This window comes from Pinirhizobacter sp. (assembly GCF_036499745.1).
GTDB lineage: Bacteria > Pseudomonadota > Gammaproteobacteria > Xanthomonadales > Rhodanobacteraceae > Pinirhizobacter.
In genome coordinates this window covers 169596-224650 of the sequence record NZ_DASYDG010000030.1, presented here as the reverse complement: position 1 = coordinate 224650, position 55055 = coordinate 169596, and the positions used below count along the sequence as shown (strand labels likewise).

60 protein-coding genes and 1 tRNA gene (2 of these 61 cut by a window edge) are annotated in these 55055 nt (G+C 64.4%); 29 read left to right on the top strand and 32 right to left on the bottom strand.

Features of this window, described 5'->3' with window-relative positions; genetic code table 11:
- The 3 genes from VGM61_RS11345 to VGM61_RS11335 form a co-directional block, all read left to right on the top strand.
- A protein-coding gene (locus VGM61_RS11345) for a S9 family peptidase (protein ID WP_331522923.1) crosses the window boundary here: on the top strand, nt 1-280 show its end. Its footprint begins 1781 nt before the window's first position; the window shows 280 of its 2061 coding nt (coding positions 1782-2061); its start codon lies beyond the left edge, outside the window; its stop codon occupies nt 278-280.
- Nucleotides 281-353: 73 nt separating this feature from the next.
- On the top strand, nt 354-1787 hold the full coding sequence (locus VGM61_RS11340) for a putative bifunctional diguanylate cyclase/phosphodiesterase (protein ID WP_331522922.1): 1434 nt from the start codon (nt 354-356) through the stop codon (nt 1785-1787).
- Complete coding sequence (locus VGM61_RS11335) at nt 1774-4800, top strand: diguanylate cyclase (RefSeq protein ID WP_331522921.1); 3027 nt, start codon at nt 1774-1776, stop codon at nt 4798-4800. Before VGM61_RS11340 ends, VGM61_RS11335 begins: the two co-directional genes overlap by 14 nt.
- On the opposite strand, the gene VGM61_RS11330 is transcribed toward VGM61_RS11335, so the two are convergent.
- Nucleotides 4797-5279: a YajQ family cyclic di-GMP-binding protein gene (locus VGM61_RS11330; RefSeq protein WP_250623555.1), complete on the bottom strand. Its 483-nt coding sequence runs from the start codon at nt 5277-5279 to the stop codon at nt 4797-4799. The two genes, VGM61_RS11335 and VGM61_RS11330, sit on opposite strands and share 4 nt — an antisense overlap.
- Nucleotides 5280-5347: 68 nt before the next feature.
- On the opposite strand from VGM61_RS11330, the gene VGM61_RS11325 reads away from it, so the two are divergent.
- The gene (locus VGM61_RS11325; RefSeq protein ID WP_331522920.1) at nt 5348-6532 is read left to right on the top strand and encodes an NAD(P)/FAD-dependent oxidoreductase; all 1185 of its coding nucleotides are present in this window, start codon (nt 5348-5350) and stop codon (nt 6530-6532) included.
- Between the two features lie 71 nt (nt 6533-6603).
- A complete protein-coding gene (locus tag VGM61_RS11320) occupies nt 6604-6891 on the top strand; it encodes a hypothetical protein (protein ID WP_331522919.1) in 288 nt (95 codons plus the stop codon).
- 7 nt (nt 6892-6898) lie between these two features.
- Here the strand turns inward: VGM61_RS11320 and VGM61_RS11315 are convergent, their stop codons facing one another.
- Nucleotides 6899-7135, bottom strand: a complete 237-nt coding sequence (locus tag VGM61_RS11315) for a hypothetical protein (protein ID WP_331522918.1) — start codon at nt 7133-7135, stop codon at nt 6899-6901.
- 266 nt (nt 7136-7401) lie between these two features.
- Nucleotides 7402-8076: a dTMP kinase gene (tmk, locus tag VGM61_RS11310; protein ID WP_331522917.1), complete on the bottom strand. Its 675-nt coding sequence runs from the start codon at nt 8074-8076 to the stop codon at nt 7402-7404.
- Nucleotides 8077-8190: 114 nt separating this feature from the next.
- Here tmk and VGM61_RS11305 point away from each other — a divergent pair, with 114 nt between their 5' ends.
- Nucleotides 8191-8985: an SDR family oxidoreductase gene (locus VGM61_RS11305; protein ID WP_331522916.1), complete on the top strand. Its 795-nt coding sequence runs from the start codon at nt 8191-8193 to the stop codon at nt 8983-8985.
- Nucleotides 8986-9047: 62 nt separating this feature from the next.
- Here VGM61_RS11305 and VGM61_RS11300 read toward each other — a convergent pair whose 3' ends face one another.
- The 4 genes from VGM61_RS11300 to VGM61_RS11285 all read right to left on the bottom strand — a co-directional run bounded on the left by VGM61_RS11300 (nt 9048) and on the right by VGM61_RS11285 (nt 11702).
- Entirely contained in the window at nt 9048-9965 is a 918-nt protein-coding gene (locus VGM61_RS11300; protein WP_331522915.1) for a hypothetical protein, read from the bottom strand.
- Between the two features lie 65 nt (nt 9966-10030).
- Nucleotides 10031-10273, bottom strand: a complete 243-nt coding sequence (locus tag VGM61_RS11295) for a hypothetical protein (RefSeq protein WP_331522914.1) — start codon at nt 10271-10273, stop codon at nt 10031-10033.
- Nucleotides 10274-10472: 199 nt separating this feature from the next.
- Nucleotides 10473-10643 carry a hypothetical protein gene (locus VGM61_RS11290; RefSeq protein ID WP_331522913.1) on the bottom strand — a complete coding sequence of 57 codons (171 nt, stop codon included), beginning with the start codon at nt 10641-10643 and terminating at the stop codon, nt 10473-10475.
- 96 nt (nt 10644-10739) lie between these two features.
- The gene (locus VGM61_RS11285; RefSeq protein WP_331522911.1) at nt 10740-11702 is read right to left on the bottom strand and encodes a hypothetical protein; all 963 of its coding nucleotides are present in this window, start codon (nt 11700-11702) and stop codon (nt 10740-10742) included.
- Nucleotides 11703-11838: 136 nt separating this feature from the next.
- Between VGM61_RS11285 and VGM61_RS11280 the strand changes: the two genes are divergently transcribed.
- Nucleotides 11839-12099: a helix-turn-helix transcriptional regulator gene (locus VGM61_RS11280; RefSeq protein ID WP_331522910.1), complete on the top strand. Its 261-nt coding sequence runs from the start codon at nt 11839-11841 to the stop codon at nt 12097-12099.
- 256 nt (nt 12100-12355) lie between these two features.
- Entirely contained in the window at nt 12356-12577 is a 222-nt protein-coding gene (locus VGM61_RS11275) for a hypothetical protein (protein ID WP_331522909.1), read from the top strand.
- Between the two features lie 62 nt (nt 12578-12639).
- Here the strand turns inward: VGM61_RS11275 and VGM61_RS11270 are convergent.
- Nucleotides 12640-12726: transfer RNA gene (locus VGM61_RS11270), tRNA-Leu, on the bottom strand.
- A 166-nt stretch (nt 12727-12892) separates the two neighbouring features.
- Here VGM61_RS11270 and VGM61_RS11265 point away from each other — a divergent pair.
- Nucleotides 12893-13381 (top strand): hypothetical protein, encoded by a 489-nt coding sequence (locus VGM61_RS11265; RefSeq protein ID WP_331522908.1) that lies wholly within the window; start codon nt 12893-12895, stop codon nt 13379-13381.
- A 27-nt stretch (nt 13382-13408) separates the two neighbouring features.
- On the opposite strand, the gene VGM61_RS11260 is transcribed toward VGM61_RS11265, so the two are convergent.
- The 19 genes from VGM61_RS11260 to VGM61_RS11170 form a co-directional block, all read right to left on the bottom strand.
- Nucleotides 13409-13987, bottom strand: a complete 579-nt coding sequence (locus VGM61_RS11260; protein WP_331522907.1) for a cysteine dioxygenase family protein — start codon at nt 13985-13987, stop codon at nt 13409-13411.
- A gap of 53 nt (nt 13988-14040) precedes the next feature.
- Nucleotides 14041-15138: a homoserine O-acetyltransferase MetX gene (gene metX / locus VGM61_RS11255; protein ID WP_331522906.1), complete on the bottom strand. Its 1098-nt coding sequence runs from the start codon at nt 15136-15138 to the stop codon at nt 14041-14043.
- Complete coding sequence (locus VGM61_RS11250) at nt 15138-16172, bottom strand: c-type cytochrome biogenesis protein CcmI/CycH (RefSeq protein WP_331522905.1); 1035 nt, start codon at nt 16170-16172, stop codon at nt 15138-15140. The genes metX and VGM61_RS11250 overlap by 1 nt, the downstream gene beginning before the upstream one ends.
- Nucleotides 16169-16621: a cytochrome c-type biogenesis protein gene (locus tag VGM61_RS11245; RefSeq protein WP_331522904.1), complete on the bottom strand. Its 453-nt coding sequence runs from the start codon at nt 16619-16621 to the stop codon at nt 16169-16171. Before VGM61_RS11245 ends, VGM61_RS11250 begins: the two co-directional genes overlap by 4 nt.
- Nucleotides 16618-17160 (bottom strand): DsbE family thiol:disulfide interchange protein, encoded by a 543-nt coding sequence (locus VGM61_RS11240; protein ID WP_331522903.1) that lies wholly within the window; start codon nt 17158-17160, stop codon nt 16618-16620. The genes VGM61_RS11245 and VGM61_RS11240 overlap by 4 nt, the downstream gene beginning before the upstream one ends.
- Nucleotides 17157-19121, bottom strand: coding sequence for a heme lyase CcmF/NrfE family subunit (locus VGM61_RS11235; protein WP_331522902.1), 1965 nt, complete (start codon nt 19119-19121; stop codon nt 17157-17159). Before VGM61_RS11235 ends, VGM61_RS11240 begins: the two co-directional genes overlap by 4 nt.
- Entirely contained in the window at nt 19118-19588 is a 471-nt protein-coding gene (ccmE, locus tag VGM61_RS11230) for a cytochrome c maturation protein CcmE (RefSeq protein ID WP_331522901.1), read from the bottom strand. Before ccmE ends, VGM61_RS11235 begins: the two co-directional genes overlap by 4 nt.
- On the bottom strand, nt 19585-19764 hold the full coding sequence (gene ccmD, locus VGM61_RS11225; RefSeq protein WP_331522900.1) for a heme exporter protein CcmD: 180 nt from the start codon (nt 19762-19764) through the stop codon (nt 19585-19587). Before ccmD ends, ccmE begins: the two co-directional genes overlap by 4 nt.
- On the bottom strand, nt 19761-20516 hold the full coding sequence (locus tag VGM61_RS11220; RefSeq protein ID WP_331522899.1) for a heme ABC transporter permease: 756 nt from the start codon (nt 20514-20516) through the stop codon (nt 19761-19763). Before VGM61_RS11220 ends, ccmD begins: the two co-directional genes overlap by 4 nt.
- A gap of 38 nt (nt 20517-20554) precedes the next feature.
- Complete coding sequence (gene ccmB / locus VGM61_RS11215) at nt 20555-21238, bottom strand: heme exporter protein CcmB (protein WP_331522898.1); 684 nt, start codon at nt 21236-21238, stop codon at nt 20555-20557.
- Nucleotides 21235-21861, bottom strand: a complete 627-nt coding sequence (gene ccmA / locus VGM61_RS11210; protein ID WP_331522897.1) for a cytochrome c biogenesis heme-transporting ATPase CcmA — start codon at nt 21859-21861, stop codon at nt 21235-21237. The genes ccmB and ccmA overlap by 4 nt, the downstream gene beginning before the upstream one ends.
- A 59-nt stretch (nt 21862-21920) precedes the next feature.
- The gene (locus VGM61_RS11205; RefSeq protein ID WP_331522896.1) at nt 21921-22331 is read right to left on the bottom strand and encodes a DUF3293 domain-containing protein; all 411 of its coding nucleotides are present in this window, start codon (nt 22329-22331) and stop codon (nt 21921-21923) included.
- Nucleotides 22318-23700: an NAD(P)/FAD-dependent oxidoreductase gene (locus VGM61_RS11200; protein ID WP_331522895.1), complete on the bottom strand. Its 1383-nt coding sequence runs from the start codon at nt 23698-23700 to the stop codon at nt 22318-22320. The genes VGM61_RS11205 and VGM61_RS11200 overlap by 14 nt, the downstream gene beginning before the upstream one ends.
- A 120-nt stretch (nt 23701-23820) precedes the next feature.
- Entirely contained in the window at nt 23821-24330 is a 510-nt protein-coding gene (gene phaR / locus VGM61_RS11195) for a polyhydroxyalkanoate synthesis repressor PhaR (RefSeq protein ID WP_331522894.1), read from the bottom strand.
- Between the two features lie 83 nt (nt 24331-24413).
- Nucleotides 24414-25967 (bottom strand): DHA2 family efflux MFS transporter permease subunit, encoded by a 1554-nt coding sequence (locus VGM61_RS11190; RefSeq protein WP_331522892.1) that lies wholly within the window; start codon nt 25965-25967, stop codon nt 24414-24416.
- 2 nt (nt 25968-25969) lie between these two features.
- The gene (locus VGM61_RS11185; RefSeq protein WP_331522891.1) at nt 25970-27184 is read right to left on the bottom strand and encodes an efflux RND transporter periplasmic adaptor subunit; all 1215 of its coding nucleotides are present in this window, start codon (nt 27182-27184) and stop codon (nt 25970-25972) included.
- Entirely contained in the window at nt 27181-28653 is a 1473-nt protein-coding gene (locus VGM61_RS11180; protein WP_331522890.1) for an efflux transporter outer membrane subunit, read from the bottom strand. Before VGM61_RS11180 ends, VGM61_RS11185 begins: the two co-directional genes overlap by 4 nt.
- Nucleotides 28650-29174 (bottom strand): MarR family winged helix-turn-helix transcriptional regulator, encoded by a 525-nt coding sequence (locus VGM61_RS11175; RefSeq protein ID WP_331522889.1) that lies wholly within the window; start codon nt 29172-29174, stop codon nt 28650-28652. Before VGM61_RS11175 ends, VGM61_RS11180 begins: the two co-directional genes overlap by 4 nt.
- Before the next feature lie 120 nt (nt 29175-29294).
- Nucleotides 29295-30077, bottom strand: a complete 783-nt coding sequence (locus VGM61_RS11170; RefSeq protein ID WP_331522888.1) for a TatD family hydrolase — start codon at nt 30075-30077, stop codon at nt 29295-29297.
- A 125-nt stretch (nt 30078-30202) separates the two neighbouring features.
- On the opposite strand from VGM61_RS11170, the gene VGM61_RS11165 reads away from it, so the two are divergent.
- Nucleotides 30203-30772 carry a glycine zipper 2TM domain-containing protein gene (locus VGM61_RS11165; RefSeq protein WP_331522887.1) on the top strand — a complete coding sequence of 190 codons (570 nt, stop codon included), beginning with the start codon at nt 30203-30205 and terminating at the stop codon, nt 30770-30772.
- A 46-nt stretch (nt 30773-30818) separates the two neighbouring features.
- Nucleotides 30819-31286, top strand: a complete 468-nt coding sequence (locus VGM61_RS11160) for a glycine zipper 2TM domain-containing protein (RefSeq protein ID WP_331522886.1) — start codon at nt 30819-30821, stop codon at nt 31284-31286.
- A 79-nt stretch (nt 31287-31365) separates the two neighbouring features.
- Here VGM61_RS11160 and VGM61_RS11155 read toward each other — a convergent pair whose 3' ends face one another.
- On the bottom strand, nt 31366-31797 hold the full coding sequence (locus VGM61_RS11155; RefSeq protein ID WP_331522885.1) for a cell wall hydrolase: 432 nt from the start codon (nt 31795-31797) through the stop codon (nt 31366-31368).
- Between the two features lie 475 nt (nt 31798-32272).
- Nucleotides 32273-33100, bottom strand: a complete 828-nt coding sequence (locus tag VGM61_RS11150) for a folate-binding protein (RefSeq protein ID WP_331522884.1) — start codon at nt 33098-33100, stop codon at nt 32273-32275.
- A 93-nt stretch (nt 33101-33193) separates the two neighbouring features.
- Between VGM61_RS11150 and VGM61_RS11145 the strand changes: the two genes are divergently transcribed.
- From VGM61_RS11145 to VGM61_RS11070, 16 genes are all read left to right on the top strand, one after another.
- A complete protein-coding gene (locus VGM61_RS11145; RefSeq protein WP_331522883.1) occupies nt 33194-33361 on the top strand; it encodes a DUF1674 domain-containing protein in 168 nt (55 codons plus the stop codon).
- A gap of 93 nt (nt 33362-33454) precedes the next feature.
- Nucleotides 33455-33847 carry a succinate dehydrogenase, cytochrome b556 subunit gene (sdhC, locus tag VGM61_RS11140; RefSeq protein ID WP_331522882.1) on the top strand — a complete coding sequence of 131 codons (393 nt, stop codon included), beginning with the start codon at nt 33455-33457 and terminating at the stop codon, nt 33845-33847.
- Entirely contained in the window at nt 33844-34230 is a 387-nt protein-coding gene (sdhD, locus tag VGM61_RS11135; RefSeq protein ID WP_331522881.1) for a succinate dehydrogenase, hydrophobic membrane anchor protein, read from the top strand. Before sdhC ends, sdhD begins: the two co-directional genes overlap by 4 nt.
- A gap of 3 nt (nt 34231-34233) precedes the next feature.
- Complete coding sequence (sdhA, locus tag VGM61_RS11130) at nt 34234-36021, top strand: succinate dehydrogenase flavoprotein subunit (protein WP_331522880.1); 1788 nt, start codon at nt 34234-34236, stop codon at nt 36019-36021.
- 25 nt (nt 36022-36046) lie between these two features.
- Complete coding sequence (locus VGM61_RS11125; RefSeq protein ID WP_331522879.1) at nt 36047-36832, top strand: succinate dehydrogenase iron-sulfur subunit; 786 nt, start codon at nt 36047-36049, stop codon at nt 36830-36832.
- Nucleotides 36833-36849: 17 nt separating this feature from the next.
- Nucleotides 36850-37098: a succinate dehydrogenase assembly factor 2 gene (locus tag VGM61_RS11120; RefSeq protein ID WP_331522878.1), complete on the top strand. Its 249-nt coding sequence runs from the start codon at nt 36850-36852 to the stop codon at nt 37096-37098.
- A complete protein-coding gene (locus VGM61_RS11115; protein ID WP_331522877.1) occupies nt 37070-37477 on the top strand; it encodes a protein YgfX in 408 nt (135 codons plus the stop codon). The genes VGM61_RS11120 and VGM61_RS11115 overlap by 29 nt, the downstream gene beginning before the upstream one ends.
- A 98-nt stretch (nt 37478-37575) precedes the next feature.
- Nucleotides 37576-38820 carry a lipoprotein-releasing ABC transporter permease subunit gene (locus VGM61_RS11110; RefSeq protein WP_331522876.1) on the top strand — a complete coding sequence of 415 codons (1245 nt, stop codon included), beginning with the start codon at nt 37576-37578 and terminating at the stop codon, nt 38818-38820.
- A complete protein-coding gene (lolD, locus tag VGM61_RS11105) occupies nt 38813-39517 on the top strand; it encodes a lipoprotein-releasing ABC transporter ATP-binding protein LolD (protein WP_331522875.1) in 705 nt (234 codons plus the stop codon). The genes VGM61_RS11110 and lolD overlap by 8 nt, the downstream gene beginning before the upstream one ends.
- Before the next feature lie 64 nt (nt 39518-39581).
- The gene (locus VGM61_RS11100; protein WP_331522874.1) at nt 39582-41915 is read left to right on the top strand and encodes a DNA internalization-related competence protein ComEC/Rec2; all 2334 of its coding nucleotides are present in this window, start codon (nt 39582-39584) and stop codon (nt 41913-41915) included.
- Nucleotides 41916-42120: 205 nt separating this feature from the next.
- Nucleotides 42121-45489 carry a GH92 family glycosyl hydrolase gene (locus VGM61_RS11095; RefSeq protein WP_331522873.1) on the top strand — a complete coding sequence of 1123 codons (3369 nt, stop codon included), beginning with the start codon at nt 42121-42123 and terminating at the stop codon, nt 45487-45489.
- A gap of 121 nt (nt 45490-45610) precedes the next feature.
- Nucleotides 45611-46225: a MotA/TolQ/ExbB proton channel family protein gene (locus VGM61_RS11090; RefSeq protein WP_331522872.1), complete on the top strand. Its 615-nt coding sequence runs from the start codon at nt 45611-45613 to the stop codon at nt 46223-46225.
- Between the two features lie 4 nt (nt 46226-46229).
- Entirely contained in the window at nt 46230-46661 is a 432-nt protein-coding gene (locus VGM61_RS11085; RefSeq protein ID WP_331522871.1) for a biopolymer transporter ExbD, read from the top strand.
- The gene (gene msbA / locus VGM61_RS11080) at nt 46658-48451 is read left to right on the top strand and encodes a lipid A export permease/ATP-binding protein MsbA (RefSeq protein WP_331522870.1); all 1794 of its coding nucleotides are present in this window, start codon (nt 46658-46660) and stop codon (nt 48449-48451) included. The genes VGM61_RS11085 and msbA overlap by 4 nt, the downstream gene beginning before the upstream one ends.
- A gap of 4 nt (nt 48452-48455) precedes the next feature.
- A complete protein-coding gene (gene lpxK / locus VGM61_RS11075; protein ID WP_331522869.1) occupies nt 48456-49430 on the top strand; it encodes a tetraacyldisaccharide 4'-kinase in 975 nt (324 codons plus the stop codon).
- A 100-nt stretch (nt 49431-49530) separates the two neighbouring features.
- Nucleotides 49531-50064, top strand: a complete 534-nt coding sequence (locus VGM61_RS11070) for a hypothetical protein (RefSeq protein ID WP_331522868.1) — start codon at nt 49531-49533, stop codon at nt 50062-50064.
- Between the two features lie 55 nt (nt 50065-50119).
- Here VGM61_RS11070 and VGM61_RS11065 read toward each other — a convergent pair whose 3' ends face one another.
- The 3 genes from VGM61_RS11065 to VGM61_RS11055 all read right to left on the bottom strand — a co-directional run bounded on the left by VGM61_RS11065 (nt 50120) and on the right by VGM61_RS11055 (nt 53472).
- On the bottom strand, nt 50120-50569 hold the full coding sequence (locus VGM61_RS11065; protein ID WP_331522867.1) for a glycine zipper 2TM domain-containing protein: 450 nt from the start codon (nt 50567-50569) through the stop codon (nt 50120-50122).
- 162 nt (nt 50570-50731) lie between these two features.
- Nucleotides 50732-51934 (bottom strand): cation:proton antiporter, encoded by a 1203-nt coding sequence (locus VGM61_RS11060; protein WP_331522866.1) that lies wholly within the window; start codon nt 51932-51934, stop codon nt 50732-50734.
- Nucleotides 51935-52008: 74 nt separating this feature from the next.
- On the bottom strand, nt 52009-53472 hold the full coding sequence (locus VGM61_RS11055) for an MFS transporter (protein ID WP_331522865.1): 1464 nt from the start codon (nt 53470-53472) through the stop codon (nt 52009-52011).
- Between the two features lie 141 nt (nt 53473-53613).
- Here VGM61_RS11055 and rnk point away from each other — a divergent pair, with 141 nt between their 5' ends.
- Both rnk and ligA read left to right on the top strand, forming a co-directional pair.
- Nucleotides 53614-54015, top strand: a complete 402-nt coding sequence (gene rnk, locus VGM61_RS11050; protein ID WP_331522864.1) for a nucleoside diphosphate kinase regulator — start codon at nt 53614-53616, stop codon at nt 54013-54015.
- A 32-nt stretch (nt 54016-54047) separates the two neighbouring features.
- Nucleotides 54048-55055 carry the 5' portion of an NAD-dependent DNA ligase LigA gene (gene ligA / locus VGM61_RS11045; protein WP_331522863.1) on the top strand. 1395 nt of this gene lie beyond the right edge of the window, so only the first 1008 of its 2403 coding nucleotides appear in the window; it begins with the start codon at nt 54048-54050; the stop codon falls past the right edge of the window.

The window sequence follows — 55055 nt, the reverse complement described above, 5'->3', positions numbered from 1 at the left end:
CTTTGGCGCGTCCGTCTATGACGACCCGGCCGTCTACGCCAAGAGTTCGGCCATCAACTACATCAAGCAGGCCAAAACCCCGACCCTGGTGGTCGTGGGCGACCGGGATGCCGAGTGCCCGGCGCCGCAGTCGTTCGAATTCTGGCATGCCCTGCGCGCCCAGGGCGTACCCACGCGCTTAGTGGTGTATGCGGGCGAGGGCCACGCATTCAGGGATGAAAAACACCGCCGCGACGTGCTGCAGCGGGCCCTGGACTGGTTCACCCAGTACCTCAAGTGAGGGTACTCCGGGCGACCTCGGCGCCGGATGGACGATGATAAGCGTCGGCACGTTTCGTGCTTATGCAGGCCCCATGCAATCGTTTCCTTCCATGGCGGCAAGCCACGTGGTGGTCAGCATGGCGCTGGCTGCCGTGTGTTCGGCCGCCCTGGTACTGGCGCTGGTGGCCTGGCGACGGGCCCATCGCAAGCGCGGAGGGCGGGGTCTGGCCTTTCATGCGTGGCATGATCCACTCACGGGTCTGCCCAACCGCGCCTACGTGATGCATGAATTGAACGGCCTGTTCGCGCCGGGCGAGCGTCCCTCGCTGGCGGTGCTGTTCATCGACCTTGACGGTTTCAAGGCCATCAATGACATCCATGGTCACCAGGGCGGCGATATGTTCCTGCGCGCCGTGGGCCGTTCGCTGCGCCAGAGCGTGCGCGAGCGCGACATCGTGGCACGCTTCGGCGGCGACGAATTCGTCGTGGTGCTCAGGCGTTACAGCGGCGAGGAGAACCTTTCCCGGATCTGCCGCAAGGTGCTCGACCTGGTCTCCCGGCCGATCCAGGTGGGCGGCGAGTTGCTGGCCGTGTCGCCGAGCATCGGCGTGGCCGTGGCGCCGCGCGATGGCCATGACGCTGAGACTCTGCTGCGCAACGCCGATGCCGCGATGTATTCGGTGAAGGAAACCGGCAAGGCCGACTTCCGCTTCTACGTCGAGGGCATGCACGAGCAGGCCCGCGAACGCATGGCGCTGGCCCTGGACCTTCGCCAGGCGCTGCAACAGGACGACATCGACGTGGCCTACCAGCCCAAGCGCTGCCTGCGTTCAGGCCAGGTGCGCGGGCTTGAGGCGTTGGCACGCTGGAATCATGCGTCGCGCGGCGACGTGCCGCCGACAGTGTTCGTGCCGGTGGCCGAACGCTCAGGCCTGATCCACGCCCTGGGCGAAACGGTACTGCGGCGCGTGCTCGCCCAACTTACTGCCTGGGACGCTGAAGGCGTGCCGGTGGCATACGTGGCGATCAACCTGTCACTGCACGAACTCACCCGGCCCTCGTTCGCCGAATCACTTTCGGCAATCGTTGCCCGGAGCGCGGTGGATCCATCACGCATCCGCTTCGAGCTCACTGAATCGAGCCAGATGCGACAGCCGGAGGAAACCGTGCGGCAGATGCACGCCCTTCGCGAGCAGGGCTTTGAGCTGTTGATCGACGACTTTGGCGCAGGCTTCTGGAACCTTGGTCATTTGCGCGAGTTGCCGGTGGGAACGATCAAGATCGACCAGTCGTTCGTGCGCGGTGGCTTGCATAACGACGCGGACCGGCAAATCACCGAGGCCATCGTGCGCCTTGCCCGCAGGCTGCGGTTGGAAACCGTGGCTGAGGGCGTGGAAACGGCCGACCAGGCCAATTGGCTGCGCGAGCTCGGATGCGATGTCGGCCAGGGCTTTTACTTCGCCCATCCGATGCCGCCAGCGGCCGTGGGCGGATACCTGGAGCGCCTGGCCTGTGGGCTGGCGTGAGCGGTTTCGCCAGGTCACCATGCTGGCCCTCGGCCTGCTGGCCCTGCCGTGCCTGGCCACACCCGACGCACTGACCGATGCCTGGCGTCCGTTCCGCGCCGTGTGGTTCGACAACCTTACCGTCGCCGATGGCCTGCCGCATTCGACGGTCACGAGCCTCGTGCAGGACGCCAGCGGCGTGGTGTGGATGGGTACCTTCGGCGGGCTGGTGCGCTATGACGGCAGCCAGCTGCGCGAGTTCGGCGAGCAGCCCGATGCGCCGGACGGCCTGACAGATGCCTATGTGCGCTGCATGGCCGCGCTGGCCAACGGCAACCTGCTGCTGGGAACCAATGCCGGCGGGCTGGTGGAGTTCGATGCCGCCACCAATCGCTTCCACCGCTTTCCCATAGGTGCCGGCGGTACTTCGGACGATAAGATCTTCGCCCTCGCCAGCGACCGCGCGCAGGGTTGGTGGGTTGTCACCGACGCAGGCACCGATCATCTCAGTGGTGATGGTCGCATCGAACGTGTACCTGAGGGCCCGGGAAGTCGCCCGGAATTCCCGGCACGGAGTTTTTCCGCGCTGCAGGACGAAGCCGGCAACCTGTGGATCGGCAACGACCGTGGACTGTTCCGCCGTGCCGCCGGCCAGGCGTCCTTCGTGCGCGTGCATGCTCCCGATCCACGCGTGGACGCGGTGATCGGCGACCGGATCTGGTCGATGTTCCGCGACGCCGCCGGCCGCACATGGTTCGGCAGTGGTGAATCAGGTTCGGTTTACCTGGATCGAAAAGGCGAGTGGCATTTCGTCGAAGGCATTTCAGGTTCCGCATCGATCACCGGGCGACGCACGATCCGCAGCATCGTCGATGCACCCGATGGCGATGTCTGGTTCGCCAGCGATGGCGCGGGCGTGGCGGTGTGGAACCCCGCCACCGGACATGCGCGGTTGTTGAGCCATGACGCGTCGGTACCCTCGACCATCCCGGGCAACATCACGCGCGCACTGATGCGCGATCGCTCCGGGAATATCTGGGTGGCTACCGAACTTGGCGCGGCACGCCACGACACGCGGGCCACGGGCATATTCACCGTGCCGCCGTCGCCATTCCAGGCTTTCGGGCTTTCCGATCCTGATGTCCACACCGTATTCGTGGATCCCCGCGGGCGGATCTGGCTTGGCCTGGGTACCGGCCACATCGATGTGCTCGACGTGGGCGCCGGCAGCATGCGCCATTTGCGGGTGCCCGGCGACCAGGGCCAGCGCGACGTGCAGGCATTCGCGGTGGCCCCGGATGGTGCGATCCTGGTGGGTTCGCAGGGCATCGCGCGCATCGATCCGGACACCTTGCAGGTATATCCCGGCCAGGTGCCCATGCTCGATGGCGAGATCATCCTTTCGATGGCCCGCGAGGGTGACCAGCTCCTTGCCGGCACGTACGACGGGCTTTTCGGTGTCGACCTTGGCGCAGGCCATGCGCCTTATGCCGCGACGAACCTCAGCAACGAAACCGTGCGCGACATCACTCGTATGGACGGCCAATGGTGGCTGTCGACGATCAATGGCATCAGCGTGTGGCCGGACGGCGAACCGGACTTCTTCACCTTGCGCCATGATCCGGCCCAGGCGGACAGCCTGCCGCAGAATTACATCGGTTCGTTGGCCATGGACTCCCGGCGTCGGCTTTGGGTGTCTACCTACGGCGGCATCGCCTGGGTCGACCGCTGGACGCCGAAGGGGCCGTGGCACTTCCGCCACCTTGGGCTGGCCGAGGGACTTGCCAGCGCGAAGGTGGACGCAGTGCTGGTCGATCGGCGGAACCGTGCCTGGGCGTCGCTCGCCCACGGGCTGGCGCGGGTCGACCCGGACGATTTCAAAGTGACCAACTTCGGCGCGCGCGACGGATTGCGTGTGGCCAGTTACGAGCATCGTTCCGCTGCGACCGGGCCGCACGGCGAGTTGTTGTTCGGCGGCCTTGGTGGCCTGACCGTGGTGTTGCCCGATGCGCCGCCAGCGCGTGAGGGTGCTGAAGGGATCACCGTCACCGGCGTGCTTCAGGACGGAAACGAAATGCCATATGGCCTGCTGCCCGGCGACGGCGGCAGCATCACGGTGGATAGTGATTCGCGCAGCCTCCGCGTGGATTTCGGGCTGCTCGACTATGGCGTGGCGGGCGAGACACGCTACGCCTATCGCCTGGAGGGCTTCGACGCGACGTGGGTGGAGGTGGCCCGTGGCAATCCTGCCGCCGCGGTGTACACCAACCTTCCCGGCGGCAACTTCACCTTGCAACTTCGGGCCGTTACCGTCGGGGGCGCGTCGCGCACCATCGATGCCTCCGTGACCCTGGCCGTGGCGCCGCGCTGGTTTGAGTCGTGGTGGGCGCGGCTGCTGATGGTGATCGCATTGCTGGGCACGGTGCTGGGGCTTTCGGCGCTTCGCACGATGTTCCTGCGGCGGCGGGCGAGGGTGTTACAGCACGAGGTGGATGCACGCACGCGCGACCTGCAAGTGGCCAATGAACAGCTCGACCGCCTGGCCGGTACGGACGAGCTCACCGGCGCCTTCAACCGGCGTCGCTTCCTCGATCTGGCTGGCCGTGCCGTGGCCGATGCGCAAGTGAACGACAAGCCATTGAGCATGGTGCTGATCGACCTGGACAACTTCAAGGTGGTGAACGATACCTATGGCCACCTGGCGGGCGATGCGGTTATCCGCGCCGCGATGGACCTGACCGCCCGGCTATGCCGGGGTTCGGACCTGGTCGGCCGCTACGGCGGCGAGGAATTGATCATTTGCCTTCCGGGCACCGAAGCGGAGGGCGCCTTCCAGCTGACCGAACGCATCCGCCAGGCCATGGCCGAACGCACGGTGATGGATGGCGGTCGCAGCATCACCGTTACCGCCAGTGCAGGCATTGCCGTGTGGCGGCACGGGGAGTCTCTCAACGGCATGCTGCGCCGCGCCGACAATGCGCTGTATGCGGCCAAGCACGCCGGGCGCAACCGCACCGAGATCGACGAGGGCTAGTCGCGGAAATTGTCGAACTGCAGCGGTAGCTCGATGTCCACCTTGCGCAGGATCGCCATCGCCGCCTGCAGGTCGTCGCGTTTTTTACCGCTCACGCGCAGTTTGTCGCCGTTGATCTGCGCTTCCACCTTGAGCTTGGCTTCTTTCATCGCGGCGATCAGCTTCTTGGCGATGGGTTGCTCGATCCCTTGCTTGAGGGTGACCTTGCGCCGCGCGCCGCCGAGGTTTACCTCAGGCTCGCCGATGTCCATGGCACGCGCGTCGATCTGCCGGGCCGCCAGCCGGGCCCTCAGGATGTCGAGCATCTGCTCAAGCTGGAAGTCGCTGGGTGCGCGCTGGTTGACCACGAAACCATCAAGCTCGAAGCTCGCCTCGACGTTGCGGAAGTCAAAGCGGGTGGAAAGCTCGCGGTTGGCCTGGTCGACGGCGTTGGTGAGCTCGTGCTTGTCGATTTCGGATATGACGTCGAAGGAGGGCATGGTGGAAAGTCATCCATCGTGGGGCGGGCCGTCTATGGTAGCGCGCCCCGATCGGCGATAATGGCCCGATGGCGACGAGCGACTATGACGTGCTGGTGATCGGCGCGGGCGCGGCCGGCATGATGTGCGCCATCGTCGCGGGAGCCCGCGGCCGCCGCGTACTCGTGCTCGACCACGCCAACAAGCCCGGCAAGAAGATACTGATGTCCGGTGGCGGTCGGTGCAATTTCACCCATACCGGAACCACGCCGGCCCATTACCTCTCGGCCAATCCGCATTTTTGCAAGAGTGCCCTGGCGCGCTACACGCCCTGGGACTTCATCGCCATGGTCGACCGCCACCGCATCGCCTGGCATGAAAAAACCCCAGGCCAGCTGTTCTGCGACGATTCGGCCAAGCAGATCGTGGCCATGTTGCTGGCCGAATGCGCGCGGGCGGGGGCACGCGTGGAAACCTCGGTGCCGGTGTCCCATGTACGCACCCACGGCGACGGCTTCATGGTGGATACGCCGCAAGGCCACGTGCGCTGCGCCTCGCTGGTGGTAGCCACCGGTGGACTGTCGGTGCCGACAATGGGCGCCACGGCGTTCGGGTACGACCTGGCCCGCCAGTTCGGCCACACGGTGCTGCCGCTTCGCGCCGGGCTGGTGCCGCTCACCCTGAGCGGCAAGCACCAGGAACACTACGCTGACCTCAGTGGCGTGGCGCTGCCGGCTTCAGCCAGCTGTGATTCGGTGTCGTTCGGCGAGGCGGTTCTGTTTACCCATCGGGGCTTGAGCGGGCCTGCCATCCTGCAGGTTTCCTCGTACTGGGAACCGGGCAGGGAATTACTCCTGGACCTCATGCCCGGCCTCGACCCTGCCCAGTGGCTGATCGACCAGCAAGGGCAGCGTCCCGCGGCGGAATTGCGCACCGTCCTGGGTGACGCACTACCCAGGCGACTGGCCCAGCGCTTGTGCGAGGCTTTCCTGGGGTCACGCCCCATACGCCAGTACCGCGAGGCGGAATTGCGCGATATCGGCGGCCGCCTGGCGGCCTGGCCGATCGTGGCCAGTGGCACGGAGGGCTACCGTACGGCGGAAGTCACGCTGGGAGGCGTGGATACCGACGGCATCAGTTCCACCACGATGATGTCGCGCCGGGTGCCGGGCCTGTATTTCATCGGCGAAGTGCTTGATGTCACCGGCCACCTGGGCGGTTACAACTTCCAGTGGGCGTGGGCTTCAGGCCATGCAGCCGGACAGGTGGCCTGACCTTAACAATCGCTAGACCTGTCCGCGGCAAGAATGGCACTGCACGCTACGTGCGCGGAACGGATAGAGCCATGGCAGCAGAATGGACGACGGTATTCGAGGGCGAACGGGAAGGGCGCAGACTGACCATTCGCCGCTCGAAGGACGCGACCTACAAGGTACTGACCATGCAGACGGTCCATGACGAGGGCATTGCCTACCAGGACGGAAAAACCTTCGTCCATGTTTCGCCTTCCAGTCGCGGTGAAGCGGTGGAGAGCGAGGTGACTTCGCTGGACAGCCTGCACGAAGCCCTGCTTGAACTGCACTTTTCTTCGGACACGGCCGGCGCGGTGGCCGACGAGGCCGGCAAAGCCTGACGCCCCTTCAGGCGTCGTAATAATGGCTGGCCGAGGGGTGCGAGCCTTCGTTGTCGTGAGCCAGGGAAATGGCCACCATGCCGCCGGTGACAAACGACGCACCGAGCCATGCCAGCAGGACGCTGGGCAGGTGGCTTGCGAAATGGATGGTCGAGGCGGCCATGATGGCAAGCCCCAGCAGGGTGCTCAGGCCCGCCAGGGTCATGGCGGTGCGTTGCAGCGAACGGGCTTCTAAAGTGGACATAGGTGTACTTCCAGCCGGAGCGTAGTCGTCCAGACCTGCCCCGTCGATCGGATCACAAGGACCACGCTCCACCGTGGCCTCAAGCCGCGCAAACGTTTTCGCGGTTCACCCAAGGGAAGCAAATTCCGGGCCTTAACAAAGGGGCCTGTACGCGGCATTCGCGCGTGCCCTTCACATGGCGGCCCGGCAGCGCGGGTCAGGGAGTGACCATGCGGGGCAACTTCCGTCAGCTGATTGAAGGCTGCCAACGGGAGCTGTTAGCCGCGTCAGGCGTGCCGCGGTACGGGTGACCGTGAGGTAATGCCTTCGACCCAGCCTGGCCGCTCACCCAGCTTTCCGATCACCGCCTGGTAGATGAGTTCCCGGGCAACCGCCAGCACGGTGGCGGCATCGCTGCTGGCGTCAATGATCGTCGCCTCCAACAGGCCGGGCTCAAGGAAAATGGCCCGGCAGCGCGCAAGGTTGTCGGCATCTTCGAAATGGTTGGGCTTGTCGCCACGGGCGCGGATGCGCGACAGGCCTTCGCCGGGTTCGACGTCAAGCACCAGCAGCAGGTCGGGCCTGGGCGCGAAGTCGTTCTCGGCCAGCAGCTGGTGGACATCGAGACCGGCGGCGCCCTGGTAGGCCACGGTGGACGGGTAGTAGCGGTCCAGGATCATCACTTCACCACGCTCAAGTGCCGGGGCGATCACCGACTCGACGTGCTCGCGGCGATCGAGCAACAGGTAGCGGAGCTCGTCGGCGGCGTCGAGCCGTCCTTCGATCGCCGACTGCCGGAGCCTGGTGCCCCAGGTGCCGGCAGTGGGCTCCTTGCCGATGGTGACGCCCAGCCCTACCTTGCGCAGGACGGCCCCGAGGCTGGCGGCGAGGGTGGTCTTGCCGGCACCGTCGATGCCTTCGATGGCGAGCACGAAGCCGCCGGGGATCTGAGCTTGGGTCATCGGCGAACTTTATCCGCTCGGCCCGTTGAATGCACTTCGCGATAAGGGGTATTCCATCCGGGGAAAGCGGCCCTACAGTGGCAGGACGTCTTATTGAAGGGAGTGTCCACACCCATGCGCATCGAACTTGGCGGTCGCAGTGCCATCGTTTCAGGATCCACCGCCGGCATCGGCCTTGCCATTGCCACGGGCCTGGCAGGTGCCGGCGCCCATGTGGTGGTAACAGGCCGCACCCAGGCGCGTGTCGAAGAAGCTTTGGCTTCGATCCACACCATCCACCCGAAGGCCAGCCTATCGGGCCAGGCGGGTGACCTGGGCACTGCGCAGGGCGCCGCGGACCTCATCAGCGCTTTCCCGGACACCGACATCCTGGTCAACAGCCTGGGCATCTTCGAACCGAAACCCTTCGCCGACATCACCGACGCGGACTGGATGCATTTCTTCGAGGTGAACGTGATGAGCGGCGTGCGACTGGCCCGTCACTACGCCCAGGGTATGAAGGCGCGCGTCTGGGGCCGCATCCAGTTCATATCCAGCGAATCGGGCGTGCAGATTCCGGCGGAAATGATCCACTACGGGGTTACCAAGACCGCGCAACTGGGCCTTTCGCGCGGGCTGGCCGAGGAGCTCGCAGGCACTGGCGTCACCGTCAATGCGTTGCTGCCTGGCCCCACGCGGTCGGAAGGGGTGGGTGATTTCTTCGGCAAGATCGCCGGTGAGAAGGGTGTGTCGCAAGCCGATGTAGAGCGCGATTTCATTGCCACGCACCGTCCATCGTCGTTGATCAAACGCCTGGCCACGGTGGAGGAAGTGGCCAACATGTCCGTGTATCTGGCATCCGAGCAGGCGTCGGCAACCACCGGTGCGGCGGTGCGCGTGGACGGCGGGGTGGTGCGGTCGATCGTTTGAGGTGTTTTCGGCGTGGTGCCGGTGAGGCTACGCCGCCGGCATGTCACGGCTCACGTGCATGCTCATTCCAGCGTGCGCGTGTCGCCCGTGGCCACGTCGAGCACTGGCAGGCCTGCAATGGCCCGTCGGCGAGCGTCGCCGGAAAGCCAGTTCGCCTTGCCTTCGGCGTCGCGGCTTTCCCGGTAGCGGGAAATTTCGTGGGCTTCTGATGGCGTGCACACGGCAAGGCCGCCGCTGAGCAGGTCGTTGCGCACGAAGAAGGCGTTGTTGCCGGCGCTGTTGCCGCCGACCAGGCTATAGCCCTTCGTGGCAGCCAGGTGCACCAGCGCTCCGATCGATGCTCCCCAATACAGGTTCGAATGGTGCGCGACGCTGCGCTGGAAATCAGCCTGGTAGGGCACGGTGATAGTGTCGGCGGGCCCGAACACGCTGTTGTATTCGCATACCACGATGCGCGGGTGGAAGGCCTCGATGGCCTGCCATACGTGATAATCGTTGCCATCGATGTCGATGGACAAGATGCCAAGATCGGCCTCGAATCCGCTTTCGGCAAGCAGGCCCTCGATATTCTCGCGGGTGATGAACGCCTGCTTCGCGGTGAGTTCGTGCCGCCAGTAGTAGGGCGCGCGGCGAATCGACTTCACATTGTCAGCCGAGCCATCGATCACGAAGCCGCGCCAGTTGTCCTTCTGCATCAGGAAACGGCCATTGGATTCGGAAAAGTCTTCAACGCCGAACTCGATGAAAGTCCGCTGCGCGATCGGCACGACGCGCGTAAGGAACTGCAAAATGCCGTCCTCGCCCCATTGCGAGAACACCTTGAACTCATGGTCGGCAAGCCGCGGCGATGTGTTGCCCGCATCCAGTTTCGACAGGATCACACCCTGGTTAAAGCGCAGCAGGTCCAGTTCTTCATTGAGGCGCCGCGTCTTGACACGGGCTTCGCCCCATTTGGCGAAGAAGGGCTGTCGGGGTGCCATGGGAGTCCTGGTGGCTGGATAAGGCGATTATCTTAACCGGCTCCTTCAAGCGCGCCGCGGGCGGTTTATGCCGCGGCAATGCGACTGACGGCAAGTTCGGCGGCTTGAATGCCTGCCTCGCGACCGGCTATCGCTGCCGCCTGGCGTTCAAGGAAGTCGCCCGGCGTACGGCCGCGTTCCATCAGCGTCAACAGGCCGCCGGGCTCGGTGGTGAAGAGATTCCAATAGCCGTGCCAAAGGGTGCGGGCGCCCTCGGTGAAACTCCCCGCGCCGGAAACCAGCGTGAGGCCTGCGATGTTCTCTTTCATGTGCCCTGTGCCCGACGAGTGTGGCTTGGGGCGCATGCTAGCCGCTATTTCTTACGGAAAGAATATGCCGGTGGGGACGGTCGGATGTACTCGAAACCACCACCGTTTTGGTTTACGTGTAGCGGTAACCGGCTCCGGCTAGCTATTCTCTCCGTCTTCTCGGGTGGTGCATATCCCTGGGGCAGCGGCCTAGCCTTTGCTACTCGGGTGTCCTTGAGTTTGTCATGCCCCGCGCGCGGGCAATGGTCCCGAGTGCTGTGTCGACCTGTGACAGGTCGTTTTCTGCGAGTACCTCGGTGAGGTATGCGGCGATCAGCTCCTCGGAGTCGAGGAACTCAGCCGCGTCAAAGCGGGTGAAGTTTGTGGTCATTGCGCACTCCATTGGGTATTGGTGATTCTTTGAGGTTCTTAGAGCTGCGGCGTGAAGTTGACCTCCGCGTGAGTAGCCGAGCAAAGATAGGAAAGGTCAAGGGTGCCGTGGTGCAGAGGTACTAGATTGATCCAGGCCCCGCATTACCTGGCTTCCTCGCTGGATAACGCCCCGGCTTTGCAAAGCCTGCAGTAGTGGCATCTGGTTCGCTCGCACGGGAAAGGACTGGTTGATTTCACCGGAGAAGACGGTCAGCGTGTCGCCGGCCAACCTGAAACGCGGCCTTTCGATCGGCTCGAGCATTGGCGTGTCGCCGGATGCCCAAAAGGCTGCACCATCCGCTTCAATCACCAGGTAGGCAATCGTGGGTTGGGCGGAGAATGACCAGGTTTCAAATGCCTCAGGAGCGTTTCCTTGGTAGTCCCGCTGTTGCTGGCACGCCCTGAGCAGTTCTGCGCATGTCTGGTCCCATGTCGCCCGGACGGCTGCGCTGTCGGGGAAAAGCTCCCGCCTGTGTTGGTCCAGCCACAATTCGAATGCGCGGGCTTTGCTGTTCGATAGGGGTACATCCAAGTGATGGGTCAGGACACTGGTTTGCCCTTCGTCCCAATCGGCCCAGTGCTTGGCGTAGTAAGCGGGCAGGCGGACGGCCCGAAGTTGCACCCAGGTCCGCCCGGTCTCCACGGCAGTCCACGTCGTATCTGCCCAGGAATTGGATGGGGCCACTAAGCGGCCCGACCTCAATAGCCGGCGCGGGTTTGAGGGCAGGGTAATCCTGCAGCGACGCCCCTTGGGTTTCTTCTCGTGGGCCACTGCGGTGGTTTCCACCTTGTGTTCGACAACGAGGTGGCCTAAGGGTGCGCAAAAAGCCCTGTGGCCATCTAGAGAGATGTGCACTTCATGGCACTCGCGGTCGATGTCCGCTTCAAAGCCTTTTACATGGAAGTAGTCTGCTGCAGCCATGGCCGATGTTGCCGCCTTCTCCCAGCGTCCCATGACGAAGGCAAAGGCAATGACCCCGGCGGCGGCGCCGAGGATGATGAGGGCATCGGTTGACATGCGTTGATTCCTTTCAACAGTGATGGGGCGCTCTCCACTTGTCCTGCAGGCGGAGCATGGCGTACAGAGTACAACAACATGGAGTATCACAAGTTGTTGTTTAGCGTCGCTTCATTGAGTGGAAGAAGTGGCCGTAATGCCCAAGGGCAAGAGCATTTACAGCAAGGAATACCCCATCCTCGTCGACCTTCTGCGGGAAATACGGGACAAGGCGCGGCTGACCCAGAAAGAAGTGGCCCTACGTGCGGGCGTCTCGCAGCAGTATGTTTCCTCGGTCGAACGGGGGCTGCTTAGGCTCGATGCGCTGCAGCTGCGTACTTGGCTCAAGGCTTGCGACTCGAACCTAGGCAAGTTCGGCCGGGAGCTTGAAAAGCGACTGGAAGAAGCGGGGCTGTAGTGGCACCGAGGGCATGAGGGCGTCGGTCCAAATGGGCGTGGCGCAGGGCGTGGTTCGGCTCGATGGGCTCCAACTCCGGGATTGGTGCCAAGCTTGTGGTGCGGATTTGGTGGTGTGGGCTGCTGAGATAGAGCAGGCCCTTGCCGGTCGGCCAGGGCCTAAGCGCAGGCGCACAAAATAGCTCGGAGCGCTCGGCTCGACTAGGGCCGAGAGCTGGCGCACCATGGACACCGAGAACGGGATGCGGAGATCAGGCATGGCTAAGCACCACTCGACCGAACAAGACGCGGCAATGGCACTGAAACTGAGGAATGCTTTTCGAAAGCATTGCGGAGGCAACACACCGACCGACCAACTCGCGAACGAGTTCGCGCTGGTTATCGAAAGTCACCACTCCCAGAGCGCATACGGCCTTAAGCCCGGGCTGCGCCACACGGTCATCGCCGCGGACCTGATGCGTCACTACCGCATGGAATAGGCCAGTCGTGATGCGTGTCCGTGCTGACGACCGAAACGGAACGCCAAGAATCACGTAAGTCATGGTGCCGGGAGGGGGAATCGAACCCCCACTGTGTCACCACAAACGGATTTTGAGTCCGTCGCGTCTACCAGTTCCGCCATCCCGGCCAAGCGTCGAATTATGAGGCAATCGGTGCCTTTGGTCGAGACCCGGCTGCGACTGGGAAATCCTGCTTCGGTGCGGCGGAGGCCTGTCTGCCGCGTGGTCGTTTCCTGATGGTCTCCAGGCACCGGTCAGGGGAGGATGGGTGGCAGTACGATCAGGAGGCTCTCCATGGACATCGACCACGACACCTTGATTCCGGGGGTGCACGTGCCCGCTAGGGACCATGCATTGCGCGATAGCGGCGGCAACGCCGTGCCTATCGACATCGAGATCATGCGTGCCGTAGGTGCGGTACGGGTGGAGGTGGCGCACATTAATGGCCGCATGACGGGACTCGGTGCGCAGTTCGCGGCGATCCACGAACGATTCGACCGCAATGACGAGCGCCTTGATCGCGTGGAAAGACGGCTGGATCGCATCGATGACCGATTTCAAAAACTCGATGAACGTTTCCAAAACATCGATGATCGCTTTCAAAAGCTCGATGAGCGTTTCCAAAACATCGACAACCGCTTCCAAAAGCTCGATGAGCGTTTGTCCGTGACGCAGGTTTCCGTGACGAGGATCTACGTCACAGCCGCGGTGGTCGTTGGCCTGGCGTCGATCCTGGCGCCATTGATACCGCCGCTACTGAAAGCGGCGCTTGGTCTGGGGTGAATCAAGCGAAGCGAATGCTCCGCCGGATCAATGCACCCGATCCAGCCCCAACTGCCTTTCCCCACGCTCATACCAGCTATCCGCCAGCGGGCTGAACACTGCGCAGTGCGTCATGCGGCCTGAATAGATATGCAGGCTCACCGCGATGTCATCCGTGCTGATGTTGCGGATGGTGTGGTATTCGTGCGGCGGGATCAGGCTGCCGGCGGAGCCGGGGCCGGCTTCCATGGTGCCGACGGGGCGGAAGTGGAAGCGGGTATCCTGCTTTTCCAGGAGCTCGTACTGGGTGATTTCAAGCGCGCCGTTCCATACGCCCTCGACGCACCACATGCCGTCGTGGTCGTGGATGGCGGTGCCCTGGCCGGGGCCCCAGGTCATGGCGACCACGCTGTAGCCGAATTCCTCGCTTTGGTAGAGCTCGCGGCGGGCGTAGTGGTCGCCGGCGGCCTCGAACACGCAGGCGGGAAGCTTCACTTCCTGGCTGCGGATCAGCTGGCAGAGCGTTTTGCGAAGCGCATCGGTGATGGCCGGGGTTTCACCCTTGGCGACCGCCGCATCGACGGCGTCGATCAGCTTGTGGGCACCGGGAAATTCTAGGGCAATCATGGCGATACCGTGCGCGAGTGGAACCTGTTGCCGATGATACCATCAGCGGCAATTCACCGGGCCAGAAAGCCGCCAATGGCCAGGCTGTAGTTCTCGATATCCACCAGGAAGGCGTCGTGGCCCTGGGGGGAGTCCAGCGCCACGAACTCAACCCGGGCGCCGGCGGCGCGCAGGCCCGTGGCGATCTGCTCCTGCTGTTCCAGCGGGAACAGGATGTCGGTGCTGACGCCGATCACCAGGGCTTCTTCCAGCTTGATCCGGGCAAGACCCTTCTCGACGCTGCCCTGACCATGCTCGGCGATGTCGAACCAGTCGCTGGCGCGGGATAGATACAGGTAGCTGTTGGGATCGAAGGTGCGGGTGAAACGGCGTGCATGGCCTTCCAGGTACGACTCCACCTGGAATTCGAAGCCAAAAGGCTCGCCTTCTCGGTCTTCCGGCTCAAGGCGGATGCGCGCGAAGCGGCCGTTCCATTCCATCGCCGAGCGGTAGGTGATCACGCCGAGCTTGCGCGCGATACTCATGCCATGTTCGGGGTAGTGATCGCCGTCGTACTGGCCGTTGTTCCAGTTTGGGTCCAGGCGGATCGCCTCACGCTGTAGCGATCGGATGGCAATGGCGAAGGGCTGGGCTTGCGGCGCAGTACTTACACTCACATGCCGCCGTGCACTATCTGGATGCAGCGCCATGTACGCCAGGGCGCTCATGCCACCCATCGAACAGCCGATCAGGCAATCGAGCTGACTGATGCCCAGCGCGCTTACCGCCGAATGCGCGGCGTGGGCCACGTCCTCGAGGGACAGCTCGGGAAAGTTGAGCCGGTACGCTTTGCCGGTGATGGGATCGATCGAGGCCGGGCAGGTGGAGCCCTTGTCGCTACCTAGCGAATTAACGCAGATAACGTAGTACTTCGACGTGTCGATGGCCCGGCCGGGGCCGATCATCGCTTCCCACCAGCCGTCAGACGGGTCTTCATCGTTCGACGCGGCGTGGGCGCTTGGCGACAGGCCCGTCAGGATCAACAGCGCATTGGATTTTTCCTCGTCCAACTGGCCCCAGGTCTCGAAGGCCACATGCGCGCCGTGCAACTCACCGCCACGCTTCATCGGGAAAGGAGAGGGAAGCTCGTGGTAGCGGCGGGCGTCGCCCATCAGTGGACCCTGTCGATGCTGATGCGGATGGGATCACGGGTAGAGGTGGCCACCACGCCTGCGTCGCCTTCCAGATCACCTGGCTGGGCGATGGCCTGGCCGCCTTTGCTGATCCGGGCGCCAACGAACACCCGTTCGGCCGATGAAAGTTTGAACTGCGGCGTCATGCCCATGCCGTCGGTCAGTATCACCGATGCGGGCAGTTTGCTGGCGTCGAGCTTCGCCACCGCCAGCGGCATCGGCGGGCCGTTTTCGGCACGGGCATAGACGTATAGCGTGTCGCCGGCGGCCAGCTTGCTTTTCAGGGCGGGAGCCACCGCAACCTGTACGTCCAGCGCAGGCGGGGTGGCATTGGCTGCGGGTCCGTCGGGCTTGCCACTCGCCTTGGCATCGGCGGCGGCAATCTGTTGCTCCACGGCCGCGGCCACGTTGGAACTGGGATCGAGCAAGGGCTGGAGCTTGCGCCAGGTGGCCGAGGCTTCCTTGTAGCGGCCTTGCTGGAAGTCGCTGATGCCGAGCAACCACAGCGCGCGCTGGTTGGTGGCGTCAACCTGCACGGCCTTGTCCAGAAGCTCGCGTGCGCGGCCGTCGATCAGGTGGTCGGGCCGCGACTGCGAATCGGTTTCCGCCCAGCCCACCATCGCCACGCCGTTGCCGGCGTCGATCTTCAGCGCGTGCCCGTAGGCATCGCGTGCCTGTTCAAACTGGCGCAGCATGGTGCGGGCCTGGCCCATCAGCAGCCAGCCCTGGAGATCGTCCGGATGCTGCGCCAACCGCGCGGTAAGGCTTGCCATCGCTTCGTCGATGCTGGGCGGGGGTTCAGCCTTGGCCACGCCATCGAGTGTTTGCGGCGTGCCCACGAGCATATAAATGCCTACCGTGGCGACGGGAATGACAAATGCCAGGCCAAGGGCCAGGGCGAACACGCCCACCGGGCGCCCATCGCGGCGACCACGGCGGATCAGTGGGACAAGCACGAGGGCCAGCGCCACCGCGAGCATGATCGCGGCGCACAGATAAAACGCAGGCTTCACCAGTTTTCCCCACTGTCGTTGGATTCGGTCACCGCACTTGCAGGCTCCGTGGCCGCGGCACGCGCGCGTCGCCGCACCTGCACCACCAGGGCCACGCCGCCAAGCACGAGTACCAGCAGCGGGCCGAACCACAACAGGGCAGTACCCGCGTCAAGTGGCGGGTCGTAGAGCACGAACTTCGAATAGCGCGCCACCATCCAGTCCTTGATTTGCTGGTCGCTCTTGCCCTGCTGCATCAGGTCGAACACTTCGTGGCGAAGGTCCCGCGCCAGATCCGCGTTGGAGTCGTTGAGGCTCTCGTTCTGGCACACCAGGCAACGCAGTTGCGCGGTGAGATGCTGGAAACGCACCTCCTGGGCGTGATCCTTGAACGGCAGCGGGTCGATGGCCTGGGCGGCAACGGTCGTGGCCACCAGCAGGACCAGCAGCAGCACCACGCGGCGCATCATGGTGCTTCCCTGGCGATCTTGGCCAGCGCCGGCTTGAGCTCATGTTCGATCACGTCTGGCGTGAGCGGCCCGATCCGCTTGTAACGAATCACGCCCTTGCCATCGACCAGGAATGTTTCCGGTGCACCGTAGACGCCGAAATCGATCGCCGTGCGGCCTTCCACATCGGCGATCACCAGGTCGTATGGATTGCCGTGCTCGGCGAGCCAACCCTTCGCGGCGGCGGGTTCGTCCTTGTAGTTGTAACCGACCAGCATCACGCCCAGCGCCTTGCCTTCGGCCATCAGCACAGGATGTTCCTCGCCGCAGGCGAAGCACCAGCTGCCGAACACGTTCAACAGATAAGGCTTGCCCAGAAGATCTGCCTTGGACACCGTGCGGCCAGGATCGCCAAGCACCGGCAGACGGAATTCCGGCGCGGCTCGGCCGATCAGCGGCGATGGCACCTCGCGCAGGTCATGTTTGGTGTTCCACCAGATGCCGAATCCGAACAGCGCCACCAGGCCAACGAAGGCGAAGAAGGGCAGCAGACGGCTCATGCAGCGGGCTCCGCAATCGTAGTGCCGGCTTCACTTCGCGCCTTTTGAACGCGGAAGCGACGCTCACCGGCAGCGACGAAACCGCCAAGCATCATGAACAGGCCACCCAGCCAGATCCAGCGGATGAACGGCTTCTGGTACAGGCGCAGGGCCCACGCACCCTCGTGGTTGCCAGCTTCCATCGGCTCGCCCAGCGCGACATAGATATCGCGGAAGATGCCTGCGTCGATGGCGGACTCGGTCTGCACCTGGCCGCGCGTATAGGTGCGCTTCTGCGGGTGCATGGTGGCGACCGTGGCGCCATCGCGCATGATCGTGACCACGCCTTCGTCGCCGCGCCAGTTCGGGCCGCTGGTTTCGCGCACGCCGTCAAAGCGGAAGTCGTAACTTCCCAGTTGCACGATCTTGCCCGGTTCCATGCGCACGTCGCGCTCGACGCTGAGCGATTCGGAAAGCATCACGCCGGCGACGAAAATGCCCACACCAAAGTGGGCCAGCAGCATCCCGGCCATCTCAGCGGGGAACCGGCGGCCGCGCGGCATCTCGCGCCAGCGCTTGATCACGTAAAGCAGGGTGCCCACGCACACCCACACGGCGCCGGCGACGCCGGCAATCGCCTTCAGCCTGTTATCGACGAAGAAGGCGGCGACCACGGCGCAGACGATAGCGGCCAGGCCTGCACGAAGCGCGATCGGCTTGAGTACGCCGGTGTCGCCCTTGCCCCAGCGCAAATATGGCCCGAACGGCAACAGCAACACTACCGGCAGCATCAGCAGGTTGAAGAGGAAACCGAAATAGGGCGGACCCACCGATACCTTGCCCAGGTTCAGCGCATCGCCCAGCAGGGGGAACAGTGTGCCCAGCAACACCATCGCGGCAGCTGTAGTGAGCAGCAGGTTGCCGATCAATATGGCGGTTTCGCGCGAGACGATGGCGAACGCCCGCCCCCCCGCCACCTTCGGTGCACGCACGGCGTACAGCAGCAGCGAACCGCCGATCACCACCACCAGGAAACCCAGGATGTACAGGCCGCGCCGTGGATCGGAGGCAAACGCATGCACCGATGTGAGCACACCCGAACGCACCAGGAAGGTGCCAAGCAACGATAGGGAAAACGCGAACAGCGACAGCAGGATCGTCCATGAACGCAGCGAGCCGCGTTTCTCGGTGATCGCCTGTGCGTGCACCAGCGCCGCGCCCACCAGCCACGGCATGAAGGAGGCATTCTCGACCGGATCCCAGAACCACCAGCCGCCCCAGCCCAATTCCGCATAGGCCCACCAGCTGCCGGCGACGATCCCGCCGGAAAGGAATGCCCACGCCACGTTGGTCCATGGGCGAGCCCAGCGCACCCACGCCTGTTCCAGTTCACCGCCAAGCAGGGCGGCGATGGAGAAGGCGAACGCCACCGAGAAACCCACGTAACCCATGTACAGCACGGGTGGGTGGAAGGTCATGCCCGGATCCTGCAGCACGGGGTTCAGGTCCGCGCCATCGGGCTGCATCGGCAATTCGCGCAGGAAAGGATTGGAGGTGAATACGATGAAGGCCAGGAAGCCCAGCGCGATGAAACCCATCACGCCAAGCACGCGGGCGGCAAAGGCTTCGGGCAACTGGCGGCTGAACATCGCCAGCGCCACGGTCCACACGTTGAGGATGAACACCCACAACAGCATCGAGCCCTCGTGCGCACCCCAGACCGCGGTGATGCGGTAATACCAGGGCAGGGCGAGGTTCGAATTGGCGGCCACGTAGCCCACCGAGAAATCGAAGGTGAGGAACGCGTGGATCAGGATGCCCATGGCCAGCGCCACGAAGACGAATTGCCCGGCGGCCACCGGCCGCGCCAGCGACATCATCGCGTTGTTGCCGCGCCAGGCGCCGACTATCGGCACCACGCCCTGCACCAGGGCCAGCAGCATGGCAAGGATCAGCGCCAGTTGGCCAAGCTCGGGGATCACTTGCCCGTCTCCGTCTCGGCTTTCTCGTCGACGATGGCCTTGTTCTTGTGGGCCTTGGCCATGGCGTCCTTCAATTCCTTGGGCATGTAGGTTTCATCGTGCTTGGCCAGCACTTCGCTGGCGACGAAACGCGCGCCATCCATGGAACCGGTGGCGATCACCGACTGGTTGTCGCGGAAAAGATCGGGAAGGATGCCGTTGTATTCCACCGGCATGGCACCGTCCGCGTCGACCACGATGAAGCTCACCTTCAACGAATCGCTCGCGCGCTGAACAGAGCCGGCCTTGACCATTCCCCCTAAGCGGAAGCTCTTGTACTGGGTGGCCTGGCCGCCCTGCACCTGGCTGGGGGTGAAGAGGTAATTCATGTTCTGCTGCAAGGCGAACACGGCCAGGCCCACCGCGGCGACGGCGGCGACCACCACCAGCAGGACAACGGTGAGGCGGCGCTTACGGGTAGGATTCATGCGTTCTCATTCCGGCGGCGCGCGCCCTGGCGCGCCATGCGGGCGCGGACATCGCGCAGGTTGCGGCGACGCCGGAATACCGGTGCGAAGTAGTCGGCCAACAGCACCACGGCGAACACCGCGTAGCTGGTCCAGACGTAGAAGGCATAGCCACCCATCTGAAGGAACTGGTTCATGCCGTTTCCTCCACGGCCAGTGCCTTGACCCAGTCCTTGCCGCTTTCCATGGCAACCAGGTCGGCCCGGACGCGGCCGAACAGGCTCGCCACGTAATAACACTTGGTGGCCAGCATCATGGTGAGCAGCGGCCACAGCATGCGCGCATCGATATGCGAGGGGCCCAACAGGCGCACGGTGGAACCCTGATGCAGCGTGTTCCACCAGTTCACGGAAAAATGCACGATGGGTACGTTCACCACGCCGATCAATGCCAGGAAGGCTGCCGCACGCGCGCCCTGGCGTCGATCCTCGAACGAGTGAAAAAGACCGATCACGCCCAGGTACAGGAACAGCAGCACCAGTTCGGAGGTAAGCCGGGCATCCCATGTCCACCACGTGCCCCACATCGGTTTGCCCCACAGCGAACCGGTGACGAGGGTGATGAAGGTGAAGGCGGCGCCGATCGGCGCTGATTCCATCGCCACCACCTCGGCCAGCTTGATCCGCCACACCAGGGCGATGAACGCGGCAACGCCCATGGCGAAATAAATGAACAGGCTCATCCAGGCGCTGGGCACGTGGATGAAGATGATGCGGTAGGCATCGCCCTGCTGGTAGTCCGCCGGCGCCAGCACCAGGCCGCCATAGGCGGCAATCGCCCCGGTGATAAGCGCCAGGGTGAGCGCCCACGGGCGCACGGCGCCGGCAAAGCGATAGAACGTGGGCGGCGAGCCGAGGCGGTGCAGCCAGGTGGGGATCCAGTTAGCCATGTATCTCGTTCAGGCGGGGGATTCGCCGTGGGGTCATGTCAGGCGTCCAGCGCGATGCGCAGCGCGGCGGCGCAGGCCAGCGGGGCCAGCACCACGGCCAGCACCAGGGCGGCGCCGAGCCAGGCGATGGGCGCAACCCACGGCAGCCCTTGCTGTGCGGCAGCCACCGCGCCGGCGGCGAAGATCACCACCGGAACGCACAGAGGCAGCAGCATTAGCGCCAGAAGCATACCAGAGCGCCTCGTCCCGGCCGTTAGCGCCACCAGGATGGCGCCGATCAGGCTAAGCAGCGGCGTGGCCAGCAGCAGCGCCACCACCAGTACCCCGATCACGGGCGTGGGCAGGTGCAGCATTCCCGCCAGCAACGGGGAAATGATGATCAGCGGCAAGGCGGTGGTAATCCAGTGGGCAAATATTCTTATTGCCAACATCAGCGCCAGAGGTTGCGGTGCCAGCAACAATTGTTCGAGCGAACCGTCCTCGATGTCGCCACGGAACATCGCATCCAGGGCCAGCAGCATGGCCAGCAATACCGTCACCAGGATCACCCCGCCGGCGATGCGCTGAAGGAGCGCATCTTCCGGACCCAGGGCAAAGGGAAACAGCGTGGTCACGATCAGCGCGTAAAGCACGGGCATGGCGATGTCGCCGCGCCGGCGCCATGCCAGCAGCAGGTCGCGTCGCAGCAGGGCCGCGCATGCTGCGCCAGCGGTGGCCGTCATGCGTGCATCCGGATGACACGCGGTTCGCCGCCAAGGAAGGTCACCGTGCCGTGGCTGGATACCAGCGCCGCACCGCCACGGGCCGCGTGTGCCTGGACCAGTCGGTTGACCAGGGCGATGCCGTCGCGGTCGAGGTTGGCGTAGGGCTCGTCCAGCAGCCAGATGGTGGCGGGGACCAGCATCAGCCGCGCCAGGGCGGCACGTTTTTTCTGGCCGGCGGAAAGCCGGCGCACCGGTTCGTCCTCGTAGCCTGCCAGCCCAACTTCCCGCAGCACGGCCATGGCGTCCATGCCGTCGCGGCGCCCGGCCAGTCCCTCGGCCACGCGCAGGTTCTCCAGTGGCGAAAGGTCGGCCTTCAGGCCCAGTTGGTGGCCCAGGAACACGACGCGGCCGGCAGTGTCGATGCTGCGCAACGGCTTGCCTTCCAGTTCCAGAGTGCCTTCGTCCACGTGCAGGATGCCGGTGAGCAGGCGCATCAGGGTGGTCTTGCCACTGCCGTTGTCGCCTTCCACCAGCACGATGTCACCGGCGGCCACGTCGAAATCCAGGGGGCCGAATACCTGCTCTTCCTGGCGGGAGAAGCAGAGGGCGCGGGCGTGCAGCAGGGGTGCTTCGGCGGTCATCGTCCGGCGATTGTCCTTAAAACCTTGGGTGGGCGTCCATGTGGCAGCCCGTCGCGGGTCTACAGCCAGGCCAGCGCCGCCTTGGCCTTGCCCTTGCCGCAGACGATGGCGTGCTGGCCGCAGGCCTCGGCGATGGCCAGGATCCGCCAGGCGTCGATACCCACCACGAACAGGCTGGCCTCGCGCCAAAGCTCGTTGCCCACGCCGACCGATGGCCACAGCACCGATGGGTTGGCGGCCTTGAGCAGGCCCAGCAGGCGCCGCTGGGCGGCGCGATTGACTTCCGGCGACTGCCGGACGGAGCCTGGGTTCCAGCCGGTGATGATCGCCCAGCAGGCCTCTCCGATCACCTTGGCCAGCTCCGGCGGCAGGGGCGTGTCGATCCGGATCGATGCGTGGCCACCGCGCGGCAGGCGCACGCGGTAGTCCGTGCGGCGATACGCGGTGTCGTGCGCGTTAACCAAGGCCATGGCCCGGCAGCGGCGGCAGGGTGGCCTTCAGGGTAGCGACGGCGGCATCCAGGTTCACCTCCGCTGCCGTGCCGTGACCCTTCAGCAGTTGCTCGAGCAGGGTGTCCTGCGCAAGGCCGCGTTCAAGCGCATAGGCGTAGGGCAGGTGGGTGAAGGTAACCATGCGATAGCGTGGCATGTAATGCGAAGGCGCGTGTTCAGCCAGCAGGCTTCCCAGTTCACGCTTGCGCAGGTAGTGCGGATCGGCCACCGAATCGCGCATCTCGATATAGTTTTCCAGCGCCATGGTGGCGACGGCATCAACATTGGGCTTGCGTTCGGCCTGGAAGGCGGCGAAGGCTTCAGTCGTATCGCCGCGGTACTCACCCAACAGGCGGGCCAGCGCGGCGGCGTCTTCGAAGCCGCAATTCATGCCCTGGCCGTGAAAGGGCACGATGGCGTGCGCTGCGTCGCCTATCAATAGCGCCCTGCCGCCAAGGTGCCAACGGTCCAGGTACAGCGTTGCCAGCGTGCCCATCGGATGCCCGGCCCAGTCCTGGTCGAAGTCGGGCATCAATGCCAGAGCATCGGGAAATTCCCGGGCAAAGAATGCACGTGCATCAGGCGCCTGGCGGATCTGCGCGAAGCTCGGCGTGCTGCCATCGACAGGCAGGAAAAGCGTGACGGTGAAGCTGCCGTCGCGGTTGGGCAGCGCGATGCACATGTAGCCGCCCCGCGGCCAGATGTGCAGGGCATGGGGTTCGATCCGGAATGGCGCGGACCGATCCGCCGACGAGGGAATTTCCAGTTCCCTGTAGCCGTGGCCGAGCGGATCGATTCGCTCGCCCAGGTCGCCCATCGCGGCGCGCAACGCGGAGCCTGCGCCATCGGCACCGATCACTACGCGGGCTTCGACTTCCCGCTTGGCATCACCGACGGAAAGGGTGATGCGCCCGGCGTCAAAATCAGCCTGGACCAGTCCCTGGCCAAAATGGAAGCGAGCGCCGGCCTCTACTGCCGCATCGATCATCAGGCCGTTCAGGCCTCCGCGGGAGACCGACCAGATCACCTCGCTGTCGTCCACGCCATAACGCTGCAAGGCAGGCTGGTTCCCCGGCGTATGCACCATGCGGCCACGCATCATCACCGCCTGTGCAAGCACGCGGTCGGCCTGCCCGGTGGCGCGCAGCGCATGCAGGCCGCGTTCGGCCAATGCCAGGTTGATCGAGCGGCCGCCGTCGAAGCCGGCGCGCCGCGGATCGGGGCGCTTTTCGAAGACATCCACCTTGAAGCCGGCCTGGGCAAGCAAGGTCGCCACCAGCGCGCCCACCAGCCCGGCGCCGATCACAGTGATGGATTTGGTGAGGTTTTGCGGGTGGGATGCGTACACGGGGCGGGACCTAGGTCGGTAGCATGGGCCGGCCCATGCTGCGCAGCATGGAATCAGGTGCGGGCGCAGCAATTGGTGCAGGGCGGCGCATCGTGCGCTGCAACGTAACGGGAGCTGGGTTTAACCGGCTTTCTTGCCGCCGCGCGCTGCCGGCCGGGTCGGCGGTGCCTCGGGCGGGGCCTTCTGCGCGGCGGCATCGAAGAAACCGCGTTGCATGGATTTCCACATGTCCAGGTTGCGCTCGGTCAGCTCGTTGAGCATCGACCATGGCGTCTGGCCCATCAGGTTGTTCAGCTGCGAGCGGAACTGCTGCTGCTGGTCCAGGAACACCTGCAAGCTGCGCTCCAGGTACGGGCCCATGAAGCCCTGCAGGGAATCCCCGTAGAAACGGATGATGTGCGAGAGCAACTGCGGGGACAGCATCGGCTGCCCGTGTTCCTCGTGCTCGGCAATGATCTGCAGCAGCACCGAACGGGTGAGATCCTCGCCTGACTTCGCATCGCGCACTTCGAAGGTTTCGCCGTCCAGCACCAGCTGGCGAACCTCCTCCAGCGTGATGTAGCTCGAGATCTCGGTGTCGTAGAGACGCCGGTTCGGATACTTCTTGATGATGCGGAGGGTTTGTGCCATGCGGCGAAACGTAGCAGAACGTATTGCGCCGCACCAGTTCCGGAAGATCAACGCCTATTGGATCGTGACAATTGGCCCGGACGCTAATGGCCCGCCGCTCCGCCGGCATTACCGAAGGGTGGTTTGGCCAGCCAGAGCACCGGTATCAACACGATGAACAGGATGGCGCAGCCATAGAAAACGTCGTTCACGGCCAATGTCATGGATTCGCGGGTGAGCACCTGGTTGACCACCGCCAGGCCCGTCTGGCCGGTTGCACCCAGGCCCTGCAGATGCCCCAGGTATTGCGTGGTGGCGGCGCTGCCCTGGGTCACATGTTCGGTGAGCGAGGCGTGGTGGAACTCGCTGCGGTGCTGCCAAACCGTCACCGACACGGCGGTGGACACGCTCGATGCCAGCGTGCGGCAAAAATTGGCCAGGCCCGACGCGCTTGCGATCTGGTCGGGGCGTAAACCTGAGAGGAAAATCTGGTTCAGGGGAATGAAGAAGCAGGCGATGCCCACGCCCATGATGAACCTCGGCGGCAACATCGATGCGAACGACGAGTCGCTGGTGAATTCGGCGAACCAGAACGAACAGAACGCGAACACGATGAAGGCGAAGGTCACCACCCAACGCAGTTCCAGCCTTTGGATGTTGGCGCCGATGAAGGGCGAAACCACGAAAGCCAGGACACCCACGGGCGCGGCGGCAAGACCGGCCCACGTCGCGGTGTAACCCACCGTGGTCTGCAGCCACAGCGGGAACACCACGTTGATGCCGAAGAATGCCAGCATGCCCAGCGACAACGCCCCCACGCCAACGGCGAAGTTCCGGCGCGAGAACAGCGAAAGATCGATCACGGGATGTTTGGCGGTGAGTTCCCAGATGATCAGGAAAGTCAGTGCCACCACGGCGATGAGCCCCAGGGTGAGGATCAGCGGGGAGGCGAACCAGTCGTGGTCGTTGCCGTTGTCCAGCATGAACTGCAGGCAGCCCACACCCACGATCAGCAGGCCCAGGCCCACCGCATCGATCGGCGTGCGTTGGGTAGCTGTCTCGCGACCGCGCAACAGGCCCCAGGTGACCACCGCCGCGGCAGCGCCCACCGGCACATTGATGAAGAAAATCCAGGGCCAGGAGAAATTGTCGGTGATGTAGCCACCCAGGATGGGCCCGAAGATCGGCGCCACCACCACCGTCATGGCCCACATGGCCAGGGCCATGCCTTGCTTGGTCTTGGGATAGCTCGCCAGCAGCAGCGATAGCGACAAGGCCACCATCGGTCCGGAACCGGCGCCCTGCAGCAGGCGGAACACCACCAGCATCGGCATGCTGGTGGCAATTCCGCACAGCATCGAGAACGCCACGAACAGCAGCACCGAGAAACAGAACGTGCGCACCTCGCCGAAGCGCCGGGCCAGCCAGCCGGTCAACGGCTGCATGATGGCGCTGGCCAGGGCATAGGAACTGATCGCCCACGTCCCCTCGTTGGCACTTACGCCCATGCTGCCGGCGATGTGCGGCACAGCCACGTTCACGATCGTCATGTCCAGGATCTCCATGAAGGTGGAGAACGCGACGGCGATGGTGAGCAGGACCAGCGGGCCGCCGGAAAGCGGCTTCAGTGGCTGGGGGGTTGGCGTGGCCTCGGCCATGGTCAGCGCGCGGCCAGGTTGTCGTCGATGATGGCCTGCGCCTGCGCATCGGCCTTGGCGGCGATGTCATCGTAGACGGAGGTCTGCGCGGTGGGCGTGGTCACCGGCGATGCCGGCAGCGCGGCGCCGGAGGCATCGGTGATGTCCACCGTGGCGGTGGTGGACAGGCCGATGCGCAGCGGGTATTTGTCCAGGTCCGCGTTGTCGAGTGCGATGCGCACGGGCAAGCGCTGTACCACCTTGATCCAGTTTCCGGTGGCGTTCTGCGCCGGCAGCAGCGAGAACGCACTGCCGGTGCCCACGCCAAGGCCGGTGACGCGCCCGTGGTAGGTCATGCTGCCGCCGTAGAGATCGGCCTGGATCTTTACCGGCTGTCCGATGCGCACATGGCGCAGCTGGCTTTCCTTGAAATTGGCATCCACCCAGAGGTCGTGCAGCGGGACCACCGTCATCAGCGGCTGGCCGGGGGTGACGCTGTTGCCCACCTGCACGCTGCGCTGGGCGACGTAACCATCCACCGGCGCCAGGATTGCGTTGCGCTGGGCGGCGATCCAGGCCTGGCGGTACGTCGCCCGGGCCTGCTCCACGGAAGGATTGTCGGCGATCTCGCGACCATCGATGAGCGCACGCGCCGCATCCGCCTGGCGCTGGGCGGATTCCAGCCCAGCGCGGGCACTGTCGAGCATGTCGCGTGCGTGCTGCAGTTCCTCGGGAGCCACGGCCTGCTCGGCCAGCAGGGGCTGGCGCCTTGCGAGGTCCTGCTGGGCACGTTTGACATCAAGCTGACGGGCGGTCACCGCAGCGTCCGCGCTGGCGACCGATTGCGTTTGCTGGCGCACCTGGCGCACGGCCTGGGCCAGCCCGCTGGCGGCCTTGCGCAGGTTCACATCGCCGTCGGTCGGGTCCAGGCGCACCAGCACCTGGCCCGCTTTCACCCGTTGGGTGTCGTCGGCGAACACACCCACCACAATGCCCGGTACTTGAGCCGAGATACCCACCTGGTTGCCACCGACGTAAGCATCGTCGGTTTCCTCGCGGTGGGAAAACACCAGCAGCCACAGCAGCACCCAGGTAACACCTGCCACCAGGAACACCACGACCGCAATGGCGAGCATGCGCCGGCGCTTGCGTGGATCCTTCGCGCCGTTGCCTTTGTCGTTGCCGTTGTTCTCGGCGGACGGTGCGCCGGCATGGTTTTCGGAATCTTGCGAGCTCATGGCTGTGCTGCTCCGTGCGAAGTCGAATCGGTTTGGGTATCGCCAGCACCCATGTCGGCGCGATAGCCGCCACCCAGGGCCTTGGCAAGGGCAACGTCGGCGGACAGGGCCTGGCCCTGCAGTTCGAGGTCGCCGTCGCGCTGCTGGATCAGTTGCGCACGGGCGGTGAGGGCTTCGCGCGCATCGCGCACGCCCTGGCGTGCGCGGGCGTCGCTGGTGGCTACCATGCGGCTGGCCGCATCTACTTGTGTGGCCTGCTGTACGCGGCGGTCGGCTGCCTGGCGCGCACTGAGCGCCTGGGTGGCGACGTCGCGCGCAGCGGCGATCACAGTGGCGTTGTACTGCGCCACCGCGGCGTTGAGCTGGCTTTTGCTATAGCCGTAGTTCGCTTCCAGGGCGCCGCCTTCAAAGATCGGCAGGTGCAATGCAGGGGTGAGCCCGAACACGCGGCTGCCGCCGTTGAATACCTTGTCCATGTCGATCGACGACAGGCCCGCCATGGCGGTCAGGCTGAAATCGGGGAAGAACTGCGCCCGGGCGACGTCCGTCTGCTTCAGGGCGGCCTCGACCTGCCAGCGACTGGCGGCGATATCCGGCCGGCGGGCGATCAGGTCGACGCTGGCCTGCGCGGGCAATGCGCCATCAACGGCGGGAAGCGGGCGATCGGCAAGGGCAGGCAGGTCTGCGGGGGCAACGCCCACCAGCGTTGCCAGCGCTGCGCGGCGGATCGCCGCCGAACCCTCGTAGGCCACTTTCCCCTGGCGCGCCGAGGCCGTTTGCGCGCGTGCCTGCTGCACCGTATCGGGCAGGTCCACGCCCTGTTTCACGCGCAGGGTGGCGATGCGCTCCATGCGCTCGGCATTGGCCACCAGCTCACCGGCAAGCAACGCGCGCTGGCGGTCGGCGAGGAAGCCGAAATAGGTATCGGCTACGGAGCTTTGCAGGGCGAGCGCCGCGGCGGCGTGCTGGGCCTGCGCCGCGCGGGCCTGGTCGAGCGCCGCATCGACACTGTCGCGCTTCTTGCCCCACCAATCGAAGTCGTACTGCAGCTGCACGCCGAGATCGGCCTGGTTGTACCAGGTGAAACCGAGGAACTGCGTTGGAATCATCCCGTTTTCGCTAAGGCGTTGCCGGGCTACCTGCGCGCTGCCGTCGATGCGCAGGCCGGCCTGCGCGGCGGCAATGCTCACCGATTGCCGCGCGGTATCCACGCGGGACTGGGCCTGGGCCAGATCCGGCGAGCCCTTCAGCGCCATGTCGATCAGCTGGTCCAGCTGTGGGTCGTCGTAGTGGCGCCACCAGTCCTGTGCCGGCCATTGACCAGTGGTGGGCACGTCGAGGCCTTGCAGTGGTACATCGGCACGCAAGTTGGACGGACGCTCCAGGCGTGCCGGTGCGCACGCGGCCAGCGCGAGGGCCAGGCCCAGTGCGAGGGCGCCGTGGCGAAGGGAAGAAAAGGCTTGGGTCATTCGTCGCCCCCGGCGGTGACATCGTCGATGCTCTGCGCCAAGGTGCGCAGCATGCGTTGCAAGGTGGTTTTTTCCTTCGCGGAGAACGCGGCGAAGGTGGCGGAAAGGCGCGGGAACATCGGCGGCAACAGTTTATTGACGAAGCGGCGCCCGGCTGGCGTGATGCGCATGATGATCCGGCGGCGGTCATCCACCGCATGGGCCCGCGTGATAAGGCCCTTCTTCACCAGCGAGTTGGCGATGCGCGTCATGTTGGTGCTGCTCTGCGTGGCAACACAGGCCAGGTCGCTGGGCGAGGCCGAACCGTTGGGGCTGGAGAACAGCATCATCAACGCGTGGAAGTCGCTTTCGGCCATACCGTGCGGCTTGAGGTTCTGCGCCAGTTCGCCCTGCATCGCCCCGGCGGTAAGGGTAAGGAGCTTATACAGGCGGACATCGTCGATGGGCATGCCGGGCACGATCTGCTCGACGCGGGCCATGCCCTCGTCCAGCCCCGCGATGATGTCGGTGACCTTGTTCATCAAAGAATAATTCACTGGTGAAGTAATTAGGCTAACAGTGTTCCTGGCACCGGTGCAAGGCCCGTACGTCAGTAACGGTTCCCCTGGCGGGGCAATGCGGTGGCGTGGCCGCCGTTGAAGCTAGGATTCGGAGCTGACCGCCCATCCGAATAGCCGCGCGGCGTTTGCCGTGGTAGCACGCGCAATGGACTCCGCGGACTCTTCGCGCAACGCTGCCACCGCGTCCAGCACGCTTGCCGTCAGTGCCGGTTCGTTGCGCCGTCCCTGGTGGCCGTGCAGCGGCTGGTCGGGCGAGTCTGTTTCCAGCAGCAGGCATTCCATCGGCATCGTGCGAACCACCTCGCGCAGGCGGCGGGCCCGTTCATAGGTCACCGGGCCGCCGATACCGAGCATGAAACCAAGGTCGAACAACTGCCGCGCCTGCTCGGCGCTGCCGGCGAAGCTGTGCACCACGCCGCGCAGGCCCCTGTGCCGCCGCAGGGTAAGGGTTACTTCTTCCAGCGCGCGGCGCGCGTGCACGATCACCGGTAGCCCGCGTTCGCCGGCAAGGTCGAGCTGGCGGGCGAAAATTTCCCGCTGGCGGGAAGGGTCAAGCCCCTCCACATAGAAGTCCAGGCCGATCTCGCCAATGGCGACGTGGGGATGCGTGTCGAGCCAGCCGGGAAGTTCATCCAGGTGCTCGTCGAGGTGGTGTTCGAGCATGAGCGGATGCAAGCCATAACCGGCGGCAATGCGCTTGTCAGCGGCGGCCAGGCTTGCCACCGCCTCCCAGTTGCCTCGATCTATCGCGGGCACCACCACGCGCGCGACGCCGGCGTCGGCGGCGCGCTGCATCACCGCTGCCAGGTCGCCGGCGAAGCTTGCGTCGTCCAGGTGGGCATGGGTGTCAACGATGGCGATCAATGTGCAGTCCTCGTGAAAATCATTCTAAGCGCGCATTCAGTATGCCGAACGTTCAATGGCAGCGTGCCCACCGGCACGGCGAGGGGCCGTGACCGGTCTGGCTGATTAAACCAGGAGAGTGATCCATGAAGTCCCTTATGACGTCGACCCTGTATCTCGCCGTTGGCGCGACCATGGCCCTTGGCGTCGCCGGCTGCAACCGCGATGCCGACGCCGCCGTGGGCGAAGCCGGTTCGAAGTTTGCCCGGGTGGTGAGTGTGGACCCGGTCCGCGAGCAGACCCAGCCGCAGCAGGAGTGCCACGATGTGGTAGTGAACCGGCATGTGCCGGTGAAGGATCCCAACCAGTTCGCAGGTACCGCGATCGGCGCGGTGGCTGGCGGCTTGCTCGGCAACCAGGTCGGCCATGGCAATGGCCGGACGCTTGCCACCGTGGCGGGCGCAGTCGGCGGCGGTTATGCCGGCAAGCGCATCCAGGAAAACCGCCAGGCAAACAATTACACGCAATCGGTGCAGCGCCGCTGCCAGACGGTGGGGCAGGCTAGCGACAAGGTCGTCGCCTATGACGTGAAGTACCAGTACAACGGCGTCTCCCGCACCGTGCGCATGGACCATGACCCGGGCGACCGGGTCGAGGTCCAGGAGGGCGTGGTGTCGGTATCCGATGCACGTGATCCGCGCCAGACGGCCCAATAGTTGATTTTCCCGACCCTCCCGCCAACCTTGAGCGAGAATTCAATCCATGAATACCCTAGTCGTCACCCGGATCGTGCTTGCCGCCGCCGTGGCCTGCGTCGGCCTGTCTGCCTGCGTCGAGCAGCCTCATCGCCGCTACGAAAGCCGCGAAGTGGTGTACCAGCAAGCCCCGCGCGGTTGCGGCCAATGCGGCGTGGTGGATGACATCCAGCAGGTGTATGTGCGCAAACAGTCGTCTCCTGGCGGCGCCATCCTCGGCGCCGTGATCGGCGGCGTGCTGGGTAGCACGGTGGGCCATGGCGACGGACGCACCGCGGCCACCGTCGGCGGCGCCGTGGCCGGTGGCTTCGTCGGCAACGCGGTGGGCAAGAACCAGTCGGGCGACGACGTGGGCTTCCAGACCGTGGTCAGGCTCGACGATGGCCGCACTGCCACCGTTACCCAGCGCGAGGACCCGCAGGTACGCCGCGGCGACTACGTTGAAGTGCGCGACGGGCACGTTTTCCGCCGCTAGATATAACGGACGTCCAGACGTCCAAACAAAAAGCCCTCCGCAAGGAGGGCTTTTCTTTTGCTTGGGTTTGGGGGTAAAGCTAGTTGACGGCGTAGAAGGCGTGTTCGCCGATCGTCGTCACCCTGTTGCGTGACCATGCGGTGTTTACCGAGGTCGTGGCGAAGTGGTCTGCGCGGGGAACATAGACCAGTCGCTGGCTCTTTGGCAGGTTCCAGTTGTCGATGGAATCGCCGGCGATCTTCCATGCCTTCTGCCAGGCAGTCAGATCGGTTACTTCAAACGTCTTGGGTGTGGTACTGATGGCGAACTGGCGTGGTGCGCTGACAACATCGCACACCGATGTGCCTTCATTGCTGCGGTCGCGGCGCCGCATCGCGACTTCCGCCACCGCATACTGTCCGATGGTGGACTCGCTACGTGCCTCCAGGTAAACCGTCGTCGCCAGGCACGTCTGGTCGGCGAGGTGTTGCGGGAGGACGGACGCCACCCAAAGCAACATCGATAATTTCATTCGTTCTGCCTCCAACTTGCTTTCCGTTGAAGGCGGATGACGCAGCCTTGAACGTGTAGCGGTGGACGGCTGGCAGGCCGTGGCCACCTGGATTGACCGCTCGCCGATCAACTGGTTTGCGGGCGTCACGACATGTGACTATCACGCCGGGTGTCCGAGCCCGGTGGGAATGCGTTTCGCTGTTGTAAGTTGGGCGGCCTGCACGTGAAACAATGGCGGCGCACCACAGCGGATTGTCACCGGCTTCAAGCCGGGTCGCGCCGATTCGACTGCCAGTCGATTCGTCGCGTCATGTAACGGGGCGCTACGCCGTTACCCAAATTCGATCGGCGGAGCCTAGTGGGGGATGCATCACATTGGCAAGTGCAAAGGCCATCTTGTTCAGCAAAGGCTCACAACATGCGTGAACTGATTTGTGCTGCACCATGGATGAAATTTGTGTATACGCGTTATCAGCACATGACCTTCGATCTATTCAATGTGGCCATGTATGAAGCAATGCAAGGTTCGCCTGAATGTCTTGGACATCGAGCATGCCTGAGCGTTCATCGCCAAGAAAACTATCGTTCAGAATCACCAGCGCCTTGGTGGCGCCTTCCACGACATGCGTGTTCAACACCATGCCGACGGAAGTGTCGTTGCGGCGCAATGTCGCACCAGATGAAGCAATCGTGTCGAACCTCACCGAATGCATGTGCTGCTTGCCCGCGCCGCGATAGTGCATGCGCGCGACAATTTCCTGTCCCGGGAAACATCCCTTGTTGAAACTGACGGCGCCCAGGCGCTCGAAGGACAGTGATTGGGGTAGCAGTTCGCCGATGGCTGCATCAGGCAACCATGCAAACCCAGCGTTGATGTCCTGTTCGATCCAGTCGCGCGTGGCGTGTTCGTCCACGTGCGCGCGTGCTGTGTCCACGATGTGCCAACTGCGCAGGCCAGCGCCCAGCATGATACCTGTTTCTTCATCGACAGTGATGGAGCCGTCGGGCAGTGCTGGGCCGTCGATCACTTCGATGTTGCTTGTGACGGCAATGCGCACCTTGGCTCGGAAGACGAAGCGCTTGAGGTCCTGGGCCATGGCCATCGCATCTCCGCCGCGCAGCAGCGCAGTGAAGCTGTCGGTGTCCGGTCGTGCCAGCTGCAGGAAAGCACGACAGCGTCCCTTCGCGTCGAGCCATGCGCTCCATTGCCATTGCCCCGGGGCCAGCGCCGCCACGTCGGAGGAAAACTGGGCCTGGGCGAAGGCGGCGGCGTCGGGACCGTCCAGGCTAAGGAGGGACGCGGGTATCGATGAGCTCTGCATCGTGGGGATGTTAGGGCGTGTCCGGGCGCAATCCAGCCCCCTCGTGTTGTGCTGCGGTTGCACAGGGTTTAACATTCGCAGGCTTTGAAAACCATGCCTGACACGTCTGCCCCTCCTGCCCAGGCCCCGGAATCCACGGTCGTGGAAACCGGCCAGGGTGCCGCACCCGCGGTACCGGCCCTGAAACAGGAAGAGCGTCCACCGCTTGATCCCACGCGCTACGGCGATTGGGAAAAGAATGGACGCTGCATCGACTTCTGAGGGCATCGCCGGCCCCTGAATGGCTGGCTGTTGCGCATGGGTCGATGAGGTGGTCGGGGAGGGCGTCAAGCGATTCCACCCAGGATAGCCGCCATGGCACAGACCACCCGACCTCTTTCACCGCACCTGCAGATCTACAAGTGGCAGTCGCAGATGGTGACGTCCATCCTGCACCGCGCCACCGGCATCGCCCTTGCGGTGGGTAGCCTTGTGATCCTGTGGGGAATCATCGCGATTTCGATCGGGCCCGATGCCTGGGCCAGCTTCCATGCCGTCGCGGCCTCGCCGCTGGGCCTGGCGCTGCTTTTCGCCTGGACCTGGGCACTTTGGTTCCACTTCATCAATGGCGTGCGCCACCTGTACCAGGATGCCGGCGCCGGTTACGCCATCAGTACCTTCATCAAGGCCAGCTGGTTCTCGATCGTCGGCTCCCTGGTGCTTACGCTTGCCACTTGGGCCTATGTGTTCATGGGAGGCGCCGCATGAGCCGCGATCTTCGCAATCCGCTGCAACGCGCCCGCGGCCTGGGTTCGGCGAAGGAGGGCGTCGGCCACTGGTGGAACCAGCGCCTGACCGCCATCGCGCTGGTGTTCCTGGTGCTGTGGTTCGTGGTGCTGGTGCTGGGCCTGCTTGGCCACGATTACCAGGCTGTGCGCGCGTCGATCGCGCGTCCCTGGAACGCGATATTGATGGTTGCCTTCATTGTGGCGGCGTTCTGGCACTCGGTGCTGGGCCTGCAGGTGGTGATCGAAGACTACGTCCACACCCGCTGGGTGGAAGTGACATCCATGATCGTCATCAAACTGCTCGCCGTGGCGGGCGTTATTTCCGGCGTGTTCGCCGTCCTGCGTATCGCGTTGGGAAGCTGATCGATGGAAGCCTATAAGGTCCAGCAACACAAGTATGACGTTATCGTGGTCGGCGCCGGCGGCGCGGGCTTGCGCGCCACTTTCGGCCTTGCCGAAAAGGGCCTGAAGGCCGCTTGCATCACCAAGGTATTTCCCACCCGTTCGCACACTGTCGCGGCGCAGGGCGGCATCTCCGCCGCGCTGGGCAACATGGGTGAAGACGACTGGCGTTTCCACTTCTACGACACCATCAAGGGGTCGGACTGGCTGGGCGACCAGGACGCCATTGAATACATGTGCCGCGAGGCCATCCCGGCGATCATCGAACTGGAACACTACGGCGTGCCGTTCTCGCGTACCGAGGAAGGCAAGATCTACCAGCGACCCTTCGGCGGCATGACCACCCATTACGGGCAGGGCACCGCGCAGCGCACCTGCGCCGCGGCCGACCGCACCGGCCACGCCATCCTGCACACGCTCTACCAGCAAGCGCTCGCGCATGACGCCACGTTCTTCATCGAATATTTCGCGATTGACCTGATCTTCGACACCGACGGCACCTGCCGCGGTGTGCTGGCGCTGGACATGAATGACGGCAGCCTGCATTTCTTCCGCGGCCATGCCGTGGTGATGGCCACCGGCGGCTACGGCCGCGCGTACTTCAGTGCCACCTCCGCCCACACCTGCACCGGTGATGGCGGCGGCATGGTGCTGCGGGCGGGCCTCCCCCTGCAGGACATGGAGTTCGTGCAGTTCCATCCCACCGGTATCTACGGTGCGGGCTGCCTGATCACCGAGGGCGTGCGCGGCGAGGGTGGTTACCTCACCAATTCCGAAGGCGAGCGCTTCATGGAGCGCTATGCGCCCAGCGCCAAGGATCTTGCCTCGCGCGACGTCGTCAGTCGCGCCATGACCATCGAGATCCGCGAAGGCCGTGGTGTGGGCGAGCACAAGGATCACATCCATCTCAACCTGATGCACCTGGGGCCGGAAGTGATCCACGAGCGCCTGCCGGGCATCGCCGAATCCGCTCGTATCTTCGCCGGCGTCGACGTCACCAAAGAGCCGATCCCGGTGCTGCCGACGGTGCACTACAACATGGGTGGCATCCCCACCAACTACCACGGCGAAGTGGTGACCAAGCAGGGTGACAATCCCGATGCCGTGGTGCCGGGGCTGTTCGCCATCGGCGAGGCTGCCTGTGTTTCGGTGCACGGAGCCAACCGCCTGGGCTCCAACTCGCTGCTCGACCTGGTGGTATTCGGACGCGCGGTGTCGCATCGTTGCGCCGAGCTGATCAAGCCGGAGACCGCCCACAAGGACCTCCCGGCCAATGTGCTGGACAAGGCCCTGGCCCGCTTCGATGGCATCCGCTACGCCAAGGGCAGCAAGCCCACGGCCGAGATCCGCGCGGCCATGCAGAAGACCATGCAGAGCGACGCCGCGGTATTCCGCACCGGCCAGTCGCTCGACGAGGGTTCGACGAAGATCTCCGAGGTCCACGACATGTTCAAGGACGTCGCGGTGAGCGACCGTTCCCTGGTGTGGAACTCCGACCTGATCGAAACGCTGGAGCTGGCCAACCTGCTCGACCAGGCCGTGGCCACCATGCACTCGGCCCAGCAGCGTCCGGAAAGCCGGGGCGCCCATGCGCGCGAGGACTTCCCCGACCGTAACGATCACGAATGGCAGAAACACACCCTGGTGTGGATCGACGAAGCCGGCAACAGCCGCTTCGACTTCCGTCCGGTGCACATGTACACCCTGACCGACGAGGTCGAGGTCGTGCCGCCGAAGAAGCGCGTCTACTAAACAACCGTCATCTGGAGAGGCAATCGTGGCCGAGTTCACGCTACCGAAAAATTCCAAGGTCCAGGGCGGTAAGCACCACGCGTCCCCCGGGGCGAAGCAGCCCCGTACCTTCAAGGTCTATCGCTGGAATCCGGACGACGGGCAGAACCCGCGTACCGATACCTTCGAGGTGGACATGGCCGCTTGCGGCCCGATGGTTCTGGACGTGCTGCTGAAGATCAAGAACGAGATCGATCCGACGCTTACCCTGCGCCGTTCCTGCCGCGAGGGCATCTGCGGCTCGTGCGCAATGAACATCGACGGCACCAACACGCTGGCCTGCACCCGCGCGGTCGATGAGTGCAGCGGCGGTGTGGTGCCGATCTATCCGCTGCCGCACATGCCGGTGGTGAAGGACCTGGTTCCCGACCTTACGCACTTCTACGCCCAGTTCGCCTCGATCAAGCCATGGCTGCGCACGCAGAGCCCGGCGCCGGCCGACAAGGAGCGCCTGCAGTCGCCGGAAGACCGCAAGAAGATCGACGGCCTGTACGAGTGCATCCTGTGCGCCTGCTGCAGCACCTCTTGCCCCAGCTACTGGTGGAACGGCGACCGTTACCTGGGTCCGGCCATCCTGCTCCAGGCCTATCGCTGGATCGTCGACAGCCGCGACGAAGATACCGGTGCGCGCCTGGACGACCTGGAAGACCCGTTCAAACTCTATCGTTGCCACACCATCATGAACTGCGCGCGCACCTGCCCGAAAGGCCTGAATCCGGCCAAGGCGATCGCGGAGATCAAGAAGCTGATCGTGCAGCGCCGTTCGGCTTAAAGCGGGACACGCAGGCGATGGACGAAGCCATCATCCGCCGCCTGCGCTGGCGCGCCCGTCGCGGTACACGCGAACTGGACGCGCTGTTCGGCGGCTGGCTGGACGAACGTTTCGCCACCGCCGATGAAGCCACCCGCAAGGCATTCGACGAACTACTCGACGTCCAGGATCCGGACCTCTGGGATTGGGTGATGGGACATGGAAAGCCAGGGCGCGACGACTTCGCCCGCATCATCGATGAGATCCGCGCCCGACATCGACTTTGACTACTCGCCGTCGCTGCGTATGCGCATGGTGGTAGGCGCGATGACGCTGGTCGCGGCCGGCTGCATGGGTGCCAGCGGCTTGCCCGACGCCGTCCGGATTGCCCTTGTCATGGTCGCCCTGGCCGGATGGCTCACCTGGCGACCGCTCCGGGGGCCCTTCCAGGTGGCCTGGGACGGTGACGGCCGGTGGTCATGGGTGCTGCCAGGCAGGGAGCGGAAGGACGCCCGGCTTGTTGGACATGCCCGATTCGCCGGCGTGATCGTACTGCGGCTGGCCGGCCCGGATGGCAGGCGCACCCTTTTGCTCACCGCCTCCGACCTCCCGGCCGATACCTGGCGCCACCTGCGGATACGCCTGGCCGGCCAGCATCCACGCTGATACCTTGCCGCCACCGGCGCGTTCGGGCACTCTGCCCGGTGCGGTGACGCAACTCCGATGCCGGATGCTTCACCACCCATCGCCCGCGATTGAGCCGCATGTTCAGACCCCTCGAATTATTCATCGGCCTGCGTTACACCCGGGCCAAGCGCCGTAACCAGTTCATCTCGTTCATTTCCACCGTGGCCATCACCTGTATTTCGATCAGCGTGATCGCGCTGATCACGGTGTTGTCGGTGATGAACGGCTTCGACCGGGAATTGCGCACACGCATCCTGGGCGCTATTTCCCACGCCACCGTTTCGGGTGTGGGCGAAACGGTGCAGGACTGGCAGCGCGCCGTGCACATCGCCGACGGCAATCCACACGTGAAGGGCGCCGCGCCCTATGTGGACATCCAGTCGTTCATGCAGGGCCCGCGCTCCAGTGGTGCGCAGGTACGCGGCGTGGAGCCGTCGCTTGAACCGAAGGTTTCCAACATCGACCAGAAAATGGTCGCAGGCAAGCTCACCGATCTTACCGACCATAGTTGGAATATCGTGCTGGGCAAGGAGCTGGCGCAGAACCTGGGTGTGAACGTGGGCGACCGCGTCACCGTGGTGGTGCCCAATTTCCGGTCGTCGCCGGTATCCGGATCGCTGCCGACGATCCGCCAGTTCCATGTCAGCGGCATCTTCGAACTGGGCATGCAGGAATTCGATTCCAACCTCGCCCTGATCAATATCCACGATGCCGAGCGACTGTCAGATCTGGACGGCCCCACCGGCATCCGCCTGCGCCTGGACGACATGTTCAACGCACGGCCGGTGGCGGCGGAACTGGTGGACCAACTCGGGCAGGTCTACAGCGTGACCACCTGGTACGACAGCCACCAGAATTTCTTCTCCGCCATTTCGATGGAGAAGAAGGTGATGTTCGTGATCCTCTCGCTGATCATCCTGGTGGCGGTGATCAACCTGGTCTCGATGCTGATGATGCTGGTGACGGACAAACAAGCCGATATCGCCATCCTGCGCACCCTGGGCGCCACGCCGCTGTCGATCATGGGCACCTTCATGGTGCAGGGCTTGCTGGTGGGGGTGGTGGGCATCGTCTTTGGCGTGGGGATAGGCTCGCTGCTGTCGGCGTACCTGCCCGGGATCGTCAAGTGGATCGAAACCGTCACCGGGGTCACCTTCCTGTCGCCGGACGTGTACTACATCAGCGAGCTTCCCAGCCAGCTTTTGCCCCGCGATGTCTTCTGGGTATCGCTGATCACCTTCCTGTTCGCCTTGCTGGCGACGCTCTATCCGGCCTGGCGCGCCTCGCGCACGCAGCCGGCGCAGGCCCTTCGCTATGAATGACGCCGTTTCAGCCCCCGTCGTGCTGCGCGCCACGGGTGTCGCCAAAGTCTACGAAGAAGGCGACTTGCGCACGGGCGTGCTTTCCAATGTCAGTTTCAGTCTGCGCAAGGGCGAGACGTTGGCCATCGTCGGCGCTTCGGGTTCGGGCAAAAGCACCTTGCTGCATATCATCGGCGGCCTGGACACATTGAGCGGCGGTGAAGTGGAAGTGGACGGCCGCGTGCTGTCGAAACTATCCGACGCCGAACGTGGCCGCGTGCGAAACCGCTCGCTGGGCTTCATCTACCAGTTCCATCATTTGCTGCCGGAATTTACCGCGCTTGAGAATGTGTGCATGCCGCTGCTGATCCGCGGCGTGTCGATTACCGAAGCGACGAAGCAGTCGCAGGTATTGCTTGAACGCGTGGGGCTGTCCGCGCGCATGGGGCATCGCCCTTCGGAGATGTCGGGAGGTGAGCGCCAGCGTTGCGCCGTGGCGCGCGCGCTGGTAACGCGGCCGACCTGCGTGCTGGGCGACGAACCCACCGGTAACCTCGACGAGCACAACGCAGCGCAGGTGTACGAGCTGATGCTTGAGTTGAACCACGAGATCGGTACCAGTTTCATCCTGGTCACCCACGATCCACGCCTGGCCGCGCGCATGGATCGCACGCTCGAACTTTCCAACGGCGAGTTGCATCCGCACGTCGCCGCTTAAGGCGACACCCACACCCGTTTGAGCAGGCTTCCGGCAGACGCCACCGGCACATGGGAGCAGCCTCGTGGTTTCCCGTGTGGACGCCACCATGCGCCCGTCGATATCCTGGCTTGTCGTGGCCCTGGCCGTGTTTTCCGGCAATCTGGTGTTGCAGGCATCGCCGCGGCTGCCGTCCATGTATGTGGCGGTTGTCGTCGGCTCCATGGGCATCCTGTCATGGGTATCGCAACGCTGGATCGATGACGCATTCCGCGCACGTATCGTCGCCATGGCGGGCCTGGCGATGCTCGGGTATGCGGTGGCAGCGATGGCCGGGGCCCATGTGATGTCGGCACGTCTGCCACTGGCGCTGGAGGGCCGTGACTTCCTGGTCGAAGGTCGAGTGACGGGTCTTCCGGTGCGCAACCACGACAGCGTCGGGTTCGTCTTCGACATTGAACGCAACCTCGACGCAAACGCCTTCCAGGGCAATGTGCGGGTGGCGTGGTTCGGCCCGGTGCAGGCACCTCCTGCCTGTTCGCGCTGGCAGTTGCTGCTGCGGCTGAAGCGTCCGCGGGGACTGGCCAATCCCGGGGGGGCCGATGCCGAACGCATGGCGGTGGTGCGCGGCATCGATGCCGTCGGGTATGTGCGCGATGGTCCATTGAACCGCAAGCTCGGCACGATGCGCTGCGTCGATGGCATCCGCGAGGCGATTGGCCAGACGGTGGCGGAGCGGCTGGGCGGCCGGCACGCAGCACGCCTGGTGCTGGCCCTGGCGGTGGGTGATACACGGGGCCTTGGCGAGGACGACTGGCATCTTGCGCGGGTCACCGGAACGTCCCATCTGGTGGCGATTTCCGGCCTTCACACCGGCATGGCTGCCCTTCTCGCCGCCTGGTTTGCCGGTCTGGCATGGCGTGCATGGCCCACGTTGGGACTTTATCTGCCGCGCCAGGTTGCGCAGGCGATGGGCGCCGTGGTCCTGGTATTGCCGTATTGCATGCTGGCCGGGTCCGGCCTGCCGGCGGTGCGCAGCACGATCATGGTCTGCATCGTCGCCTTCGCCCATGCGCGCCGTCGTCATGTGGCGCCGTCGCATGTACTGGCCATGGCCCTGGCCGCCATCGTGCTGGTCGATCCCATGGCGCCGCTCGCCGCCGGCTTCTGGCTTTCCTTCGCTGGCGTTGCCCTTTTGGTGGGCATGCTTGGGGCCGGGCGGCGCGGTGTGCGTGCCTGGTTCGCGCAGCTGCTGCGCATGCAGGTACTGATGACGCTGGCGTTGATGCCGCTGAGCGTGGCGTTCTTCGGCCAATGGTCGCTGGTGGGCTTGCTCGCCAACATGGTGGTGGCACCTTTCGTCAGCGTCGTGGTGGTGCCCTTGACCCTGGCCGGTGCGTTGATGCTCCATGGCGTGGAAGCGGCCGCCACGCCCGTACTGCAACTGGCCGCGTTCGGCATGGACGCTATCTGGTGGGTCTTGAAGGCGTTCGCGCGGGTGCCACACGGGCAGTGGTTGCTCGCCGGCAGCGGGCCGGCGATGGTGGCGCTGGGCATGGCTGGGGCGCTGTGGTGTTGCACGCCTTGTGGCTGGCCACGGCGGTGGCTCGGGTTGCTGCCACTGGCAGCGGTGGTCTGGCCGCCGGTGGACCGTCCTGTCGAAGGCGCGGCGCGCGCGTGGGCATGGGACGTGGGGCAGGGTCTCTCGGTACTGGTGCAGACACGGTCGCATGCGGTGCTGGTAGACGCAGGCCCTCGATCTCGCTCGGGATACGACCTCGGAGCCGCGGTGGTGGTACCGGCGCTCCGCGCGTCCGGCGTGCAGACATTGGACCTGCTGGTGCTAAGCCATGGCGATATCGACCATGCCGGGGGCGAAGCCTCGGTGGCCATGGCGTATCCGGCGGCGCGGCGCATGAGCGGCGAACCCCGCCGCACAAGGCGGGGTGCCGATGCATGCGTGGAATCGCGCTGGACATGGGACGGCGTGCAGTTCCACGTCTGGCCAGCATCGGCATCAGGGCCGGCCAACGACCGCTCGTGCGTACTGCTGGTGACCACCGATGCAGGGCGCCTGCTGTTGCCGGGCGACGCGGGCAAGGCGGTGGAGCCGGCCCTGGCAAAGAAGGTGGGTGCAGGGCCGCCGACCGTGCTGGTCGCCGGCCACCACGGGAGCGCGAGCGCCACTTCCGAGGGGTTCCTGCGGGCCCTCGAGCCCACGCATGCCATCGTCTCGGCAGGATGGCGAAACCGGTTTGGCCACCCTCACCGCGATGTGGTTGCCCGTTTGCAACGGCATGCCGTGGACATGTCCAACACCGCCAGCGACGGCGCCGTCGGTATCCATTTGCCCGCCGGGCGGCCACCGGTCATTGAAATGCGCTGGCGCCGCGACGTTCGTCATTGGTGGCGGGAATGAAGGGTGGCTTTGACTACCTGGAATTTAGATCGTGGCAGTATGGATCGAAAGGTGGCCAGAAGGTCGCGTTATCGGGCCAGCTGTTGTATATAACCCGGTGACCTGCGCTCGATGTCCCATGCTGCAGCGCTCATTGACAATGAAAATTTAGAGCGATTTAAATAGGCGTCGAGGGATGCCTACCACCGAAGGGGATTGAAGATCGATGGCATCTGGCAGCCCACTCCGCCGCGCAAATACCGTCCTGGCCGCATCGGTCCTCCTGGGTCTTGCGGTCCCGGCCATCGCCCAGGCGCCATCGCCCCAGGTCGAAGAAGGCTTCCACACCTCCTTCGAACCGGGCCAGGTGCAGCCGTCACCAGCGGTGCCCGGCACCCTGCATGCGGAAGTCACCGGCGGCCCGCCGAAGGAGGCGGCACTCACCGCGAAGCCCGGCGTCGGCTTCAGTGGCCTGCATTCGCTGCATTACACCAGTGATGTGAAGGGTAAAAGTGAAGTGCTGCTGGCCGCGGTGGATGCGCCGGTATCGTCCACCAGCCGGCTGTCATACGTGGTGTTCCCGCGTTCAAAGCCCGACGACCTGCACAATGGGGCCACCTACGTGGCCGTGGACCTGGAATTCGACGACGGCAGCCGCCTTTCGACGCTCGGTGCCGTTGATAGCCATGGCACACCAGCCCAGGCTCTCGCCCAGGGCGAGGCGCGCATCCTCTACCCCGATCAGTGGAATGCGGTGTCGGTGGATATCGGCCGTGTGGCTGCCGGGCGGCACCTGCGCAAAGTGTTCCTGGTGCACGACGACAACGATGGATCGCCGGTGGAAGGGTATCTTGATGACGTCGCCGTGGCGCCGGCGCCGGTGTTGCCGTCCTCCCGCCCGACTGATTTCGTCGACACGCGCCGCGGCAGCAATGCCAACGGGCGGTTCTCGCGGGGCAATAATTTCCCCGCCGTGGCCGTGCCGCATGGCTTCAATTTCTGGACGCCCACCACCAATGCGGGCTCCAACTGGATCTACCAATACGCCGAGCGCAACGGCGATGACAATCGCCCGCGCATCGAGGCGTTTTCGCTGTCGCACGAGCCGAGCCCGTGGATGGGTGATCGCCAGACCTTCCAGGTGATGCCGGCGATCGCAAGCGGCGTACCGGTCATCGATCGCGCCGCGCGGGCGATGTCGTTCGACCACGCCAACGAAGTGGCCCAGCCGGACTACTACCAGGTTCATTTCGACTCAGGCGTCACCGCGGAGATCACGCCCACCGACCATGCGGCGATCATGCGCTTCACTTTCCCGGGCAACGCGGCCCAGCTGGTGTTCGACAACCGTGATGCCAACAATGGCATCGAGCTGGACAAATCCCACCGCGCCATCAGCGGCTGGTCGGACAGCAAGAGCCGGTTGTCCACCGGCGCCACGCGGATGTTCTTCTACGCGCGCTTTGATCGTCCCGTCACTTCCTCGGGCACTTTCGAAGGCAGTGAGCGCGAAGATGCCGCGGGCTGGTTCGGCTTCGACGTGGGACACGGTGGCGCGGTGAACATGCGCATCGCCACCTCGCTGATCTCGGTGCAGCAGGCGAAGAAAAACCTGGATCTGGAGATCTCCGCCGACGACACGTTCGAGACTGTCCGCGAACGCGCCCGCGCACAATGGGACCAGCAGTTGGGGGTTGCCTCGATCGACACGCCCAATCGCGACGACAAAGTCGTGCTGTATTCGAACCTGTACCGCCTGTTCCTCTATCCCAACTCCGGCTACGAGAACACCGGCACACGCGCCAACCCCATTTATAGCTATGCCAGCCCATTCAGCCCGCAGGTGGGCGGGAATACCCAGCTTCACACCGGCGCACGGGTCATGCCCGGCAAGGTGTATGTGAACAACGGCTTCTGGGATACCTATCGCACGGCGTGGCCGGCTTATACCTTGCTCACGCCGCACACCGCGGGCGAGATGATCGACGGTTTCGTGCAGCAGTATCGCGACGGCGGCTGGATTGCCCGCTGGACGTCGCCGGGCTATGCGGACCTGATGGTCGGCACCAGTTCGGACGTCGCGTTCGCCGATGCATACCTGAAGGGCGTGCGTAATTTCGATGTGGCTGCGTTCTATATGTCGGCGCTGAAGAATTCCGCAGTGGTAAGCCCCGTGCCCGGTGCGGGGCGCAAGGGCATAGGCCGCAGCCTCTTCAACGGCTACACCGACAGGTCGGTGGAAGAAGGTCTGTCGTGGTCGATGGATGGTTACATCAACGACTTCGCCATCGGCAACCTGGCGCGCGAACTGGCAGCCAACCCGCCCGAGGACCGCCGCTACAAGGGCTACGCGGACGACGCTGTGTACTACCGCAGCCGTGCGCTGAACTACGTGCATCTTTTCGATCCGGACGTCGGTTTCTTCGTGGGCCGAAACAGCGACGGAAGCTGGCGCTTCGACAAGAAGCACTTCGATCCCACCCGCTGGGGTGGCGACTACACCGAGACCAACGCCTGGAACATGGCCTTCCACGCGCCGCAGGATGGCGCGGGACTGGCTGCGCTCTATGGCGGGCGCGAGAAGCTCGGCAAGAAGCTCGATGCGTTCTTCTCGGCCAAGGGAACCTTCGACGTGGGCGACTACGGCGGCGTGATCCACGAGATGCTCGAGGCACGCGATGTGCGCATGGGCCAGTATGGCCACAGCAACCAGCCCTCGCACCACATCATCTACATGTACGACGAAGCAGGACAGCCCTGGAAAACCCAGGACAAGCTGCGCGATGCGATGAGCCGCCTGTACGTGGGCAGCGAGATCGGCCAGGGTTATCCCGGCGACGAGGACAACGGTGAGATGTCCGCGTGGTGGGTGTTCGGTGCCGCCGGCTTCTATCCCTTGCGCATGGGCACGCCTGAATACGTGGTCGGCGCGCCGCGCTTCGAACACATGACGCTGAACCTGGAAGGAGGCAAGCAGATATCGATCAACGCACCGGGTGTGAGCGACACCAACCGCTACGTGCAGTCGCTGAACGTCAACGGCCAGCCCTGGACGAAGCTCACCCTGCCGCATGCATTGCTTGCCGCCGGCGCCACGCTGGACTTCACCATGGGGCCGAAGCCCTCGAAGTGGGGCGCGGGCGAAGATGCGTTGCCGGCGTCGATCTCATCCGAAGGACAGAAGCCCGCGCCACTGGTGGATGTGTCCTCGCAGGCGAGCCTAAGCGCCGATGGCGCAACGCCGGAATTGCTCGCCGCCCTGGCCGATGACGATTCGGCCTCGGCTTACCAGCTCCCCGAAGCCACCAGCAACATCAACTACAAGCTCGACAAACCCGCGGCCGTTGCCGTTTACACGATCACGTCGCCCGGAGCCCTGGACGCTCCGTTCAACTGGTCGCTGCAGGGGTCGATGGATGGCGTCACCTGGACCACCGTGGACAGCCGTTCGGGAGAGCGTTTCGCCTGGGCGCGTCTCACACGTGCCTTTGCCGTGGCCAAACCCGCGGCGTACGCGTATTACCGTTTCACCTTCAACGGTGGTCGCCGCACCGGCATCGCCGAGCTCGAACTGCTCGCGCCCAGCGCGAAGTAACGGGTCAGGACGCCGCCGGCCTTGTGTCCGGCGGCGTCCTGCTATCATCCCGCCCTGGACACTTTGATAACCCCCCGGGGCGTTTGCCGTGCTGGAAATCCTGTTGGCTGGTGGTTGGGCGATGACGCCCATCCTGATCTGCTCGCTCGTGGCGCTGGCGATCGTGCTCGAGCGCTTCTGGACATTGCGCCGGGCCTCGGTGCTGCCGCCGGGGCTGGGCGAGGAAGTGCGCGAATGGGCCCGTTCGGGCCAGCTGGACAACGAACACGTACAGGCCCTGGCCGAGGGTTCCCCGCTCGGGGAGTTGCTGGCCGGCGCACTGATCGTGCGCGACCGTCCCCGCGAACTCATCAAGGAGCGCATCGAGGATACCGGCCGCCACGTGGTGCACCGCCTGGAGCGATTCCTGAGCACCCTGGGCACCATCGCCCTGATCGGCCCGCTGCTGGGCCTGCTCGGCACGGTGATCGGGCTGATCCGCATGTTCATGGATGTCATGGGCGGCGGCGTGGGCGATCCGGCCAAGATGGCCGGCGGCATCGGCGAGGCGTTGATCTGTACCGCCTCAGGCCTGGTGGTAGCGATCCCGGCGTATGTCCTGCACCGCTATTTCCGCTCGCGGGTAGGCGGTTATATCGTGGACATGGAGAAGCAGGCCACGGCGCTGCTCGACGACCTCTCCCTGCCCAAACCGCGCCGCCGCAGCGCTGCCGCCGCTACCATTCCAGCCGAATAATCCGATGCGACTGACCAACGGCCGGCGCGACGACGACGTGGAGATCAACGTGATCTCGCTGATCGACGTGCTGCTTACCCTGCTGATGTTCTTCGTGCTCACCACCACCTTCGTGCAGCATTCGCGCCTGCAGGTGAACCTGCCCAAGGCCAGCGCCGAGGCACGGGATCCCGCTTCGCAGGCGCTGACCATCGTGGTGGACCGCGAAGGGCACTATTACGTCGGCAGCGACGAAGTGCAGGGGCAGGGCATCGGGGCGCTGAAGGAAACCATCGCCCGCGTGGCCAACGGCGACCACGACCGCCCGGTGGTGATCCGCGCCGACGCGCTCACCGCCAACCAGAATGTGGTGACGGCCATGGATGCACTGGGCCAGTTGGGTTTCTCGAAGCTTTCCATCGCCACCACGCCCACGCAGGATGCGCAGGGCAAGTGAACGACGCAAAGAAAACCTTGCCTTTCGGCAAGGAAAGCTGGGTCATCTACAAGCGGCTGCTGGGTTATTCCTCGCGCTACAAGAGCGTGGCGGCGGTGGCCATCCTGGGCATGATCATCGATCCTGCGTGCCTGGCGCTATTTACCAAGTCGTTGCAGCCCATCGTCGACGAAGTGTTCACCAACAAGAGTGCGTTCTGGATCTTCTGGATGCCGATCTGGATCATCGGGCTCTTCATCATCCGTGGATTTGCCTCCTACGCCACCGATTACGGCATCTCGTATATTGGACGGCACGTGGTGCAGAACATCCGCCAGGATGTTTTCGACGCCTACATGCGGCTTCCGGCAACGTTCTTCGGCGCCGAGGCCTCCGGACACCAGATCTCACGCATCACGTTCACCAGCGAACAGGTGGCACAGGCCGCGACGGACTCGCTCAAGACAGCGATCACCGATGGCCTGATGGTGATCTACATGCTGATCGTGATGCTCACGACCAATGCCTACCTCACTTTGTCGCTTTTGGTGCTGGTGCCTTGCGTGGGCGTTATCGTCACCGTGGTAAGCCGGCGCTATCGGCGCATCAGTAAACGCATCCAGGGAAACATGGGTTCGGTTACCAGTGCTGTGGAGGAATCGGTTGGTGCGCACCGCGAGGTTCGCATCTACGGCGGTCAGGCACGCGAGACCTCACGGTTCTTCGAGGTGGCCGAACGGGCGCGCCGGTTGAACCTGAAGATTGCCTCCACCAGCGCGCTGTCCAGCTCCACCATCCAGACCGTGGGTGCGGGGGCATTGGCCATGTTGGTGTTCCTGGCTACGCGGCCGACTGTCCTGTCCACCATCACCCCTGGCATCTTCATGGTGGTACTGACCTCCATGGGCTCGATGCTGCCGTCGTTGAAGCGTCTGGCCGGTGTTCAATCGAGCATGCAGCGAGGCCTCTCGGCAGCCGAAGATCTCTTCGAGGTGATCGACACGCCGCCGGAGCGAGACGAAGGCACGCAGATACTGGACCGTACCCGCGGTGACATCGAATTCAGGGGCGTGGAACTGGTGTATCCGCGTAATCAGCACCAGGCGTTGCGCGGTGTAGATCTTGCCTGCAAGCCTGGCACGGTGACGGCCCTGGTTGGCCGTTCGGGCAGCGGCAAGAGCAGTCTGGTCAGTCTGCTGCCCCGATTCTATGAACCTACCGTCGGCCAAATCCTCCTCGATGGGAACGACTACCAGGCCTATACACTGGCATCCCTGCGCAAACAGATCGCCTGGGTGGGCCAGTCGGTGGTGTTATTCGACGACACCGTGGCCAACAACATCGCCTATGGCGAACTGGCCGGTGCCAGCGAAGAAGCCATTGTCGCCGCTGCGAAAGCAGCCAACGCCATGGAATTCATCGAAAAGCTCCCCGGCGGCATCCACAGCCCGATCGGCCAGGGCGGCAACATGCTCTCAGGCGGCCAGCGCCAGCGCATCGCCATTGCTCGTGCGATCCTGAAGAACGCGCCGATCCTGGTGCTGGACGAAGCCACCAGTGCGCTGGATACCGAATCCGAACGCCTGATCCAGGATGCCCTTCAGCGCCTGATGCGCGACCGCACCACGCTAGTGATCGCCCATCGCCTGTCCACCATCGAACACGCCGACCAGATCGCCGTGATGGACCATGGCAGGGTGGTGGAACTGGGTACGCACAGCGAGCTTCTGGTGCTGGGCGGCACCTACGCGGCATTGCATCGCATGCAGTTCAGCGAAACGGCGCCTTTGGCTGCCGCCCGGCACGCCTAGCGCCATGTCACTGGCTACGCGCCTGCAGCAGCGCTGGTACTCAGACCTCCCGCCGCTGTGGTGGACGTTACCGCTGGAAGCCTTGTACCGAAGCGTTTCCTCGGCGCGCGCGCGCAAGGCATCGCCTGTTCGAATAGGCGTGCCGGTGATCGTGGTCGGGAACATCACCGCTGGCGGTACAGGCAAGACGCCCTTGACGCTTGCCATCGTGGATGAGCTTCGCGCGCGCGGCATGAAGCCCGGGGTGGTGAGCCGCGGCTATGGCGGCAGCCAGGTCGAGCCTGCGCTGCTGCCCGAAGGCGCCACGGCCCGCCAGTACGGCGATGAACCGGCACTGATGCGGCAAGCCGGCGCTCTGGTCGCCGTTGGCCGTGATCGTCCTGCAGCGGCACGTCTGCTGGTCGAGCACGGTTGCGATGTCGTGGTGGCAGATGATGGGTTGCAGCACCTGCGATTGGCCCGCGACGTGGAAATCTGCGTGATCGACGGCGCACGCCGTTTCGGTAATGGCCGGCTTCTGCCGGCCGGTCCGTTGCGTGAGCCAGTCACGCGCCTGGCTACAGTGGATTTCGTCGTCTGCAATGGCGGCACGCCATGGGCTCATGAGATTCCCATGTCGCTGACCGGCAATGAGGCCCAGTCGCTGGTCGATTCCTCCAGGCACTTGCTGTTGGAGTATTTCCGCGGCCGTGTGGTGCACGCCGTGGCGGGCATTGGCAATCCTGGGCGATTCTTCCAGGGTCTGCGTAAAAGGGGCATCGAGGTGATCGAACACCCCTTTCCCGACCACCACGATTTCATTCCCGGCGACATCGTTTTCGGCGATGGGCATCCGGTTCTGATGACAACCAAGGACGGGATGAAGTGCCGGGCCTTTGCCACGCCGGAGGTGTTTGTGGTGCCGGTAACGGCACATTGCCCGGGGAGCTTTTACGACCGGCTGGTGGGCTTGATTAGTCCGGAAGGAAAGGGTGACTAGGCGTATCGTCTGATCCTTCATCTCAGATCGATATGTGATATCGGCGTCGGATAGATGTTGTAACGATATTGACCGTCACCGACCACGAAATGGAATTCAAATGAGCATAGTGAGCGTCGCTACGGGCTACGCATCTGCACCCGCGACCGCAACGGTTTACACCAATGCCCTTGCGAGGAAGGTGAGTGAGGGACGATTTGATGGAAACGTACGCTCGGTAAGTAACGTCCTGACCAGAATTAAGGTATTTGTGACCGAAGGCTCCAGGGCGGCGGCGATTGTCCGCGCCATGCAGACGGGAGACAAAACCAAACTTGGTGCGTTCAGGGCGGCCGCGAACGAGAAACGAGGCGACGTTGCTGCCAGGTTGGCCAGAGCCACCGAGCAGAAGAAAGAAGATCGACTCGAGCTCTACCGAATAAACCGGGCTTATTCCAAGTCGCCCGGACTTTCCCGGGAGGCCTCGAAGGGAGCGGCGCGGCAGATGGAGGAACGCAACGACGCCAGGAATGATCTGTATATGTCGACGTCCAAAGTCGATCGCCTGGATCAGAAGCTTTCACGATGCGACGCACGCGACTCCCTCATTCAAGCGTGCCTTGAAAAGGTTTCGAATCAGACACGCACACCCTGAATCAAAAAAGGCCGCGGTGCATGGCGCCGCGGCCTTCCAGGGGATATGCGAAGGGTTACTGCACGCGGGTTACGTTGCCTTTCTCATCCACCGCCACGATGTCGCCCTCGCGCACCGCCGAGGCATCGGCGATGGTGACGTTGCTGATGGAGCCGTTGCCCATGCGCAGACGCAGGGTCCAGCTTTCGCTGCCGCCGCCCTTGCCGATGGCGTTGCCGGCGAAGCCGCCGCCCACCGCGCCGCCGACGGTGGCGATCTTGCGGCCGTTGCCCTTGCCGATCTGGTTGCCCAATACACCACCGGCCACCGCGCCGAGGATGGCGCCGGCGGTGCCGTGGTCACGGCCCTGGGTGACATTGTGTTCGATCGAGGTCACGGTGCCGCACTGGTCGCAGCGCACGTAGATGCCATCGGCGCGCTTGAGGACGGCGGCGTCGGCCGGGTTCATGGCTGCTACGGCCACGAAGGCGGCGAGGGGAATGCCCAGCATGGTCTTGAGGTTCATCTTGGAGCTCCTGGCAGTGTTCGGAGCCGGCATGCCGCCGGCTGGTCGGTCTTACGTAAGTATTTGCAGTTTATGCTGCAACCCTGAACGTGAAGATAAGCCGACGACGACCTCCGCCATGGTGACGCAGGTCATACTCCGAGGCATGAATTCGCCGTTTGGCTACCCGCCGGACACCGCTTCGTCCACGGTCTCCACGGGCGCCTTCTTCAGCAGCACCGCCAGGATCGGCGGCGTCACCATCGCCGTGAGCAGCGACATGGCCACAATCACGGCATACAACTGCTCGGTGAAGACACCCGCGGCAAGGCCCAGGCTTGCAATCACCACGCCCACCTCGCCACGGGGCACCATGCCGAAGCCCACGATGAGGGCGCCCCGGTTGCCCAGCGAGCGTGCGCCGAGATAGCCGCCCAGGAGCTTGGACGCGATGGCGATGAGCGTGACCACCAGTAGCAGCCACAGCGCATGCGCGCTGGCTAGTTCCGCCAGGTTGATCTTCGCGCCGGTAATGACGAAGAAGAACGGCGTAAGCAGGGCCAGCAGGGGGCCTACCTGATGTTCAAGTTGCTCGCGTTGCCGGGTTTCCGAGGCGATCATGCCGGCCAGGAAGGCGCCGATGATGGCGGCCAGGCCGAATTCGGTGGAGAGGAATGCCAGCCCCAGGCACAGCGCCAGCACGATGTTCAGTGACGACCACGGGCTCAAGGGTTTGTCCAGCCAGGCGGAGTTGCGCCGCATCACCTTCGAGCCGCCCCAGCCGATCACGGCGATGAAACCCACTGCGCTGCCAAGGGTGATCAACAGCGATTGGATGTTGAGTTCGCCGCCGCCCTGCATCGACACCACTACGCCCAGCAGCAGCATGGCCAGGATGTCGTCGATCACCGCCGCGCCCAGGATCACCCGGCTTTCCATCCGCTGCAGCACGCCCAGTTCCTGCAGCACGCGCGCGGTGATGCCGGCGGAGGTCGCCACGAAGGCCGCGGCCACGAACATCGACTTGGCCCATTCGTAGCCTTCGCCGTGTGCCCACCAGGCACCGGCGGCGAAAGGAATGATGACACCGAGCACCCCTACCAGGATGGCGCTTTTGCCGACCTTCTTGAGGTCGTCCAGGCGCGTTTCCAGGCCCACGGAGAACAACAGCAGCACCACGCCGATCTCGGCGATCACCGATAGCGGCGTACCGTCGGCGATCTGGTCGAGCTGTACCCAGCCTAGAACCGAGGGACCGACGATGCAGCCGGCTGCGATTTCCCCGACCACCCCTGGCAATTTCAGCCGCTGGGCGATTTCCGCGCCGAGCTGGGCGGCAACGAAGATGACGAAGAGCGTGAGAAGGATGGCGCTGGCATGGTGCATGGGATCAACCTTGATCTGTGGCCTCGGGTGCGAAGCGCTTGGGCAGCATCCGTCACCACCCAGCCGGGAGGATCTTACACTGCCGTGGTTTCGTCGGTTGTGCGCGGATTCACCGGGTGATCGCGGCGTAGTCGCGAGAAAATCCAGCTGGCAGCCAGGGTAAGGGCGGCCAGGATCAGGATCGAGCAGCGGAAGGCATGCACGTATTGCGCCGGTTCGCGGCCGGTCAGGAAGGCTTCCATCAGCAGCGAAGCCAGCGCAATGCCGAAGCTCATCGACAGATACTGCGCCGTGGAGGCCATGGACGAAGCCATCGACGCGTGGCTGACGTCAAGGTCGACATAGGCCAGTGTGTTCATCGAGGAATACTGCAATGACATGAAGGCGCCGTAGGCGAATACCTGCAGTGCTATCACCACCAGCGAGGTGTGCGGGCCGACCAGGGTGAACGACGCCAGCATCAGCGACACCGCCACCGTATTGCCCAGCAGCAGGCGCCGGTAGCCCAACCGAAGCAGCAAGCGGTTCACTACCCATTTCACGGCGATCGCGCCCAGCGCCTGGGGCACCATCATCAGGCCCACCACACTGGGCGACCATCCGCAGCCCAGCTGCAGGAAAAGCACCAGCAGCAGGAACATGCCGGAAACGCCCAGCCGGGTGAAGAGGTTGCCGGCAAGTGCCACGGCCACACTACGCACCTTGAGAAGTTTCAGGTCCGTTACTGGAAACTCCGTGCGGCGTGAATGCAACACGTAAAGGAACCCCAGCAGCACCGCCACCGCTGACCATAGCGCCACCTCGCCCCATTGCCCCACGCCGCCGGCCTTCTCCGAGGCAAGCAGGAGCAGGGCTGACGCACCGGCAAACAGGACGAAGCCCAGGGTGTCGAAACGGCGCGGTTCGTCGAGGCGGTATTCGGGCATCTGCCGGCGGTTCAAATACAGGCCGAGCAGGCTTACCGGCACGTTGATCAGGAAGATCGCCCGCCACGAGGTGTACTGCACCAGCACGCCGCCCAGCAGGGGGCCCAGTACCGAGCCGATCAGGCCGAAGGTAGCCACCGTGGTCATCGACGAAACGAAATCCTTGCGGTCGATGGTACGCACCAGCACGTAACGGCCGACCGGCATCAGGGCTGCTCCCCCAAGGCCCTGGACCACGCGCGCGGCCACCAGCTGTGGCAGGGACTGCGCCAGGCCGCACAGGAGCGAACCGAGCGCGAACACGCCGATGGCGGCGCCGAACACCCGGCGCGTGCCGAAGCGGTCGCACAGCCAGGGGCTGGCCGGGATGAAAATGGCAAGGGTAAGCACGTAGGTGGTGAGGGCGCTGCGCATGGACAGCGGGGTGACGGCCAGGGCCGAGGCGATGCCCGGCACGGCGGTGTTGACGATGGTGGAATCGAGCGCCTGCATGAAAAAGGCGGCCGCCACCAGCCAGATCAACCCCCTGTGCCCTGCCTTTGCGCTGGCCGCGGCCGCCGTGGCGACGGTGACGGGCGTGGGGGCCAGCGGGACTTTCAGGCTGTCAGGCATTAGCGGCATTATACCTTGCAAGGGGGAAGTTCCCGGCCTTGTTGACCGGCGTTCACACCCCTATGGTTATGCTGGTTTCACCTTTTTCCAGATTCCCACGCCGGGGCAAGATGTTCCGGCGCGTTACGCCTTGGAGCACGCATGGACAGGAAACCTAGCATCACCATCACCGAGCGCGACATGGACGGCATCGAGGCCCTTCTTGACCGCCAGCCCGTGGCTGAAAGCGAGCGTTACGCCGCACTGCGCGCGGAGCTTGCGCGCGCGCGCCTGGTGGAAGTGGGCAAGCTGCCGAAGAACACGGTAGCGATGAATTCCACCGTGACCTTCGAAGACGAGGAATCGGGCCATGAGAGCCGCCTTACCCTGGTCTATCCGCCCATGGCCGGCAGCCCGGATACGGTGTCCATCCTGGCCCCGGTGGGTTCGGCGCTGATCGGGCTGAAAGTGGGCCAGCATATCGCCTGGCCGATGCCCGACGGCCATTCACGCTCGCTTCGCGTTTTGAAGGTCGACTACCCGGCCGAGGCCTTGCACCGGTAACATCCTGTCGGTTAGCCACGCCGAGCCCAAGCATGACCGCACCTGCACCTCCTGCCGACGTCCTGGCCCGCGCCGAGGAACTGCGGGCACGCATCGAGGATGCCAACTACCGGTATCACGTGCTCGACGATCCGGCGATGGCCGATGCCGACTACGACCGGATCCTGCGCGAACTCGAAACGCTCGAGGAAGAACATCCCGCACTCGCCCGCGACGACTCGCCCACCCGGCGGGTCGGCGCCCGGGCCCATGGCGGTTTCGCCGAGGTCAGGCACCGGTTGCCGATGCTTTCGCTCGGCAATGCCTTCCAGGACGATGGCGACACTGACGAAACCCGGTACAAGGATGTCGCCGACTTCGAGCGACGCATCGAACAGACGCTTGGCCGCCGGGAGCCGGTATTTTCGGTGGAACCGAAGCTCGATGGCCTGGCCATCAGCCTTCGTTACGAGCAGGGCGTGTTCGTGCAGGGCGCCACGCGCGGCGACGGCGCCACGGGCGAGGACGTCACCGCGAACCTGCGCACGATGAAAGCCATTCCGCTGCGCTTGCGCGGCGAGGGTTATCCCGCCGTATTGGAAGTGCGTGGCGAGGTAGTCATGCCGCGTGCCGCTTTTGCCGCTTTCAACGAACGCGCGCTGGCCGCGGGCGAGAAGCCACTGGCCAATCCACGCAATGGGGCGGCAGGTTCACTGCGTCAGCTCGATCCTGCGGTAACAAGCAAGCGTCCCCTTACTTTCTTCGCCTACGCTACCGGCATCGTCGAGGGCGGCGAGCTTCCCGATACGCACTCCGCTACCTTGAAGAAGCTGCGCGAATGGGGCTTCCCAGTGTCGCCGGAAGTGTCTACGGGCAAGGGCTTCAAGGGACTGATTGCGTACTACAAGCGCATCGGCGCCCGGCGCGACAGCTTGCCTTACGACATCGACGGCGTGGTCTACAAGCTCGACGACTACGCCGGCCAGCGCGAGATGGGTTTTGTGTCGCGTGCCCCGCGTTGGGCGCTGGCACATAAATTCCCCGCCCAGGAACAGACCACC

Bases quoted from the DNA above. Each gene is read 5' to 3' on its own strand.
- VGM61_RS11340 (WP_331522922.1), top strand. From the start codon at position 354: ATGCAATCGTTTCCTTCCATGGCGGCAAGCCACGTGGTGGTCAGCATG.
- VGM61_RS11330 (WP_250623555.1), bottom strand. From the start codon at position 5,279: ATGCCCTCCTTCGACGTCATATCCGAAATCGACAAGCACGAGCTCACC.
- VGM61_RS11325 (WP_331522920.1), top strand. From the start codon at position 5,348: ATGGCGACGAGCGACTATGACGTGCTGGTGATCGGCGCGGGCGCGGCC.
- VGM61_RS11320 (WP_331522919.1), top strand. From the start codon at position 6,604: ATGGCAGCAGAATGGACGACGGTATTCGAGGGCGAACGGGAAGGGCGC.
- VGM61_RS11315 (WP_331522918.1), bottom strand. From the start codon at position 7,135: ATGTCCACTTTAGAAGCCCGTTCGCTGCAACGCACCGCCATGACCCTG.
- tmk (WP_331522917.1), bottom strand. From the start codon at position 8,076: ATGACCCAAGCTCAGATCCCCGGCGGCTTCGTGCTCGCCATCGAAGGC.
- VGM61_RS11305 (WP_331522916.1), top strand. From the start codon at position 8,191: ATGCGCATCGAACTTGGCGGTCGCAGTGCCATCGTTTCAGGATCCACC.
- VGM61_RS11300 (WP_331522915.1), bottom strand. From the start codon at position 9,965: ATGGCACCCCGACAGCCCTTCTTCGCCAAATGGGGCGAAGCCCGTGTC.
- VGM61_RS11295 (WP_331522914.1), bottom strand. From the start codon at position 10,273: ATGAAAGAGAACATCGCAGGCCTCACGCTGGTTTCCGGCGCGGGGAGT.
- VGM61_RS11290 (WP_331522913.1), bottom strand. From the start codon at position 10,643: ATGACCACAAACTTCACCCGCTTTGACGCGGCTGAGTTCCTCGACTCC.
- VGM61_RS11285 (WP_331522911.1), bottom strand. From the start codon at position 11,702: ATGTCAACCGATGCCCTCATCATCCTCGGCGCCGCCGCCGGGGTCATT.
- VGM61_RS11280 (WP_331522910.1), top strand. From the start codon at position 11,839: ATGCCCAAGGGCAAGAGCATTTACAGCAAGGAATACCCCATCCTCGTC.
- VGM61_RS11275 (WP_331522909.1), top strand. From the start codon at position 12,356: ATGGCTAAGCACCACTCGACCGAACAAGACGCGGCAATGGCACTGAAA.
- VGM61_RS11265 (WP_331522908.1), top strand. From the start codon at position 12,893: ATGGACATCGACCACGACACCTTGATTCCGGGGGTGCACGTGCCCGCT.
- VGM61_RS11260 (WP_331522907.1), bottom strand. From the start codon at position 13,987: ATGATTGCCCTAGAATTTCCCGGTGCCCACAAGCTGATCGACGCCGTC.
- metX (WP_331522906.1), bottom strand. From the start codon at position 15,138: ATGGGCGACGCCCGCCGCTACCACGAGCTTCCCTCTCCTTTCCCGATG.
- VGM61_RS11245 (WP_331522904.1), bottom strand. From the start codon at position 16,621: ATGATGCGCCGCGTGGTGCTGCTGCTGGTCCTGCTGGTGGCCACGACC.
- VGM61_RS11240 (WP_331522903.1), bottom strand. From the start codon at position 17,160: ATGAGCCGTCTGCTGCCCTTCTTCGCCTTCGTTGGCCTGGTGGCGCTG.
- ccmE (WP_331522901.1), bottom strand. From the start codon at position 19,588: ATGAATCCTACCCGTAAGCGCCGCCTCACCGTTGTCCTGCTGGTGGTG.
- ccmD (WP_331522900.1), bottom strand. From the start codon at position 19,764: ATGAACCAGTTCCTTCAGATGGGTGGCTATGCCTTCTACGTCTGGACC.
- VGM61_RS11220 (WP_331522899.1), bottom strand. From the start codon at position 20,516: ATGGCTAACTGGATCCCCACCTGGCTGCACCGCCTCGGCTCGCCGCCC.
- ccmB (WP_331522898.1), bottom strand. From the start codon at position 21,238: ATGACGGCCACCGCTGGCGCAGCATGCGCGGCCCTGCTGCGACGCGAC.
- ccmA (WP_331522897.1), bottom strand. From the start codon at position 21,861: ATGACCGCCGAAGCACCCCTGCTGCACGCCCGCGCCCTCTGCTTCTCC.
- VGM61_RS11205 (WP_331522896.1), bottom strand. From the start codon at position 22,331: ATGGCCTTGGTTAACGCGCACGACACCGCGTATCGCCGCACGGACTAC.
- phaR (WP_331522894.1), bottom strand. From the start codon at position 24,330: ATGGCACAAACCCTCCGCATCATCAAGAAGTATCCGAACCGGCGTCTC.
- VGM61_RS11190 (WP_331522892.1), bottom strand. From the start codon at position 25,967: ATGGCCGAGGCCACGCCAACCCCCCAGCCACTGAAGCCGCTTTCCGGC.
- VGM61_RS11185 (WP_331522891.1), bottom strand. From the start codon at position 27,184: ATGAGCTCGCAAGATTCCGAAAACCATGCCGGCGCACCGTCCGCCGAG.
- VGM61_RS11180 (WP_331522890.1), bottom strand. From the start codon at position 28,653: ATGACCCAAGCCTTTTCTTCCCTTCGCCACGGCGCCCTCGCACTGGGC.
- VGM61_RS11175 (WP_331522889.1), bottom strand. From the start codon at position 29,174: ATGAACAAGGTCACCGACATCATCGCGGGGCTGGACGAGGGCATGGCC.
- VGM61_RS11165 (WP_331522887.1), top strand. From the start codon at position 30,203: ATGAAGTCCCTTATGACGTCGACCCTGTATCTCGCCGTTGGCGCGACC.
- VGM61_RS11160 (WP_331522886.1), top strand. From the start codon at position 30,819: ATGAATACCCTAGTCGTCACCCGGATCGTGCTTGCCGCCGCCGTGGCC.
- VGM61_RS11155 (WP_331522885.1), bottom strand. From the start codon at position 31,797: ATGAAATTATCGATGTTGCTTTGGGTGGCGTCCGTCCTCCCGCAACAC.
- VGM61_RS11150 (WP_331522884.1), bottom strand. From the start codon at position 33,100: ATGCAGAGCTCATCGATACCCGCGTCCCTCCTTAGCCTGGACGGTCCC.
- VGM61_RS11145 (WP_331522883.1), top strand. From the start codon at position 33,194: ATGCCTGACACGTCTGCCCCTCCTGCCCAGGCCCCGGAATCCACGGTC.
- sdhC (WP_331522882.1), top strand. From the start codon at position 33,455: ATGGCACAGACCACCCGACCTCTTTCACCGCACCTGCAGATCTACAAG.
- sdhD (WP_331522881.1), top strand. From the start codon at position 33,844: ATGAGCCGCGATCTTCGCAATCCGCTGCAACGCGCCCGCGGCCTGGGT.
- sdhA (WP_331522880.1), top strand. From the start codon at position 34,234: ATGGAAGCCTATAAGGTCCAGCAACACAAGTATGACGTTATCGTGGTC.
- VGM61_RS11120 (WP_331522878.1), top strand. From the start codon at position 36,850: ATGGACGAAGCCATCATCCGCCGCCTGCGCTGGCGCGCCCGTCGCGGT.
- VGM61_RS11115 (WP_331522877.1), top strand. From the start codon at position 37,070: ATGAGATCCGCGCCCGACATCGACTTTGACTACTCGCCGTCGCTGCGT.
- VGM61_RS11110 (WP_331522876.1), top strand. From the start codon at position 37,576: ATGTTCAGACCCCTCGAATTATTCATCGGCCTGCGTTACACCCGGGCC.
- lolD (WP_331522875.1), top strand. From the start codon at position 38,813: ATGAATGACGCCGTTTCAGCCCCCGTCGTGCTGCGCGCCACGGGTGTC.
- VGM61_RS11095 (WP_331522873.1), top strand. From the start codon at position 42,121: ATGGCATCTGGCAGCCCACTCCGCCGCGCAAATACCGTCCTGGCCGCA.
- VGM61_RS11090 (WP_331522872.1), top strand. From the start codon at position 45,611: ATGACGCCCATCCTGATCTGCTCGCTCGTGGCGCTGGCGATCGTGCTC.
- VGM61_RS11085 (WP_331522871.1), top strand. From the start codon at position 46,230: ATGCGACTGACCAACGGCCGGCGCGACGACGACGTGGAGATCAACGTG.
- lpxK (WP_331522869.1), top strand. From the start codon at position 48,456: ATGTCACTGGCTACGCGCCTGCAGCAGCGCTGGTACTCAGACCTCCCG.
- VGM61_RS11070 (WP_331522868.1), top strand. From the start codon at position 49,531: ATGAGCATAGTGAGCGTCGCTACGGGCTACGCATCTGCACCCGCGACC.
- VGM61_RS11065 (WP_331522867.1), bottom strand. From the start codon at position 50,569: ATGAACCTCAAGACCATGCTGGGCATTCCCCTCGCCGCCTTCGTGGCC.
- VGM61_RS11060 (WP_331522866.1), bottom strand. From the start codon at position 51,934: ATGCACCATGCCAGCGCCATCCTTCTCACGCTCTTCGTCATCTTCGTT.
- VGM61_RS11055 (WP_331522865.1), bottom strand. From the start codon at position 53,472: ATGCCTGACAGCCTGAAAGTCCCGCTGGCCCCCACGCCCGTCACCGTC.
- rnk (WP_331522864.1), top strand. From the start codon at position 53,614: ATGGACAGGAAACCTAGCATCACCATCACCGAGCGCGACATGGACGGC.